The organism is Lactobacillus johnsonii ATCC 33200, assembly GCF_000159355.1.
In the GTDB taxonomy this organism is placed as follows: domain Bacteria; phylum Bacillota; class Bacilli; order Lactobacillales; family Lactobacillaceae; genus Lactobacillus; species Lactobacillus johnsonii.
Map to the genome: position 1 here is coordinate 1 of NZ_GG670120.1, position 57,671 is coordinate 57,671.

48 protein-coding genes, 5 tRNA genes and 2 pseudogenes (1 of these 55 running past the window's edge) are annotated in these 57,671 nt (G+C 33.8%); 44 read left to right on the forward strand and 11 right to left on the reverse strand.

Going from position 1 to position 57,671, the window contains the following annotated elements:
• Window positions 1–41 precede the first annotated feature (41 nt).
• Entirely contained in the window at window positions 42–1,415 is a 1,374-nt protein-coding gene (locus tag HMPREF0528_RS00005) for an amino acid permease (protein ID WP_004893367.1), read from the reverse strand.
• 313 nt (window positions 1,416–1,728) lie between these two features.
• On the opposite strand from HMPREF0528_RS00005, the gene adhE reads away from it, so the two are divergent.
• Window positions 1,729–4,338 carry a bifunctional acetaldehyde-CoA/alcohol dehydrogenase gene (adhE, locus tag HMPREF0528_RS00010; RefSeq protein ID WP_004893369.1) on the forward strand — a complete coding sequence of 870 codons (2,610 nt, stop codon included), beginning with the start codon at window positions 1,729–1,731 and terminating at the stop codon, window positions 4,336–4,338.
• A gap of 192 nt (window positions 4,339–4,530) precedes the next feature.
• Here adhE and HMPREF0528_RS00015 read toward each other — a convergent pair whose 3' ends face one another.
• Window positions 4,531–4,953, reverse strand: coding sequence for a hypothetical protein (locus HMPREF0528_RS00015; RefSeq protein WP_004893372.1), 423 nt, complete (start codon window positions 4,951–4,953; stop codon window positions 4,531–4,533).
• A gap of 283 nt (window positions 4,954–5,236) precedes the next feature.
• Between HMPREF0528_RS00015 and HMPREF0528_RS00020 the strand changes: the two genes are divergently transcribed.
• The 4 genes from HMPREF0528_RS00020 to HMPREF0528_RS00035 all read left to right on the forward strand — a co-directional run bounded on the left by HMPREF0528_RS00020 (window position 5,237) and on the right by HMPREF0528_RS00035 (window position 11,503).
• Window positions 5,237–5,944: a carboxymuconolactone decarboxylase family protein gene (locus tag HMPREF0528_RS00020; RefSeq protein ID WP_004893375.1), complete on the forward strand. Its 708-nt coding sequence runs from the start codon at window positions 5,237–5,239 to the stop codon at window positions 5,942–5,944.
• 110 nt (window positions 5,945–6,054) lie between these two features.
• Window positions 6,055–7,935, forward strand: coding sequence for a TerB N- and C- terminal domain-containing protein (locus HMPREF0528_RS00025; RefSeq protein ID WP_004893376.1), 1,881 nt, complete (start codon window positions 6,055–6,057; stop codon window positions 7,933–7,935).
• A gap of 3 nt (window positions 7,936–7,938) precedes the next feature.
• Entirely contained in the window at window positions 7,939–9,273 is a 1,335-nt protein-coding gene (locus HMPREF0528_RS00030) for an ATP-binding protein (protein WP_004893378.1), read from the forward strand.
• A 7-nt stretch (window positions 9,274–9,280) separates the two neighbouring features.
• Window positions 9,281–11,503 (forward strand): DEAD/DEAH box helicase, encoded by a 2,223-nt coding sequence (locus tag HMPREF0528_RS00035; protein WP_004893382.1) that lies wholly within the window; start codon window positions 9,281–9,283, stop codon window positions 11,501–11,503.
• Window positions 11,504–11,544: 41 nt separating this feature from the next.
• Here HMPREF0528_RS00035 and galE read toward each other — a convergent pair whose 3' ends face one another.
• Both galE and HMPREF0528_RS00045 read right to left on the reverse strand, forming a co-directional pair.
• Complete coding sequence (galE, locus tag HMPREF0528_RS00040) at window positions 11,545–12,537, reverse strand: UDP-glucose 4-epimerase GalE (RefSeq protein WP_004893395.1); 993 nt, start codon at window positions 12,535–12,537, stop codon at window positions 11,545–11,547.
• A 200-nt stretch (window positions 12,538–12,737) separates the two neighbouring features.
• Window positions 12,738–13,367 (reverse strand): TIGR02452 family protein, encoded by a 630-nt coding sequence (locus tag HMPREF0528_RS00045; RefSeq protein ID WP_004893399.1) that lies wholly within the window; start codon window positions 13,365–13,367, stop codon window positions 12,738–12,740.
• 122 nt (window positions 13,368–13,489) lie between these two features.
• Between HMPREF0528_RS00045 and HMPREF0528_RS00050 the strand changes: the two genes are divergently transcribed.
• The 4 genes from HMPREF0528_RS00050 (at window position 13,490) to HMPREF0528_RS00065 (ending at window position 16,605) form a co-directional block, all read left to right on the forward strand.
• Entirely contained in the window at window positions 13,490–14,821 is a 1,332-nt protein-coding gene (locus HMPREF0528_RS00050) for an FAD-dependent oxidoreductase (protein ID WP_004893403.1), read from the forward strand.
• An 81-nt stretch (window positions 14,822–14,902) separates the two neighbouring features.
• Window positions 14,903–15,760: an aldo/keto reductase gene (locus HMPREF0528_RS00055; RefSeq protein WP_034524996.1), complete on the forward strand. Its 858-nt coding sequence runs from the start codon at window positions 14,903–14,905 to the stop codon at window positions 15,758–15,760.
• A gap of 98 nt (window positions 15,761–15,858) precedes the next feature.
• Window positions 15,859–15,931, forward strand: a tRNA-Thr gene (locus tag HMPREF0528_RS00060).
• 152 nt (window positions 15,932–16,083) lie between these two features.
• Window positions 16,084–16,605 (forward strand): GNAT family N-acetyltransferase, encoded by a 522-nt coding sequence (locus HMPREF0528_RS00065; RefSeq protein ID WP_034525174.1) that lies wholly within the window; start codon window positions 16,084–16,086, stop codon window positions 16,603–16,605.
• Here HMPREF0528_RS00065 and psiE read toward each other — a convergent pair.
• Window positions 16,600–17,004 carry a phosphate-starvation-inducible protein PsiE gene (gene psiE / locus HMPREF0528_RS00070; protein ID WP_004893411.1) on the reverse strand — a complete coding sequence of 135 codons (405 nt, stop codon included), beginning with the start codon at window positions 17,002–17,004 and terminating at the stop codon, window positions 16,600–16,602. The genes HMPREF0528_RS00065 and psiE overlap by 6 nt on opposite strands.
• Window positions 17,005–17,147: 143 nt before the next feature.
• Between psiE and HMPREF0528_RS08900 the strand changes: the two are divergent.
• The 5 genes and pseudogenes from HMPREF0528_RS08900 (at window position 17,148) to HMPREF0528_RS00095 (ending at window position 20,772) form a co-directional block, all read left to right on the forward strand.
• A pseudogene (locus tag HMPREF0528_RS08900) lies at window positions 17,148–17,868 on the forward strand (putative ABC transporter permease).
• Between the two features lie 222 nt (window positions 17,869–18,090).
• On the forward strand, window positions 18,091–18,867 hold the full coding sequence (gene apf / locus HMPREF0528_RS00080; RefSeq protein ID WP_004893415.1) for an aggregation-promoting factor: 777 nt from the start codon (window positions 18,091–18,093) through the stop codon (window positions 18,865–18,867).
• A 358-nt stretch (window positions 18,868–19,225) separates the two neighbouring features.
• Window positions 19,226–20,128: an aggregation-promoting factor gene (apf, locus tag HMPREF0528_RS00085; protein ID WP_004893420.1), complete on the forward strand. Its 903-nt coding sequence runs from the start codon at window positions 19,226–19,228 to the stop codon at window positions 20,126–20,128.
• Between the two features lie 188 nt (window positions 20,129–20,316).
• Window positions 20,317–20,388: transfer RNA gene (locus tag HMPREF0528_RS00090), tRNA-Gln, on the forward strand.
• A gap of 63 nt (window positions 20,389–20,451) precedes the next feature.
• A complete protein-coding gene (locus tag HMPREF0528_RS00095; RefSeq protein ID WP_004893423.1) occupies window positions 20,452–20,772 on the forward strand; it encodes a DUF898 family protein in 321 nt (106 codons plus the stop codon).
• A 61-nt stretch (window positions 20,773–20,833) separates the two neighbouring features.
• Here the strand turns inward: HMPREF0528_RS00095 and HMPREF0528_RS00100 are convergent, their stop codons facing one another.
• Together HMPREF0528_RS00100 and HMPREF0528_RS00105 are read right to left on the reverse strand one after the other, a co-directional pair.
• Complete coding sequence (locus tag HMPREF0528_RS00100) at window positions 20,834–21,820, reverse strand: Gfo/Idh/MocA family protein (RefSeq protein WP_004893426.1); 987 nt, start codon at window positions 21,818–21,820, stop codon at window positions 20,834–20,836.
• A gap of 5 nt (window positions 21,821–21,825) precedes the next feature.
• On the reverse strand, window positions 21,826–22,491 hold the full coding sequence (locus HMPREF0528_RS00105) for a ribose-5-phosphate isomerase A (RefSeq protein WP_004893427.1): 666 nt from the start codon (window positions 22,489–22,491) through the stop codon (window positions 21,826–21,828).
• A 152-nt stretch (window positions 22,492–22,643) separates the two neighbouring features.
• Between HMPREF0528_RS00105 and HMPREF0528_RS00110 the strand changes: the two genes are divergently transcribed.
• From HMPREF0528_RS00110 to HMPREF0528_RS00125, 4 genes are all read left to right on the forward strand, one after another.
• On the forward strand, window positions 22,644–23,483 hold the full coding sequence (locus HMPREF0528_RS00110; RefSeq protein ID WP_004893429.1) for a MurR/RpiR family transcriptional regulator: 840 nt from the start codon (window positions 22,644–22,646) through the stop codon (window positions 23,481–23,483).
• A gap of 72 nt (window positions 23,484–23,555) precedes the next feature.
• On the forward strand, window positions 23,556–24,464 hold the full coding sequence (locus HMPREF0528_RS00115) for an L-lactate dehydrogenase (RefSeq protein WP_004893431.1): 909 nt from the start codon (window positions 23,556–23,558) through the stop codon (window positions 24,462–24,464).
• Window positions 24,465–24,552: 88 nt separating this feature from the next.
• Window positions 24,553–24,634, forward strand: a tRNA-Tyr gene (locus HMPREF0528_RS00120).
• 55 nt (window positions 24,635–24,689) lie between these two features.
• Window positions 24,690–24,761: transfer RNA gene (locus HMPREF0528_RS00125), tRNA-Gln, on the forward strand.
• Between the two features lie 68 nt (window positions 24,762–24,829).
• Here HMPREF0528_RS00125 and HMPREF0528_RS00130 read toward each other — a convergent pair.
• On the reverse strand, window positions 24,830–25,132 hold the full coding sequence (locus tag HMPREF0528_RS00130; RefSeq protein WP_004893433.1) for a rhodanese-like domain-containing protein: 303 nt from the start codon (window positions 25,130–25,132) through the stop codon (window positions 24,830–24,832).
• A gap of 92 nt (window positions 25,133–25,224) precedes the next feature.
• Here HMPREF0528_RS00130 and HMPREF0528_RS00135 point away from each other — a divergent pair, with 92 nt between their 5' ends.
• Window positions 25,225–26,346 carry a hypothetical protein gene (locus tag HMPREF0528_RS00135; protein ID WP_004893435.1) on the forward strand — a complete coding sequence of 374 codons (1,122 nt, stop codon included), beginning with the start codon at window positions 25,225–25,227 and terminating at the stop codon, window positions 26,344–26,346.
• Window positions 26,347–26,400: 54 nt separating this feature from the next.
• Complete coding sequence (locus HMPREF0528_RS00140; protein WP_004893439.1) at window positions 26,401–27,102, forward strand: GntR family transcriptional regulator; 702 nt, start codon at window positions 26,401–26,403, stop codon at window positions 27,100–27,102.
• Between the two features lie 52 nt (window positions 27,103–27,154).
• Here the strand turns inward: HMPREF0528_RS00140 and tagD are convergent, their stop codons facing one another.
• On the reverse strand, window positions 27,155–27,541 hold the full coding sequence (gene tagD / locus HMPREF0528_RS00145; RefSeq protein ID WP_004893441.1) for a glycerol-3-phosphate cytidylyltransferase: 387 nt from the start codon (window positions 27,539–27,541) through the stop codon (window positions 27,155–27,157).
• 142 nt (window positions 27,542–27,683) lie between these two features.
• Here tagD and HMPREF0528_RS00150 point away from each other — a divergent pair, with 142 nt between their 5' ends.
• The 24 genes and pseudogenes from HMPREF0528_RS00150 to HMPREF0528_RS00265 all read left to right on the forward strand — a co-directional run.
• Window positions 27,684–28,424 carry a WecB/TagA/CpsF family glycosyltransferase gene (locus HMPREF0528_RS00150; protein ID WP_004893442.1) on the forward strand — a complete coding sequence of 247 codons (741 nt, stop codon included), beginning with the start codon at window positions 27,684–27,686 and terminating at the stop codon, window positions 28,422–28,424.
• Window positions 28,425–28,428: 4 nt separating this feature from the next.
• On the forward strand, window positions 28,429–29,544 hold the full coding sequence (locus tag HMPREF0528_RS00155) for a glycosyltransferase (RefSeq protein ID WP_004893445.1): 1,116 nt from the start codon (window positions 28,429–28,431) through the stop codon (window positions 29,542–29,544).
• On the forward strand, window positions 29,528–31,522 hold the full coding sequence (locus HMPREF0528_RS00160) for a glycosyltransferase family 2 protein (protein WP_034524997.1): 1,995 nt from the start codon (window positions 29,528–29,530) through the stop codon (window positions 31,520–31,522). The genes HMPREF0528_RS00155 and HMPREF0528_RS00160 overlap by 17 nt, the downstream gene beginning before the upstream one ends.
• Window positions 31,523–31,631: 109 nt before the next feature.
• Window positions 31,632–33,104 (forward strand): nicotinate phosphoribosyltransferase, encoded by a 1,473-nt coding sequence (locus HMPREF0528_RS00165; RefSeq protein ID WP_004893449.1) that lies wholly within the window; start codon window positions 31,632–31,634, stop codon window positions 33,102–33,104.
• A gap of 1 nt (window position 33,105) precedes the next feature.
• Window positions 33,106–33,939, forward strand: coding sequence for an NAD(+) synthase (gene nadE / locus HMPREF0528_RS00170; protein WP_004893452.1), 834 nt, complete (start codon window positions 33,106–33,108; stop codon window positions 33,937–33,939).
• A gap of 24 nt (window positions 33,940–33,963) precedes the next feature.
• A complete protein-coding gene (locus HMPREF0528_RS00175) occupies window positions 33,964–35,949 on the forward strand; it encodes an AAA family ATPase (protein ID WP_004893455.1) in 1,986 nt (661 codons plus the stop codon).
• A gap of 205 nt (window positions 35,950–36,154) precedes the next feature.
• Window positions 36,155–38,848, forward strand: a complete 2,694-nt coding sequence (locus HMPREF0528_RS00180; RefSeq protein ID WP_004893457.1) for a calcium-translocating P-type ATPase, PMCA-type — start codon at window positions 36,155–36,157, stop codon at window positions 38,846–38,848.
• A gap of 125 nt (window positions 38,849–38,973) precedes the next feature.
• Window positions 38,974–40,122, forward strand: a complete 1,149-nt coding sequence (locus HMPREF0528_RS00185) for a CDP-glycerol--glycerophosphate glycerophosphotransferase (RefSeq protein ID WP_034524999.1) — start codon at window positions 38,974–38,976, stop codon at window positions 40,120–40,122.
• A gap of 11 nt (window positions 40,123–40,133) precedes the next feature.
• Entirely contained in the window at window positions 40,134–41,576 is a 1,443-nt protein-coding gene (locus HMPREF0528_RS00190; protein WP_034525000.1) for an oligosaccharide flippase family protein, read from the forward strand.
• Window positions 41,573–42,274 carry a glycosyltransferase family 32 protein gene (locus tag HMPREF0528_RS00195; protein WP_004893467.1) on the forward strand — a complete coding sequence of 234 codons (702 nt, stop codon included), beginning with the start codon at window positions 41,573–41,575 and terminating at the stop codon, window positions 42,272–42,274. The genes HMPREF0528_RS00190 and HMPREF0528_RS00195 overlap by 4 nt, the downstream gene beginning before the upstream one ends.
• On the forward strand, window positions 42,274–42,732 hold the full coding sequence (locus tag HMPREF0528_RS00200; RefSeq protein ID WP_004893469.1) for a SprT family protein: 459 nt from the start codon (window positions 42,274–42,276) through the stop codon (window positions 42,730–42,732). Before HMPREF0528_RS00195 ends, HMPREF0528_RS00200 begins: the two co-directional genes overlap by 1 nt.
• Window positions 42,733–42,789: 57 nt before the next feature.
• Window positions 42,790–42,878 (forward strand) — tRNA-Leu (locus HMPREF0528_RS00205).
• Between the two features lie 71 nt (window positions 42,879–42,949).
• Window positions 42,950–43,567 (forward strand): ECF transporter S component, encoded by a 618-nt coding sequence (locus tag HMPREF0528_RS00210; RefSeq protein WP_004893471.1) that lies wholly within the window; start codon window positions 42,950–42,952, stop codon window positions 43,565–43,567.
• A gap of 1 nt (window position 43,568) precedes the next feature.
• Window positions 43,569–44,195, forward strand: coding sequence for a glycoside hydrolase family 73 protein (locus tag HMPREF0528_RS00215; RefSeq protein WP_004893473.1), 627 nt, complete (start codon window positions 43,569–43,571; stop codon window positions 44,193–44,195).
• A 97-nt stretch (window positions 44,196–44,292) separates the two neighbouring features.
• Window positions 44,293–46,539: a DNA helicase PcrA gene (pcrA, locus tag HMPREF0528_RS00220; RefSeq protein WP_034525002.1), complete on the forward strand. Its 2,247-nt coding sequence runs from the start codon at window positions 44,293–44,295 to the stop codon at window positions 46,537–46,539.
• A 38-nt stretch (window positions 46,540–46,577) separates the two neighbouring features.
• Window positions 46,578–48,584, forward strand: coding sequence for an NAD-dependent DNA ligase LigA (ligA, locus tag HMPREF0528_RS00225; RefSeq protein WP_004893477.1), 2,007 nt, complete (start codon window positions 46,578–46,580; stop codon window positions 48,582–48,584).
• A 21-nt stretch (window positions 48,585–48,605) separates the two neighbouring features.
• Window positions 48,606–49,745, forward strand: coding sequence for a CamS family sex pheromone protein (locus HMPREF0528_RS00230; RefSeq protein ID WP_004893478.1), 1,140 nt, complete (start codon window positions 48,606–48,608; stop codon window positions 49,743–49,745).
• A gap of 10 nt (window positions 49,746–49,755) precedes the next feature.
• Window positions 49,756–50,058 (forward strand): Asp-tRNA(Asn)/Glu-tRNA(Gln) amidotransferase subunit GatC, encoded by a 303-nt coding sequence (gene gatC / locus HMPREF0528_RS00235; protein WP_004897863.1) that lies wholly within the window; start codon window positions 49,756–49,758, stop codon window positions 50,056–50,058.
• Window positions 50,058–51,497, forward strand: a complete 1,440-nt coding sequence (gene gatA / locus HMPREF0528_RS00240; protein ID WP_004893485.1) for an Asp-tRNA(Asn)/Glu-tRNA(Gln) amidotransferase subunit GatA — start codon at window positions 50,058–50,060, stop codon at window positions 51,495–51,497. Before gatC ends, gatA begins: the two co-directional genes overlap by 1 nt.
• A gap of 3 nt (window positions 51,498–51,500) precedes the next feature.
• On the forward strand, window positions 51,501–52,931 hold the full coding sequence (gene gatB / locus HMPREF0528_RS00245; protein ID WP_004893490.1) for an Asp-tRNA(Asn)/Glu-tRNA(Gln) amidotransferase subunit GatB: 1,431 nt from the start codon (window positions 51,501–51,503) through the stop codon (window positions 52,929–52,931).
• A gap of 23 nt (window positions 52,932–52,954) precedes the next feature.
• The gene (locus tag HMPREF0528_RS00250; RefSeq protein WP_004893493.1) at window positions 52,955–53,863 is read left to right on the forward strand and encodes a diacylglycerol kinase; all 909 of its coding nucleotides are present in this window, start codon (window positions 52,955–52,957) and stop codon (window positions 53,861–53,863) included.
• A gap of 51 nt (window positions 53,864–53,914) precedes the next feature.
• On the forward strand, window positions 53,915–54,124 hold the full coding sequence (locus tag HMPREF0528_RS00255; RefSeq protein WP_004893496.1) for a hypothetical protein: 210 nt from the start codon (window positions 53,915–53,917) through the stop codon (window positions 54,122–54,124).
• Window positions 54,125–54,133: 9 nt separating this feature from the next.
• Complete coding sequence (locus tag HMPREF0528_RS00260; protein ID WP_004893498.1) at window positions 54,134–54,949, forward strand: Cof-type HAD-IIB family hydrolase; 816 nt, start codon at window positions 54,134–54,136, stop codon at window positions 54,947–54,949.
• 193 nt (window positions 54,950–55,142) lie between these two features.
• Window positions 55,143–55,994 (forward strand): annotated as a pseudogene (locus tag HMPREF0528_RS00265) (SP_1767 family glycosyltransferase); the annotation flags it as partial.
• Between the two features lie 73 nt (window positions 55,995–56,067).
• Here the strand turns inward: HMPREF0528_RS00265 and HMPREF0528_RS00270 are convergent.
• Complete coding sequence (locus tag HMPREF0528_RS00270) at window positions 56,068–56,787, reverse strand: Bax inhibitor-1/YccA family protein (protein ID WP_004893502.1); 720 nt, start codon at window positions 56,785–56,787, stop codon at window positions 56,068–56,070.
• Between the two features lie 62 nt (window positions 56,788–56,849).
• A protein-coding gene (locus HMPREF0528_RS00275) for an energy-coupling factor transporter transmembrane component T family protein (RefSeq protein ID WP_034525004.1) crosses the window boundary here: on the reverse strand, window positions 56,850–57,671 show its 3' portion. The gene runs 9 nt beyond the window's last position; the window shows 822 of its 831 coding nt (coding positions 10–831); its start codon lies beyond the right edge, outside the window — the gene reads right to left on this strand; its stop codon occupies window positions 56,850–56,852.

Below are 57,671 nucleotides of genomic sequence, written 5' to 3' on the forward strand. Positions count from 1 at the left end.
ATGAAAAAATCCTCTAGTTTTCTTAACTAGAGGATTTAATATTAATTACTTTTTTTCTGTATAAAGTGAGTTAGACATACTAAAACTGTAAAAATTATTCCTGCACTTATCATTGGAATTCGATAATTTGGAAATATTAGTAACACAATAATCATTGCTATAAAAAACATTAGTACTGCTATATCTGATATTGGATATAACGGCATTCTAAATGTTGGAAGTTCATTCTTTGGTGTCTTTTTACGGTAAGTCATATGAGTCACGATCATAATTGACCAAATTAATAAAAACATACTCGTTGCAGTGGCAGAAATAAAGGTAAAAGCATCCTTTAAAAAGAGATTTAAAAGAGGTGCTAATGCAATTAAAACTGTTGAGAATACTAAAGCATTTTTAGGTAATTGTCGATGATCCAACTTACCTAAATGCTTACTGATTTTGTTTTTACCATTGTAATTTATTGAAAATAATAAACGGCCCGCACTATAGATAAAGCTATTAGTTGATGAAATGGCTGCACTTATAACAACAAAGTTAATTATTGAACCTGCATTTTTTATTCCTGTTGCACCTAATGCTTGGACGAATGGTGAACTTGAAGTTGAAACCTTTGTCCAAGGAATTGCTAATAAGATACTTAGAATTGCAAGCACATAAAATAAAATAATTCGAACAGGCAGTTGGTCAATAGCACGTGTAATAGTTTTCTTTGGTTCTTTTGCTTCAGCAGCAGTTAAACCAATTAACTCAACGCCGATGAAACTAAAGATTACCATTTGAAAACCTAATAAAAAGCCTTTAGGACCTTTGGCGAAAATACCGCCATCAATCATCATGTTATTCCAGCTAACATGCCCATACTTTGTTGAAGAATTTGTAATTAATAGGTAGAAGACAAGAATAACAAATGCAATAATTGTTACAATTTTAATAATTGCAAAACTAAATTCTAAGTTTCCAAATACCCGTGCTGAAATTAGATTAATACCTAATAGTACTAATAAAGTAATTAATCCGGGAATCCAACTTTGCAGGTTGGGCCACCAATATTGAAAATAAATTCCTAGAGCAGTAATTTCTGCCATAGCGAGAGTCAACCAACTGAACCAATATAAATATCCTGTTGTTGTTCCAATACTTTTTCCTAAGTATTCTGAAATAAAATCAATATAGGTATTTTTCTTAATATCTGAAAGTATCAGTTCTCCGAGTGCTCTCATTAACAGAAAAAGAAAGAATCCAACTAGGCAATAGATAAAAATTACTGCAGGACCAGCTAGTTCAATACTATTTCCAACTCCTAGAAATAGTCCTGTTCCAATTGTTCCCCCTAATGCAATTAGTTGAATATGGGCGTTTGTCAAACTCCGTTTCATAGTTTTAACCTCAGATGATTCTGAGATATTTTTTGACATTAAAATATAAAACTCCTTTCATAGTTTATTAAAATTTTAACATAAAAATCTATGATAACTGATAAAACGTATAGTTTTTAAGATTTTTTATAAGATTATGAATAAAAAAAACACTTTATACTTTTGTGAAATATTTTTCAATATTATACAAAATGTAACCGATAACATTATTGAAAACAGTTATTTCTTACTTTTTATCATATTGTGAATTTGTAAAAAGATGCACAAAGTCATTTACAAGTGTTGGATATAAGGACTATACTGTCATTGTTCAAAAAAAATGCCTAGATTTCCGAGTAGGAGGCCCAATTAAATGGTGCAAGATAAAAAGGCGACAAAAGAAGAAAAAGCAATTGATGTAAATAAAATGATTGATGGCTATGTAGAAAAAGCCCATGTTGCTTTAGATGAGATGGCCAATTTTGATCAAGAACAAGTTGATAAAATTTGTGAAGCTATTGCAAGTGCTGGGGAACAGAATAGTTATTTACTTGCAAAAATGGCTGTTGAAGAAACTGGTCGTGGAGTAGTAGAAGATAAGACTATTAAAAATATGTTTGCCAGTGAAAATATTTGGAATAGTCTTCGTCATGAAAAAACTGTTGGCGTTATTGAAGAAGATAAAGAAAAACAATTAGTTAAAATTGCAGAACCTAAAGGCGTAATTGCTGGAGTAACTCCCGTTACTAACCCAACCTCAACTGTAATCTTTAAAGCTATGCTTGCTTTAAAAACTAGAAATGCTATTATTTTTGGTTTCCACCCACAAGCACAAAAGAGTTGTGTAAAAACTGGTGAAATTATTCGAGAAGCAGCAATTAAAGCTGGTGCTCCTAAAGATGCTATTCAATGGATCGAATATCCAAGTCTTGAAGCAACTAGTACTTTAATGAATCATCCAAATGTTCAAACTATTTTAGCTACTGGTGGTCCTGGAATGGTTAAGGCGGCTTATTCATCTGGTAAACCTGCAATCGGTGTTGGTCCAGGTAATGGTCCTTCATATATTGAAAAGACCGCCAATATTCCAGAATCCGTCTATGATATTGTCCTCTCTAAGACTTTTGATAATGGTATGATTTGTTCCTCCGAAAATTCTGTAGTAGTTGATGAGGATATCTATAACGAAGTAAAAGATGAATTTAAGTCTTGGAATTGTTATTTCTTAAGACCAGATGAAATTAAGAAGTTTGAAGAAAAATTCATTGATCCTAAGAGAGGAACTGTTGCTGGTCCAGTTGCTGGTCGTTCGGCTTATCAAATTGCAAAATTATGTGGAGTAGATGTACCAGAAGATACTAAGGTAATTATTGCCGAATACAAGGGTGTGGGTAAAAAGTATCCTTTATCTGCTGAAAAGCTTTCTCCTGTATTTACTATGTATAAAGCTAACGGTCATGAAGATGCCTATAAGATTTGTACCGACCTTCTAAATTATGGTGGGCGCGGTCATACTGCGGGGGTTCATTCTCAAGATGAAAAAGTAATTGATGAGTTTTCAATGAAAATGGATGCATGCCGTATTTTGGTTAACTCTCCAGCTTCAGTTGGTGGCGTTGGTGACTTGTACAACAATATGCTTCCTTCCCTTACTTTGGGGACCGGTTCATATGGTGCTAATACTTTTTCACATAATATTGGTGCTAGAGACTTGCTTAACATTAAGACAGTTGCAAAACGTCGTGATAATATGCAATGGATCAAGGTTCCAAAGAAGACATATTTTGAACATAATGCAGCAAATTATTTAAAGCATATGCCTGATGTTGAAAGATTTTTCATCGTGACTGATGAAGGTGTAGCAAGCAAATACATTAATAAAATTACTGATATCATTAGTCAACGTCGTGGTAAAAAGAGCTATGAAGTCTTTCAAGCAGTAACTAAGGATCCTGATACTGATATAATTGCTGACGGTGTTCACCGGATGAATATCTTTAAGCCGGATGTCGTGATTGCTATTGGTGGTGGATCTGTAATGGATGCTGCTAAGGTAATGCGATTATTCTATGAAAATCCAGATATGAGTTTTGAAGATGCTTATTCAAAATTTTTAGATATTAGAAAAAGAACGGTAAGATTTCCAAAATATAATGCTATCCAATTAGTATGTATTCCAACTACTTCAGGAACTGGTTCAGAAGTATCACCATTTTCAATTATTAAAGATGCAAAGACAGGAATTAAACACACTCTTTGTGATTATTCTTTAAATCCTGATGTTGCCATTGTTGACGATCAATTTGTAGAAACTATGCCAAAGGAATTGATTGCTCGCTCTGGTTTTGAAGCATTAGCTCATGCAGTAGAAAGTTATGTTTCGACTATGGCTACTGATTTTACTCGTGGCTGGTCGATGGAAGCTATTAAGTTGATTTTTGAAAACTTAGAAAAATCATATAATGGTGATCAAAATGCTAGAAGTAGAATGCATAATGCAGCTACTTTAGCTGGTATGGCATATGCAAATGCATTCTTAGGTGTAGGACATGCAATTGCTCATACAGAATCATCTGAGTTTGGTATTCCAAGTGGCTTAAGTGATGCTATTGCAATGCCATATGTGATTAGATTCAATTCTAAAAAGCCTAGAAAACTTGCTATGCGCCCACATTATTCAACTTTTAGAGCTGATAAAGATTATGCAGAAATTGCACGTAGTCTGGGATCAAAAGGAAATAGCGACCAAGAACTAATTGATGCTTTAATCAAGAAAGTTGTTGAATTAGGACATGCTGTTGGGATGAAGTTAAGCCTTAAAGCTAATGGAATTAGTGAAGCTGATTTTAATAATAAGGTAGAAAACATGGCTGTTGAAGCCTATGGCGACCAAAACGTTGTAACAAATCCTTCTGCGTTATTGATTAGTGAAATTAAGAATCTAATGAAAGAAACATACACTGGAAAGGGTATTGAAGCTTAATTTTTTCGTATTTCTCTTAAAATATTAATATGAATTCGCACGTAAAAGGGGAAGCAATATATTGCTTCCCCTTTTTTATTTTGATCAAAAACAAAAAGAATGATAATTCTTTACCAAAGAGGGTAAGGAATATATCATTCTTTTTCTGTATGTATGTAAATTAAACTATAAAACTATTACTATAAACTTAGACTAATTTAATTTGCCGACTTTCTTCAAGATGTCTTGAGCCTTTTCAAGATAGTGGTGTTCAGTTCTGAAAGCATCAATATCTCCACCGTTGAAGTAATTTAACTTAGCAAGTTTGTCATCTAATTCTGCGAAGTCCTTCTTCAAATCGTTGATAACAGGTTCTTCTTCTTCATAGACGTAGTGGTTTTCTGTTGAATCCTTAGGACCTTCGCTTTTGAATTCTTCGATCTTGTCTTCGTCTTTGTCGACTTTTCTTGCGTGCTTAAGAATTGACTTAATATCCTTAATTGTTTCATGTTGAGCGGTGCGATGTTTCTTATCATCAATACTATCTTCAATCTTTGTTAAGTGACCTTCTGCATCTGAAATCTTCTTAGTAATTCTGTCTAATGCTTTCATTTCTCTTTTTGCATAATCTGTCATAACAATATACCTCCTAAAATCATTCTATTAACTTAATCATCTTTACTATAGAATCTAATAGTTATAGATTAAAAAATGTTGTTTTATAAAATAAGCGTATAGGTTTGAAATAACTAATACTTTCATAAATATATATGGCTATACTTTGAATATTAATAACGAAAGTTACGATAATGTTATTTATGAATCTATGCTTTAATAGTATATTTCTACATGCATATAAAGTAGTTTTAAATAGAATTTTTAGCTTTTATAATAAGTTATAAGAAAGAAGAGTGAAATAATGCTTAGAGAAGATGCAAAAAATATCCATGAAAAAGTTTTAAAAGTAAATGATCCTGAAGCTTGGGAAAGAATTAGTCATTTTGCTTTTGAGGAAGTCCAAGATGACGTAGACCTACCAAATAAAACAAAATTATTATCTAACTTAGCTTATTTGTTAGGGATGCAAGGTTTAGAAGAATACAGCTTAATGCTTCCGGTTGCTCTAGATAATGGAGTAAGTCCAGTTGAAGCAAAAGAAGTAGTTTATCAAGCGGTTGATTATTTAGGATTAGGACGTGTAATGCCATTTTTTGAAGCAACAAATCAAGTTTTGCTCGATCATGGTGTTAAATTGCCATTACCTAGTCAAGCTACCACTACTATGAAAAATCGTCTTGAAAAAGGTGAAGAAACTCAAATTAGATTATTTGGACCACAAATGAAAGATTTTGCTAAAAAGGGTATTATCAATAAGTGGTTAGTGGATAATTGTTTTGGAGATTATTACACAAGAAAGGGCCTAGATGATAAAGAAAGAGAAATGATAACTTTCTGTTATTTGGCCGCTCAAGGAAGGTGTGAACCACAATTGTTGGCCCACGCCAAGGCTAATGTAGGTCTAGGAAATGATCAACAATTTTTAACCAAGGTTGTTTTAGCTAATGTTCCATTTATTGGCTATCCTCGTAGCTTAAATGCAATTAATGTTATTAATCAAGTAAAATAGTGAGTATTTAATGGCGCTGAAATCATTATGGTTTCAGCGTTTTTTGTTGTACCTTCATGGCTAGATAAATAAAAATATAGTAGAATATATGTTCGAAAGGAGCTAGACCCATGAATACCGATGAATTATTAAGTTATGCTATAAGACATTTTGGAAAAAATAGTATTAGTGAAGTTAATGACAATCCTAATTTGGTAGCTTTTAGTTCACCGATTACTAAAAATTGGTTTGCTCTTTTAAATTTAGATCCTAAAAATAAAAGTTTAAACATTAATTATGGAGATTTTGCAATAACAATTAAAGACTTACCCGGCTTTTCACCTTCATGCTTAATAAAAGAAGATAAGTGGGTTGAAGTTAGCTTAGGGTTAAGTAATCAAAAAATAAAAAAAGCATTGGAATATGCTTTTAAAATTGCTCTCATGTCCAATAAACGCCCTAATCCTGAAAAATTAATTTATATTCCTGATACTATTCAAAATGATGAAGAAAGTGTCTATCATGAGCAGAAATTAAACTTTAAAAACTGGAAAAGGTCATCTAATATACTTAGAAAAGAAACTAAATCTACGGAAGAGAAAATCAATTTAAATTTTGAAGATACTCAGTTTGTTCCTAAAGAAATAAAAAAGATGATTGAGTCCTATCAATATTCTTTACCTGGATCTATTCGTAGAGAACAAAATTTTTATTTACAGGGTAAATTAATGGGTTCCTACGAAGATCACTATGACGGAAAACAATCTTTCTTACGATATTATCCAACTTACCACGACTTAACAGTGGGGCAGGCACGGACGTATTTTACTTGGCGTACAAAAATTAGACAAAATATCTATGAAAAAATTTCAGATTCCTATGCTTACATTTATTTGTATGAATTATTAAACGGAATTGGAATTAAGAATCCAGAAGAAGGATTAGATAAGTTAATTACTTTTAATAAAAATTATGCTCAAAAATTTTCACCGGAGATGGGTGCTTATCTTGAAAGATGGATTCGCGATTATATTATTTTTTATAATATAAATAAAACAAATAATATTTTTTTTGTTAAAGAACAGACTAATGATAAAAAGTATGAACAATTGTTATACCCAGATCAATTTTCTAACCACGAAGTTGCAGAGAGCTTAATCAAGTTATCTAATTATAAGATTCGCAATTGCCCCTTGTATAAAAAGAGTATAGAAAAATTTGAATATCTTTTAGTTTTAATTTGGCACAAAATTTTAGATTTACGTAATGATGGATTTGATTTTTTTACTAGTTATATTGCCTATAAGAATCAGATGACAATTCAACTGTTTTCAGCTGCTGTGTTTAATCATCAGCTAGAGCCACAGACAACTAGCTATGAAATTGATCAAATTAGAAAATATTTTTATGATAAAGAAAAAAATACCTGGTACTGTGAGTCTTACTGGGGACTGACTGGTCAAAAAAGTATTATAGGTAATTTTTTGCATGAAGTAGATCGCGAAATAAGATTATGTTTTAATTTGGGACGAAATTTAAAACCTAGAAAAATAGAAAAGCATTATCTTGAGGCTATTAGGGATGGGATTAAAGAATATCAAATAGAGGAACAAAAATTAAAACAGCCTAAAATTGAATTTAATCTATCACAGTTATCTACAATTCGAGAGGATGCAGCGGGAACTCGAGACAGTTTATTAACTGAAGAAGAACTTCAAGCTGAGCAAGAAGAAAGGGAGCAAATTGAAGAAACTGTTGTAAACGATGAGCAGGAAGACTATGGGTTGAGCTCAGAAGAGATGGCCACCATAATTTTGCTTTTAAAGGGAAAAGACCTAAACAAATATCTTAAAGAGCATCATTTAATGGCTGCCGTTATAATTGATAACATAAATGAAAAACTTTTTGATGAATTTGGTGATAATGTCATTGAGTTTATAAATGATATACCTACAGTAATTGAAGATTACCAAGAAGATCTAGAAGATATGTTTTTGAAAGGAACAAACTAAAGTATGGCTATTAATAAAAATAGAAAAGTGCCTAAAAGAATAGCTCAAACTATTTTGAATTCTTTAAAAGGTGGGGTAGTACCTAGAATCGGATTACCATACATTACTGTTGGAAGAAAAGCCGAAGTTGAAGCTTTATTACATGATGTAGAGCTAATCAAAGACGGAGGAGCTTCTTTTAGATTTATAGTGGGTCGGTATGGCTCGGGGAAAAGTTTCTTACTTCAAACTATTAGAAATTATGTAATGGATAAAAATTTTGTTGTGGTTGATGGTGATTTATCGCCAGAAAGACGGCTGCAGGGTGGAAAAGGGCAAGGATTAGCAACTTATCGAGAACTAATTCAAAATCTTTCCACTAAAACTAGACCGGAAGGTGGAGCATTAACCTTAATTTTGGATCGCTGGATTAATTCGGTTCAAATGCAGGTTAGAACAGAGACAGGATTAAATGATGATACTCCCGCCTTTGAAGACGCAGTCAATAAGAAAATTTATGCAGTAATTTCTAATCTTTCTGAATTAGTGCACGGGTTTGATTTTGCAAAGTTGCTTGAAATGTACTATCAAGCCTATATCAATGATGATGAAGAAACAAAAGCCAAAGTTGTTAAGTGGTTTAGAGGTGAATATGCCAATAAAACACAGGCTAAGAAAGAATTAGGAGTCGATATTGTAATATCTGATGACGATTGGTATGAGTATTTAAAATTATTCGCATCATTTTTTAGACAAGCTGGATATGCGGGCTTGATGATTATGATTGATGAGTTAGTAAATATCTATAAAATCCCGAATAGTATTAGCCGCCAATATAACTATGAAAAGATATTAACAATGTACAACGATGCCTTACAAGGAAAGTCGAAGTATCTTGGAATTATTATGGGTGGAACCCCGCAGGCAATTGAAGATAAGAGACGCGGAGTATATTCATATGAAGCATTGCGCTCACGTCTTGCTAGTGGAAAATTTTCTGAAGCCGGCAATCGAGATATGTATGCACCTGTTATTAAGCTTGATCCTCTTACCCCAGAAGAAATGCTTGTTTTAACTGAAAAACTTGCAGAGATGCATGCTAATCTGTATGGATATGAAAAGTCAATTACAGAGGATGATTTACAAAAGTTCATAAAAATTGAATATTCACGTGTGGGAGCATCAACAAATATTACGCCACGTGAAATTATTCGTGATTTTATTGAATTATTAGACATTGTTTGGCAAAATCCAGAGACTGACATTGAAAAACTACTTAATTCGGATAAGTTTTCTTATGCCGAATCAGGGGCAGTTTCTAATGAAAAGTCTGATGATTTTGCTGAGTTTAGAATTTAAGTGAAAAATGGATATTTTTACACGTTTTGCTCCCTTTATTCAAGATTATATTTATGAACATGGATGGAAAAATCTCCGTTCAATTCAAGTTGGAGCAGCAGAAACTATTTTTAATAGTCGAGATAATATCTTGCTAGCTGCGTCGACTGCTTCTGGTAAGACGGAAGCTGCATTTTTTCCAATTTTAACTGATCTCTATGAAAATCCTCCTCAATCAGTGGGTGTACTGTACATTTCACCACTAAAAGCATTAATTAATGATCAATATGAACGTTTAAACGAACTTTGTCAGGATGTTGATATTCCTGTATGGCGTTGGCATGGCGAAGTGACCCAGACACAAAAGAGAAAATTACTTAAACATACCTCTGGTATTTTACAAATCACACCAGAATCTTTAGAGTCATTGATGATTAATAAACACATGGATATTCCCAACTTATTTCATGATCTGAGATATATTGTGATTGATGAATTACATTCCTTTTTAAGATCTGACCGTGGCGGACAAACTTTTTGTTTGATTGAGAGATTATCTAAAATAGCCGGTGTTGATCCTCGTCGTATTGGACTTTCTGCAACAATTGGTGATACAAAATCTGCTGCTGCATTTTTAGGTGCTGGTTCTAAACGTAAAACTAGGGCTCCTAAAGGAGAAGGAAGCGGGCAAGTTTGGCGGCTATCAATGGAACACTTTTATGATAATGGTCCACAGGCTGATAGTAATGATTTTGATCCCGCGCAACCAGTTTTAGATGAAAAAAGTGATCAAGCTCCCAATACAGCTGATCCATCAATGGCTTATATTTTTGAACATACACGCGGCAAAAAATGCTTAGTCTTTACTAATAGCCGTGAAGAATGTGAAGCAGTTTGTCAGATATTAAGACAATACTGTGAAGTAAAACATGAGCCAGATCGTTTTTTAATTCATCATGGTAATCTGTCTGCTGCTTATCGGCAAACTGCTGAGGCCGAAATGAAAGATGAGGACTCTTTGATGACTACTTGTGCTACTGCCACACTTGAATTAGGTATCGATATTGGAAAATTAGAGCGTGCTTTTCAGATTGATGCGCCATTTACTGTATCTGGCTTTTTACAAAGGATGGGAAGGACAGGACGTAGAGGTAATCCTTCGGAAATGTGGTTTGTAATGCGCGAATCGCATCCTGAGTCCCGTGCGATGCTTCCTGAGATTATTCCATGGTCTTTATTACAAGGAATTGCTTTGGTTCAACTGTATCTAGAAGAAAGATGGGTAGAACCTCCTGAACCAAATCGCTTACCATATAGTTTGCTCTACCATCAGACCATGTCTACTTTAGCTTCGAATGGTGAAATGACGCCTGCAGAGCTAGCGTCGCGAGTATTGACACTGCATTATTTTCGGAATGTTAGTCAAGATGATTATCTAGTATTACTTAGACATCTAATTAAAGAAGATCATATTCAGCAAACTGAAAATGGTGGTTTAATTGTAGGTCTAAGTGGTGAGCGCATAGTTAATAATTTTAAGTTTTATGCTGTTTTTCAAGAAAATGAAGAATATGCTGTTAAGTCAGAATCAGAAGAGCTAGGAACTATTGTTAAACCGCCACCTGTTGGGGATAAGATAGCGATAGCGGGTCGTGTTTGGGTAGTAGAGGATGTAGATCGCAAACGACATCAAGTCTATTGCCATCCTGTTAAAGGTCGTATTCCGGCATATTTTGGGGATGTTGCAGGAGATATTCAACCTGAGATTTTACAAAGAATGAATAAAATTTTAACCGAGAAAAAGCAATACCCCTATCTAATGAAACATGCTATTGCGCGTCTTAAAGAAGTGCGTGATACTGCTAAAACTTCGGGGATGCTAGAAAGTAATTTGATTAACTTAGGCGGAAAAATGTGGTGTCTCTTTCCTTGGACAGGGACATATGCATTTTTGGCTTTAGAAAGGTTAATTAAAATTAAGTGTGCTAAGCGAATTGGCTTGCGCGGCTTTAATTCTAGTCGTCCGTATTTTATGCAATTTGCAATGGATGTAAGTAAAGAAGAATTTTTGAAAATTTTAGTAGAAGAAGCTAATAAGGATTTTGACCCATTAGAGCTAGTGTATCCAAATGAGGTACCGGTATTTGATAAATATGATGAATATCTGCCCGATGAATTAGTGAGAAAAGAATTTGCTCATAGTATTTTGGATATTGAAGAAATGAGAAAATGCGTTAATCAATTGCAATAAAAAAATCCATTCAGTCGTGATGATTGAATGGATTTTTTGATTTATTTATCTTCGTAACCCTTTGGATGGCTCTTGTGCCAGTTCCAAGCAGTAGCAATTACGTCATCAACATCTTCATGTTTTGGCTTCCAGCCTAAAACTTTACGAGCTTTGCTTGAGTCAGCAACTAAAGAATCAGGGTCTCCGCCTCTTCTTGCACCAATAGTGTAAGGAATGTCGATACCAGTAACTTTCTTAGCAGCTTCAAGAATTTCTAAGTTAGAGTATCCTTGGGCAGTACCTAAGTTAAAGACATCAGATTTATTAGTGTCCATCACGTGCTTAAGAGCTAAGATATGTGCATCAATTAGGTCTTCAACTTGAACATAGTCACGGACGTTAGTACCATCTTTAGTGTTATAGTCATCCCCAAAAATAGTGAAGTTACCGTCGCCCGCAATAGCACTCTTTAAAATGTTAGGAATCAAGTGAGTTTCAGGTCCGTGATCTTCACCGATTGAACCATCACTTGAAGCACCAGCTACATTGAAGTAACGAAGGGCGATTGACTTAATGCCATTAGCCTTGTCAGCCCAGTGCATAATTTTTTCCATCATCATCTTAGTTTCACCATATGGGTTAATTGGATTTAATGGGGTGTCTTCAGTAATTGGTAATTTTTCAGGAATACCGTAAGTAGCAGCACTAGAAGAGAAGACTAAATATTTAACTTTAGCATCTTCCATAGCTTGAAGTAGTGAAATCATCCCAGAAACATTATTATCGTAGTATTTCAAAGGCTTCTTAACTGATTCACCAACTAATGAGTAAGCAGCAAAGTGCATTACTGCGTCAATATTTTCATCGCGTAAGATTTTGCTTACTAAATTAGTATCTTCAATGTCACCTTGATAGAATTTAGCTCTCTTGTCGACAGCTTTTCTGTGACCAGTGTAGAGAGAATCAAGGACAACAACATCGTTTCCTTCTTCAATTAATTTTCTAACAGCGTGAGAGCCAATGTAACCAGCTCCGCCGATAACTAATACTCGCATTAACGTGTTACTCCTTTTTAAATAAATAATAACCGAATCAAGTTAATTTTATCATACTAGATTATTTTGAAAATTCTGATTTAAAAATTTGTGCATTTTGAAATCCTAAATGATCTATTACTGCAAAGTGTATTTCTTTAATCGGTGAAGGAGTGCGCCATACATCATGCCATATTTTAGCAACCTCAATTCCACGAAAACTAAATGCGCCAGCTCCCCCAAGCCCCTAAAATTAATTTATCTACTCTTTCATATTCAGCGATGTTTTTTACAAATTCCATTTTTTTCTTTAGTACTATACAAGCTTTTTCATAAGAAATATTAGTATGTTTGGCGATAGTATAACAAGGAGCGGCACAAGTGATAACGTCTAGTGTATTAACAAAACTTCCGTCTAAATTTGTAAATACGATATTAGGAGTATAAAGAGCACGATGTTCATATAAGTTTTGATTGAGATTCATTTGATTCCAGCTATAGTATTGAGAAAATTTGGTTAGAACTTGATAAAGATCTGATTGATGACATAAAACTTCTTCTTGAGCTAGTGCTCCGTGTAAGTAGCCTCCTCCTGGGATGGTGTAATTTGCAAAATTGAGAATAGTTACTTTTAGATTAGAATCTTTTTCTTTTAGAGATATTCCTGCATGTGCTGAATCTATATTTTTAAAACTTAAAATAGGGTAATTATTTCCTGTATATTTCACTTCTGAGGCATTGGTAAATATTTTACTTTGTATAGCACTATGCTTTATTTCAGTCTTGTATTTTTTCCCTATTATTTTATTATGCTTTTTTGCCATTTTTATATGTTGTTCTACAATTCCCATTTTTTACCTATAAATAAAATGATTTTATATAAAAATTATAAGCATAAAAGATGCAAATTAATATTATATGTATAAAATAATAGTTAAAAGAACAAACTTATAAAAAGTAAGAGGAAAATAATATGGAAACAATTAAAAACATAATTATCGGCTTTGGAAAAGGTGGGAAAACCTTAGCTAAATTTTTAGCAAAAAAGGGAGAAGAAGTATTAGTAATTGAAAAATCTAATAAGATGTATGGAGGTACTTGTATTAATATCGCCTGCCTACCTTCAAAAAGATTAATTATTGAAGCCGCAAATGGCGTTTCTTATGTGGATGCGGTAAACGGTAAAAATGAAATGACTGCACAATTGCGGGAGAAAAACTATCATATGCTTGCAGACGAAAAGACTGTAACTGTATTAGATGGAGAAGCGCATTTTATTGCTGATCATGAAATTGAAGTAGAACTTCCGAATGGTAAAAAAGCTCAGTATAAAGGAGACCGTATTTTCATTAATACTGGTGCAGTTCCAGTGATGTTACCAATCCCTGGCTTAAAAGAAAGCAAGTATATCCTTGATTCAACTCAAGCCATGGATGAAAAGAAGATGCCAAAGAATTTAACAATTATTGGAGCGGGATATATTGGGTTGGAATTTGCTAGCATGTTCGCAAAATATGGTAGTAAAGTTACAGTGCTTGATCATAATAAGGAATTTTTAGCCCGTGAAGATGAGGATATTAGTAATGTGGTAAGAAAAGATATGGAAGACGCTGGTATTAAGTTTGAACTTGGCGCTGATATTGAAAAGATTACTGATGAAACCACTGATGCAACAGTTACTTATCAAGTAAATGGAAAAAGAAAAACGATTAATGCAGACCGAATTTTGGTAGCAACTGGTCGTAAACCAAATACTGAAAACTTAGGTTTAGAAAATACTGCGATTGAAACAACTGATCGTGGCGCTATAAAAGTAGATGATTTTCTAAGAACTACTGTGGACAATGTGTGGGCAATTGGGGATGTTAAAGGTGGTCTTCAATTTACCTATATTTCTTTAGATGATTTTAGAATTATTAAAGATCAACTGTTTGGTACGGGTGCTCGCATGGTTAGTGACCGAAAGGTAGTTCCTTATAGTGTATTTATTTCACCCGCCTTGTCTCAAGTTGGTTTAAATGAGAAGCAAGCAAATAAATTAGGAAAAGAATACAAGTTATTTAAGTTGCCAGTTACAGCAATTCCTAAAGCAAAAGTTGCAAAAGATAATAGAGGTTTATTTAAGGCACTCGTTGACCCAGAAACCGAAAAAATTCTAGGGGCTACACTTTATGGAATTGAGTCATATGAATTGATTAACATGATTTCTTTAGCGATGAAGGCTCATTTATCCTATACGGTTCTAAGAGATCAGATTTATACTCATCCGACAATGTCTGAAGCTTTTAATGACTTATTTAAATAAATTAATTGTAAAAAGCTAAATTTCATGAAAAAAGCATAAATTACTTTTATAATGTAAGTAATTAAAGAAATGAGGAAAAATATGAAATTTAATTCAGTTGAAGATACATACACATTGAATAATGGTGTCAAAATTCCGATTATTGGTTTTGGTACTTGGCAAACTCCAGACGGTGATGTGGCAAAACACGCAGTTGAAGCAGCATTGAATAGCGGCTACAGACATATTGATACTGCTGCAGCTTATGGAAATGAAGAAAGTGTAGGAGAAGGAATTAAGAATAGTGGCATTAACCGCCATGATTTATTTATTACTACTAAACTTTGGAATGCAGATCATGGTTATAAAGAGGCAAAAGCTGCAATTGATAAAAGTTTGCAAAATTTAGGGACAGATTATTTAGATTTATATTTAATTCACTGGCCTAATCCACTGGCTCTTCGAGATCACTGGGCTGAAGCAAATACAGAAAGCTGGAGAGCTATGGAAGAAGCGGTTAAGGCCGGTAAGATTAGAGCTATTGGAGTTTCTAATTTTAGAAAGCATCACCTAGAGGAATTGCTTAAAACTGCAGAAATAAAACCAGTCGTTAACCAAATTATGCTTAATCCAAGTGATTTACAATCAGATGTAGTGAAAGCAAATGAAGAGTTAGGATTATTAAGTGAAGCATACAGTCCATTAGGCACGGGTGGTTTATTAGGAAATGAAGTTGTTAACGAAATAGCTAATGAAGTTGGAAAGTCACCGGCTCAAGTTTTAATTCGTTGGTCGCTAGAACACGGATTTTTACCTTTACCTAAATCTGTTCACGATAAATACATTGCAGCCAATATTGATGTATTTGATTTTGAATTAAATGATGAGCAGATGAGCAAATTAGATAGTTTACATGGAGTTAGCGGCTTAGCTACTGATCCAGATACAGCTAACTTTTAATTAAAAGTCGAAGTAGTGGTACTTCGACTTTTTTATTTGTAAAATTTTACTGATGCTTTACAGGGGAAGAAAATCTTTGTTATAATTCTAGTGTTAATGCTGAATTAGCTCAGTTGGTAGAGCGCTTCCCTCGTAAAGAAGAGGTCGCCAGTTCGATCCTGGCATTCAGCACTCAGGGTATTAACTAAGAGTCTTTCAAATAAAGTTTTAGAAAACTTTATTTTGCAGGCTTTTTTTTACATTAACATTCAATATAACCTAAAAAGCAGGGCCTGGGCTCTGCTTTTTAGGTATACTAGTAGAAAAATGAAATGAGTGAGATTATGACTTTAATTTATACACGCTATGCTACTAACGCCGATTTATCAAATATCATGGGTATTATTAATGAAGCAAAAGATTTTCTAAAGCAAAGCGGAAGTAGTCAATGGCAAGGAACCTATCCGGACGAAGATACAATTTTAACTGATATCAAAAATAAAAGTGCCTTGGTTTTAATAGTAGATGATAAGGTGGCTGGTTATGCGGCAAGTGTTGTTGGGATAGAGCCGACTTATCAGAAAATAAATGGGGAGTGGAAAAATACTAACGATGATTATGCTACTTTTCATCGTTTAGCTATTAGCAGTAAGTATCGCGGGATGCACTTAGCTAATTTTATGTTTTCAGATTTGATTTCAATTATGGTAAATCAAGGAATTAAAAATTTTAGAATTGATACATCACGTAAAAATCAAATTATGCAACATTTAGCTTTAAAAAATAATTTTATTGAACGTGGGATTATTATGGTTGATGAAGATCCAGAGGATCCTAGTCGTTTAGCCTATGAATTAAATCTATAATTTGATATGTTTGTTCAAAATTACTACTCCAATAATTAGTAATAATATTGCTACTGCATGAATTAAAATTTGCATTGGTTCACCATGCGCAGTAATTAAATTTCTTAAAAGGGCTGTAATTCCTAGACTCATTAAAAAGTTTAAGCTTGTATGACCCATATGCTTTAAGGCTGCCACAATCATAGCCGAAAATTCAAAGAATAAGAAGAAAGTGACTATTTCATCTAACACTTTCGTAGGTATGTTAATTAAATTATTGCTAATCATAATACGACCTATTGCAAATAATTGACTAAACATCAGGATCAGCATTAAAGCCCCTAAAATTCCTAAAGCAATTATAGTAAAAAAGCGTAGAATATTAGCATATTTACTAGCTGTTTTATTAAATTTTTTCATTATATATGTACCTTTCAATTGCAGATAAGAATATTTTTACGCTTTTTAGTTAATTTTTCCAGAGGTGCTGTACGCTTTAATTTCATTAAAGAATGATATCTTTAATATAGAAGAGTCTAAAAATTACTTATGAGGTATTAAAAATGCCGTTTACCTTTTCTGAAATTATTGTTTTATTTTTTACATATTCTGTAATTGGTTGGATATGGGAAACAATCTATTGTTCGATTAAGGATCATCATTATGATTATCGGGGATTTTTGTTTGGGTCTTATTGTCCCGTATATGGCTTTGCAGTAACAACGATTTTAATCTGTACCCATCGCATTCAAAATAATCTTTTCCTATTATATATAGTTGGTGTAATAGTAGTGACAATTTTTGAGTATTTCGCTAGTGTATTTTTACAATATGTTTTCCATATGAAGTTATGGGACTATTCACATTTATGGGACAATGTCCAAGGTAGGATTGCACCAATTATTTCTTTATTTTTGGGGGATAGGGGTAGTCTTTCTTGTAAAAGTTATTCAGCCATTTGTTCAAAAGTTAATTACTTGGGAAGAAATAAAAACGCATGGCTATCTTGCTTTAATAATAGTAATTGTGATGGGAACAGACTTTATTCCTACTATCTTTAGTGTAGAGAAACTACATATGAGTACTAAAATTTGGAATGAGCGCTTAAACACTCGCATGAAATTAGATGAAGGTAAATTAAACCAGGCCTTTGATAAATTAATGGAAACATTATCCTGGAATCAGAAGCGATTCCTTACGAGTTTCCCGCAGTTAAAGTTTACTGATACAAAGAAATTTAACCAATTTAAGAATAGATGGATAAAGAAAAGAAGAGAGAGTTAAGAAAAATGACTCTCTCTTCTTTGTTTTGCTACAGAAAGATTACATCGTTACATTATTGTAACTTAAGGCGCAAATATTACCGGAATGTAACAAGATGAAATATATCCTTAATTTTCTAGGAACTATTCTGCAATATTGGCCATGTATTATATAAGCTGTAAATAGAAGTGACGAAATAATGATTCAAATCAAATTTATCAAGGAGAGAATTTAATTTTGGATATGCTTAATAAAAATTTGAAATCTACTTTAACTAAAACTGCTGCAGCTGCTGCCCTTACTTTAGCAGGTGCTGCAATTGTAAATAACACTCAAAACACTGTAAAGGCTGCAGAAGTTACTGTTGGTCAACAAGAAAAAGTTGTTACAATTAACTACCTTCCACACAAAAGCATTGCTGTTTGGAATTCATACGGTCCTGATAAGCAAATGACTGGTCAATACTTACCACATGCAACTGCTTGGAAAGTTATCAGAGCTGCATATGACGATGCTGGTAACAAGTGGTACGATCTTGGTGCAAACCAATGGGTAATGGCTAAGTACACTCGCTTAGGAAAAGATACTGTTGATCCTAATGTTGCTTCAGAATTGTTTACTTCACAAGCAAGTTCATACAATACTGCTGCACAAACTCAAACTACTCAAGGTTCATACTCAGCACCTAAGACTTCTGTAGGTACTTACTCTTCAGTACAAAGTACACAACAAACTCAACCAGTACAACAAGCACAACCTGCACAATCTCAATCAAGTTACACTTCAAATGTATCTAGTTCTGAAGCAGCAGCTAAAGCTTGGATTGCAGGTCGTGAATCCGGTGGTTCATACTCAGCAAGAAATGGTCAATACATTGGTAAGTACCAATTATCAGCATCATACCTTGGTGGAGATTACTCAGCAGCAAACCAAGAACGTGTAGCAGATAACTACGTAAAATCACGTTACGGTTCATGGTCTAACGCTCAAAGTTTCTGGCAAGCAAATGGCTGGTACTAAAAGTTAGTGAATATATAAAGAGATATCAGTTATGATATCTCTTTTTTTGTATTCGTAGTCCGAGAACGGAAAATACACAATTCATTTTTGTGACATTCTCGTCTTATTTATCACTTAGCATCTAATAAATCATTAAGGGGGCAGTAAGACAGAAGAGGGCTAATTCATAAGGCATAGTAGTTTTATATAGGAATATTACAAGAAAACGTGTTCAAGTTACAAATATTACATAAACTGTAACATAAGGCACTTTTATTTAATAATGTGGTAGCATTCATGTCATGGTTTTGACATTTTGAGGCTGTATTATGTAACTTGTAAATTAAATGACCGATAAATATGAAAGGAAGAATTTCTCTTGAAATTTCAATCTATCTTAACTAAGTCACTTGCAGCAGCTGCTCTTACCGCAACTGGTTTGGTAGCTTTAAATTCACAAAATACTAATGACGCACAAGCTGCTACTATTGTTCAAAATGATACTAATGTTGTAACTATTAACAATGCAAACTCTACTGTTGCCGTTTGGGATGGCATTGAAAATGCCAACTTTACTGGTAAAGAATTAGTACATGGTACTACTTGGAAAGTTGTAAGAACTGCTTACGATGTTATGGGTAACAAGTGGTATGATCTTGGTGCAAACCAATGGATCATGGCTAAGTACACTGTAGAAGGTGGAAATGCTGCTAGTGCCCAAGTTGCTACTCCAGTAGCTCCTCAAGCACAAGCTCCTGTACAACAACAAACTACTGTACAAGCTCCAGTACAAAAGCAAGAAACTACTCAAGTACAACAAGCAAAACCAGCTACTCCTGCAGCTTCACAACAAGCTTCTGCACAACAAACTACTCAAGTACAAGCTCCAGCACAAAAGCAACAAACTGTTGTACAAGCTCCTAAGACTAACTACAACTACAATGTACAACGTACTTACTCAGCTCCTGTACAACAACAAAGAACTTACAGCTATGCTCCAGCACAAAAGCAAACTGCTCAAACTCAAGCAACTACTAGCTACACTTCAAACACATCTGGTTCTGAAGCAGCAGCTAAAGCTTGGATTGCAGGCCGTGAATCCGGTGGTTCATACTCAGCAAGAAATGGTCAATACATTGGTAAGTATCAATTATCAGCATCATACCTTGGTGGAGACTACTCAGCAGAAAACCAAGAACGTGTAGCAGATAACTACGTAAAATCACGTTACGGTTCATGGACTGGTGCTCAAAAGTTCTGGCAAACTAACGGCTGGTACTAAAATATCAACTGAATAATACTTAAAAAGATCGCCAAAAGGCGATCTTTTTTATGCTCCTAATTAATTTTAAAAATAATAAATATTTTTTAGGAGATTTTGTTGACAGAGGTTCGTATTTATAATATGATATTAATCGTTGAGTGATTAAGTTCATTCAAATAGAGCCAACAAGTAAAAGGCTTGAAGGATGGGTTATAGCCAAGTGGTAAGGCAATGGTTTTTGGTACCATCATGCGCTGGTTCGAATCCAGCTAACCCAATAGATTTGCCAGGTTTTACCTGGCTTTTTTTTTGTACATAAATTTGGATTGGAAGAGATCATAATGGAAACAAAACATGGACGTAATTCTTTTTTTGATGGGGGCTTAATTTCTTTTATTGGTTGGCATATCTTAGGAACACTTATTACTGTTTGTACATTGGGGATTTGCTATCCTTGGGCTGTGTGTATGATTTATGGTTGGGAAATTAACCATACTGTAATTGAAGGACATAGGATGAAATTTACTGGAAGTGCCTTTGGATTATTTGGGAATTGGATTAAGTGGCTACTTTTAACCATTATTACAGTCGGCATTTATGGCTTTTGGGTAGGAATAAAAATTCGCGATTGGAAGGCAAAAAATACAATTTTTGTTAACTAATAGAAAAGACTAGAGATGATATAAAAAATGCACCATCTCTAGTCTTTTAATTTACAAAAAATTATTTTTCATCAAATGGATATTTCATTCCCCACGAAGTACGAACACTCGTTAAGATATGTGCTACATCTCTTGAAATACTTAATTCACCATCATCATGGCCTTGTTCGATATAACGCTCCATGTCTTGTATTTCATATTCAAGTGCTTCAGAAGTTTTACCAGCTTTTATTGTTTCATGACTTTCTTCATGAGTACTTGCAGTGTAAGTAATCTGAGCTTCAGTTGCTCGAGGATAATTAGATATTTCTATATAGCCTTTAGTTCCAGAAATCACACCTCGTTTAGGCTGTTTTGCTCGCATTGAAAGAGCCATAACCGCCATTTCGGCATGAGTATTTTTTAGAATAATTCCTGATTGTTCATCAACACCCGTTTCAAAAAATTTTACTGTTGTTAAAATGCTTTCTGGTTGTTTTGATAAAAACATTCTTGCAAAAGCAGTAGCGTAGCCACCAATATCTAGAAGAGCTCCGCCGGCTAAAGCTTTATTAAAAAATCTATTGCTTGGATCATAGTCTTTAAGACTACCAAAGTTTACTTGGACTAGCTTAATTTTGCCTAATTTACCTTTATCAACTAGATTCCTAATTTTTTGGTAAATAGGCATGTGGTAAAGTGTAAATCCCTCTGATAGGATCAAATTCTTTTCCCTAGCAAGTTTTTCTACTTCATCAAATTGATCTGCATTCACTGTAATGGCTTTTTCACAGAGAACGTGTTTATCAGCATTTAAAGCTTTTTTGATGTAGTCATAGTGAAATGTATGTGGAGTAGCAATATAAATAATTTGGATATTTGGATTATTAATCATTTCGTCAGGATTAGTAAAGGTATGTTTGACCCTTTTTTCAGCAGCAAATTTTTTTAATTCATCTTCATTTGGATTAGCTGCTGCGTATACTTCACCTTTGCTAGCTTGCAATGCATCTGCCATTTCATGCGCAATCCATCCTGTACCAATAATACCCCAATTATATTTTTTCATAATTATTATCCTTTCTTTATTTCAACTGCTTTATTTTTAGTTTCGGTTATAATGCTGGTAACAATTCCTTCAAAATATGAACTACTTACAACCCCATTTTGTTTTAGGAGAAAACTGTTCAGCTTTTTTATATTATTCCAAGAAGTGTGAGGATAAATATCAATTAAAATATTACCCAATGGTGATCGCGCAAAGGATGCTACTGCTTTACCCAGACGAATTTTATAGTCGTATTCTTCAGGAATAGAGTTTATTACATTTTCAAGACAAGCGGGGACTACCTCAAGACAGAGGGGAATAGTAGGGGATAGTTCATCTCTAAATCGTTCTGCTGGAAGCAATAAGATGTATTCTTCCGTATTTTCAGCGGCTAGCTTTTCAAAAAGATGGATACCACCACCGCTCTTTAGAGCATTGAAATTTTTATCAATGCTATCACATCCATCAAAGGCTAGGTCTAAGTGAGGTGAGTTTTCACTAAAAGGTAGTACCTTTAATCCAAATTGCTTACATTTAGCTTGAGTTATTTCAGAGGAAGAATAGAGTGTTAGATTAGAAATGTGTGCTTGACATAGATCTTTTGCGAGATTCAGCACATTGCTTCCACCACCCAAACTAATACTCATATTGGGTTTAATCTTACTAAGTGCTTTTTGACTAATTAGTGACATTTTAGTTCTCCGTAAATTATTTTTATAAATATAATTTTGTGAAAATTATTTACACATTTAATAATACTTTTAAAAATTATTTTCGTCAAATGCAAAAATATGAAAATTATTTTATAGGCATGATATAATTTTTATGAAATGAGGGGAAATTTTTGGAAAATATTATTGATAAAATTTATGTGCAAATGAATAAAATGTCCGCTTCTGATCAAAAAATTGGAAGAGCAATTCTTGAAAACCCGGTTGAAGTTATAAATATTACAATTTCTCAATTAGCTAAAAAAGCAAAAGTAAGTGATGCATCTATAACAAGATTTTGCCGGAATTTATCTTTATCAGGATTTCATGAATTGAAAATTTTACTTGCACAAAGTATGGGGCAAAAGGAGAGTGAATCCTTAAGAGAACTACCTAAGGATGATATACAAGCTGCTCTAGCCCAAATTGAAAAAAATAAAATTAATGAAATTCAATCTACTTTAGGTCATATTCCAACCGATCAATTAGAGCAGATTCTTTCTCTAATTGAAAAAAGTAGAATTGTTCAAATCAGTGCTGAAGGCGATACCTATCCTGTAGCTGCAGATGCAGTTTATAAATTTAATCAAATTGGTATTTTATCGTTTGCTTCTGGTGGAAATGTTGAAACAGCTGATGCACAAACGATGAATTTAAACAATAAGGATTGTTTAATTGTAATTTCAAATTCTGGAGAATCGGCAGCTCTAATAAAAGAAATTGAGTTGGCTAAAAAGAATAAACTTAAAATTATCGGTATTACTAATAATCCAGATTCTCCGATTGCGTTAAATAGTGATTATCATTTAAGAACAGGAGTAAGACAAACGGTTTTACAAAATCAATATTACTTCTCTCGTGTAGCAGCTTTTACAATTATTGAAGCCTTATTTTTGTTGCTTATTAAAAGAGACGAGAAGCGAATTGAAAAGATTAAGCAACATGAAAAAATAGTTTCTAGTCAAAAGATATAAAATGAATTTAAAACTTAGGACAAATGGATTATCCTTAAGGTGTAAGAATTTTTATAGAAAGTAGGAATTACAATGAGAAATGTAGCCGTAATTGGTATGGGACATGTTGGTGCGACAGTCGCTTTTACTTTATTTACTCATGGGATTGTTGATAATTTATACTTATTAGATAAAAATCAAGCTAAAGCAGAGGCGGAATATAATGATTTACGTGATACTTTAGCTAGAAATGATTATCATGTTAATGTGTTTCTAGGTGATTATAGCGATTTAAAGGATGTTGATATTATTGTAACTTCCTTTGGTAATATTGCTGCGACAGTTAAAACTGGAGATAGATTTGGTGAATTTGAAATTAATTCTAAGAATGCTAAGGAAGTAGGAGCTAAAATTAAAGAATCTGGCTTCAAGGGTATCCTAATTAATATTTCAAATCCATGTGATGCAATTTCGACTATTTTACAAGAAACTACTGGTTTATCTAAAAAACAAGTCTTCGGAACTGGAACTTTCCTAGATACTGCTAGAATGCAAAGAATTGTTGGGGAAGCACTTAATGAAGATCCAAGAAATGTAGCAGGATTTGTTTTAGGTGAACATGGAGCATCTCAATTCACTGCTTGGTCAACTGTCTCAGTTAATGGCAAGTCGGCTAAAGAACTGTTCACAAAAGAACAAGAGGAAAAATTAAGTGCACAACCTAATAAAAATTCGATGAAAGTAGCATTTGGAAAAGGATATACCTCATATGCAATTGCAACTTGTGCTGTTCGCTTAATTCAAGCTGTATTTAGTGATGCCAGATTATTTGCACCAACTTCTGTATATTTAGATGAAGTACAAACATATATTGGATATCCAGCAATTATTGGAAAAGATGGGGTAGAAAAAGTTATTCCGTTAGAGTTAACTTCTGAAGAAGATGAAAAGCTAAGGGAATCAGCTGATATCATTAAGAAGCATATTGCTCAATTAAAGTAGTTAATACTAAAATAAAAAAATTAGATTTTTTTCTAATTTTTACTTGCTTTTTGCTAGGCAGTTCGTTATTATAATTAAGTAACGTTTCGGAGGCCTAGCGAAGTGGCTAAACGCGGCGGTCTGTAAAACCGCTCTCTCTGAGTTCGGTGGTTCGAATCCACTGGCCTCCATTGCTGGATTTTATTCAGCTGGTTGCATTGAACAACAAGTAAAAGTTCAATCAAATGGGTTATAGCCAAGTGGTAAGGCAATGGTTTTTGGTACCATCATGCGCTGGTTCGAATCCAGCTAACCCAATAGTTCGAAAGAACACCCAACCCGAAAAAAGGTCATCATATGATGACCTTTTTTGTTATATTGCGTTTTTAATTTATACTTTGTATTTTACCTTTCCAGTTAAGGATACCATCAGAAATGTTAATTAAATTATTATAACCTTTAGATTTTAAAAGTTGGCATACATGATGTGAAAGATCGCCAGACCGACAAATAAAATAGTAGGTCTCATTTTTAGGATCATTGAAGTACTTTAATTCTTCAAAGGGTAGATTATGACTCTGAGGAATATGACCTGATGCAAATTCAATTGGTGTTCGTAAATCATATAAATTGATGTTAGAATCTTTTTCTAAAATTTCTGCTAATTGATTTGTAGTAATGTTAATCATAGTTACCTCCTTTGATGATTATATTTAAGCAGAAAACATTGAAAATAAAGGGAATAATGTATGAAATTTTTGTGTAGAAAGGATCGATTTGTATGGCACGTCTTGTTAAGGTCAGTGGTCGAGGAGACGGTACTACTTGGGAAAGTGCTCTTAAAGACTTGCAGCCTGATGATGTATTACTACTTGCTCCTGGATTTTATGAGTTAGATCGAGGCTTAGAAGTAAATAATGTTACAATCAAGGGAACAGGCAATACTCCCGATGAGACAGTAATTAGTGGCTTTTTTGTGTTAGAGAATAATTGTAACTTTTTTACATTAGAAAATATTGCTCTTCAAACAAAATCAGGTCATAATACTATTTACGTTGAAGATGATGCTGATACCTATCTTACTTTACGTAATACTACCCTTTATGGGGATGAAGATGATATGACTGCAATTGCTGTGAATGGTAAATGTACACTGGAATTATTCTCAAGTAAAATTTTGAATTCTAGTGTTTCTTTATTTGCTCAAGCTGATTTTAGACTTACTATGACTGACTCGTTAATTGATTATGATTCTGAAAATTACGCAGCTTTAGGTATTCAGGGAAAAGGGACTGCAATTATTTCTAACAGTATGATTCATGGTAATCTAAGTACATACCCTAATTCAAATGCTGAAGTTGACTTGAATAATACGTCTATTTCCTATGGGTTAATTCATGGGCAGACTTGGGTAAATATGCTTAATTCAACTGTTGAAAAAAATGATGACTCTAGTTTCTATATTTCAGATGATTCATGGGTAAATATTTTACAGTCTGAATTTAAAGGTGGTATTTTTCTAGACAAAAATACGAGAATTTTAATTCAGAATAGTAAAATAGACCGTTTAATTGCTTGTGATAATGCAAAAGTAACCTTAAATAATTCTACTATTGTCAGTCATGCAGATTTTCAAGATAAGGTCACGGCAGATGCAACTAGAGTTGCTTTTTCTGGAAGAGATGATTTTGAGTATTTCTTAGCCTTAAATGGACAAGCGACTTTAGGAGGACGAGACTTAATTATTAATCCGAATGGTAGCAGGTTGGCAGTACAGGATGATGCTAAGCTTAAACTAAATATTGTTTCAAGTAGTACTCAAGATTTAGAGGTTGAATGCAATAGGAGACCAAATATTAATATTTTGGGAATGCGTTGGGAAGCAAAGAAGAACAATGACTAATCAGCTAGTTTAAGCTAAAATAAGTTTGGTAGCAGAATGAAGTGAGGGGTTATCATGCAAGAACCGATGTATATTAAAATTCACAACCAAATAAAGCGTGATATTGAAAATAAAAAATATAAAGTTGGAGAGCGGATCCCTGCTGAGCGGCAATTAGCTTCAAAATTCAATGTTTCTAGAATGACATTGCGCCAAGCAATTAAGACATTAGAAGACGAAGGAATCCTAGAGAGACGCTTAGGTAGTGGAACCTATGTCTCTAGTCAAAAGGTTCAAGAGAAAATGTCTGGGATTATGAGTTTTACCGACATAACTCGTTCCAATGGTCAAGTTCCTTCTAGTAAATTACTATCTTATCGTATAACGAAGCCATCGTTATCTGAAAAGGAAAAGTTGAAAATTCAAGATACAGATAACGTGCTAAGAATGGAACGTGTTCGTTTTGCAGATAATGTGCCGATTTGTTATGAAGTTGCTACAATTCCTTATGAATTAGTTTCCCGTTTTTCTAAAGATGAAATTTCAAGTAGTTTATATCAAACGCTTGAAGAAAAGGGTGGCTATAAGATTGGGAGTGTTGTAGAAAATATTGGTGCAGCTGTTGCTAATGAAAATGAGGCTCGTTTATTGTCAGTTAAAAAGGGTGAGCCATTAGTAACTAGACGCCAGGTTACTGAACTCAGCAATCACTATCCTTTTGAATATGTTCGTGCATCATATGTGGCCGAAAGATTTGAATTTACATTTGAAAAATAAAAAATGCATAATGCAGTTTGATTTTGTGATATGAACTACATTATGCATTTTTTTATTTTAAGTCTTTTTTGATTTGTGTCGTAGAAATTCCAGGAGTTCTTTCAAGGTATTCAACTTTACAATAAGGTTTTAGAAAATCGAATTTTCCTTCCCAGTCATTACCCATTACGAAAGTATCAATATCATATTTTTGTACATCATTAATTTTTTGATCCCAGTTCTCTTCTGGAATAACTTTATCTACATATCTAATTGCTTCTAGAATATATTTTCTTTCCGCATAGCTATTATAGGCTTGCTTATGTTTGCTAAATTCATTAAATTCGTCTGTTGATAGACCTACGATTAAATAATCTCCTAAGGCTCGAGCTCTTTTTAGAAGACGAATGTGACCATAATGTAGTAGATCAAAGGTTCCGTAGGTAATAATTTTTTTCATAATAAATACTCCCTCATAATAGTTACTATTCTAGCAGAAGTAGAAAAAAGTGAAACTTTTATATTGAAAAAGTTTTAAGTGCTTTTTTGTTAAAATAATAAATAGAGATATTACTTCACATAGAAATGGTTAAAAGTAGAGAATGAGTAGAGTTAATATTTTAGAAATTGAATTTGATAACTATTCTTTAGAAGAATTTAAAGATAGATTGATTAGTAGGTTAAATAATAAGTTATCAACCATGGTAGTAACAGCTAATCCCGAAATTGTAATGGCAGCTAATAAAGATCCAAAATTTATGAACCTTATTACCAAGAATGCGGATTTGATTACACCTGATGGAATTGGAATTGTCTTAGGTGGAAAAATGTTAAAAAAACCGCTTAAAGAACGAGTAACAGGGTATGATCTATTTACTTGGCTGCTACAGGTAGGAAACTTAAGAAAATTGCGAGTATATTTAATTGGTGCAAAGCCTGAAGTAATGCGAATTACTAAAGAAAAAATTGCTCGTGACTATCCAGAAATTGAATTAGTTGGAGCAGAAGATGGCTATTTTAAGGATGATCTAAAGACGGTAGCTAAAAGAATTGAAGAATCAAGTCCTGATATGGTTTTTGCAGCAATTGGTTTTCCAAGACAAGAAGAGCTGATCTCCATCCTACGTCAAGCAAAAGTGCCTGCAATTATGATGGGAGTGGGCGGAAGTTTTGATGTTTTTTCTGGCGTAGTCAGACGTGCGCCAGAAGTATTTCAAAAAACGCATCTTGAATGGTTCTATCGCTTAATTACTAATCCAACTCGCTTTAAGCGCATGCTCGCATTGCCAGAATTTGTAGTTGAAGTTGAAAAATCAAAGAAAGAAAATAAGAGAAAGAATTAATTAAATGAAAGTTTTACATATTAATGCTGGTTTAGAAAAAGGTGGTGGCCTGTCGCATATTGTTAATTTGTTGACAGAGGCAAAAAGACAAAATGTGGATTTTGAGCTTTTAACTTTAGCAGATGGGCCTGTAGCAAAAGCTGCTAAAAAGGCAAAAATTAAAACAACAATTTTAGGAACACAAAGTCGTTATGATCTGAGTGTTTTAAAGCGTCTTACTAGGCTTATCAATGAGGGAAATTTTGATATAGTTCATACTCATGGAGCAAGAGCTAATCTGTTTGTCTCAATGATTAAAAAGCAAATCAAAGCAAAGTGGATTATTACGGTTCATTCTGATCCTTTAAAGGATTTTGAAGGTCGAGGAATGATTGGAAATATTTTTACTAAATTAAATATCATGGCTTTAAAAAAAGCAGATGGTATCTTTGCAATTACTCAGAACTTTTCTAACCTTCTAGTTGAAAAAGTAGGTATTCCGAAAACAAAAATTTGCGTAATTTATAATGGGATTTTTTTCCATCAAAATAAGAATGTTCCTAAAAAATATACTCATCCCTATTTCAATATTATTAATGTTGGTCGAGCTGAAAAAGTTAAGGGACAAGACTTGCTTTTAAAGGCAATAAAAAAACTTAATGATCAAAATATTCGGCTGCATATTGTAGGTGATGGCAGTGAATTGAATAATTTAAGAGCATTAGCACGAGATTTAGGAATTAGTTCACAAGTAACTTTTCATGGCTTTTTGACCCAGCAAGAGACTAGAAAGTTATATCAAAAGATGGATTTGGCAGTTTTAACATCGTATTCAGAAAGTTTTCCCCTTGTCTTATTAGAGGCTAGTGATAATTTAGTACCAATTTTGTCAACTGATGTTGGTGATATTGAGAAGATGATTCCTAATGAAGAGTATGGTTTTGTTGCTAAAATTGGAGATATAGACAGCATTAGTGAAAAAATAAGACAAGCTACGGCTAAGAGCAAGACAGATCTCATGGCTATGGCTAAAAAAGAAAAGATATATCTGATGCACGCTTTTTCAATGAAAAACCAATTAGTGGCAATTGAAAATTATTACAAACTTGTTTTAGGTGAAAATAGTGGGAAATTATCATAAAAGCAATATTTTAGCAATTTTAATTGGAATTCTCCCTTTAATTTTTGAATTTAGTAGCAATATTTGGAAGGGTGATAATGGCTTTTTCATTGTTAGTGCTGCTTATGGATTAATATTGCTCTTATTAGCTTTATCAATTCCTATTGAAGATTTAGATCAATGGTTTTTAGAAAAAACTATGAGTCTTCTTTCAGTTTTTTTAGCGTTAGCAGTGGTTCTAAATAATCTTGATATCTTCCCTTTATCAGAAATTGGTGCTTTATATCAATTGACAATTATCTCTTATATGGGGATTTTATATTTTTTAGATCGACACTTTAATGCAAAGAACTTAGTATTACTATTACTTAATTTAAATATTTTAGCTCAATTACCAATCAAAGCAGGTACTTTGCTAATTTTAATTATTTCTGTTTTGATTTTTGTCTTTTATCTGATTAGAGTTGTGGTTACTTTTAGTGAACAATTACGTCCTTTTTTATTGTGTGTTTACTTGATTGTTCTACTTATTTCTCTAGTTTGGTATGTACCTGAATTGCCTGATTTTGTTTTAAAAAATCTTTCTTGGAGTATTGGTTCAATCATCTTATTAATAGAAATAATTGGATCAATATCTTATTTGAAAGTTAAGGGTCATTTAAGACCTACTAGTCATCTAATTGTCGGGATAATAATATTTTTAATTATTAACGAAATAAGCATGCTTGTTGCTGAGTCAAATATGCTTAATACGAGTTATTTAGTTTTAATCTTTATTTTGTCTCTATCTATTGTTAATATCTTTGGAAATATTAGTTTAGGGAAGAAACAAGTAAAAATTTCTGTCCTCATCCCGGCTTATAACAGCGCAAAGACGATTGTTGAAGCCCTAGAATCAATAAAAAATCAAACCTATCAAAATTGGGAGATTATTTTAATTAATGATGGATCACAGGATGAAACAGAAGAAATTTTAAGACGATACTTAGGAAATACAAAACTACCTCTTAAATATACTAAGCAAACTCATCATAATTATTTTAAGGCTATTAGACATGGTCTGAAGTATGCGAGTGGAGAAATAATTTTTGTTTTAGATGCCGGTAAAATTCTATTCAATCAAAATGTTTTTTATCGTGCTGTTAGCACCATTCTTGGTGAAAAATGTGACGGAATGTTTGTTGGAATTAGAGCTATGTATCAGCGCTTAAAAGATGGTAAATTTCATTTAGTTAGACCTTATTATCGAAACGAAGTTAGTCTAATAAAAACCGCCCTGGGACTTGGAACAAATATTTATACTAATTATGCTTTTTGGAGAAGAGAGATATTTGAGACCAGCGTATATGAAAATTATTTAATTAATGGGATGCCAGCTTGGTATAATGCAGAAAATAATTTAGGATTAAGAGTAGTAAATGGTAATTTTGTTGGATTAAAATATCGGGTTTCCAAAAAAGTAAATTTAGGTGATAATCCTCTAAAACAAAATAATTCTAAGACTTTATTTGAATTATCTACAAATTTGAGGACTTTGCATCATATTGTAAGCCGGATAAATGTGCCGGCCTATTCTACTCAAGCGACTTTATACAATTTAATCAATCGGCTTCATATTGCCTCTTTATATCCATCAATTTTTAAACAAGGCCAAACTTCTTTAAAGAAAATCACGCCTCTAGTTGTTAAAAATATTAAAGATTCTGAATTGGATAATGTATATTTGAAAACAATTGTTGATTTTAGCAATAATTTTAATCCTCAAAAAACTGCAAAAATTGTTATTCCCAAAGGTACAAAAATATATTGGGGAACAGGAATTGATGAGTTTAGTAATAAGTTGTCAAAAAATACGTTAGAGCAGTTTTATTACGATTTAATAAAAATAATTAGTCAAGGAACTACTATTTACAAAATTAAAAAAGATGATCAGAAAAAGTTAGAACAGATCCTAGAATTTTTTACAATTAGAGATTATGTAAAAATAATAAGTAATTAAAATATCAAAAAGAGGCATCAAATTTGATGTCTCTTTTTGATATCTGCTCTTGTTTGATTATAATAAAATACAAGAAAAAAATTATTTATTTTAGTGATGAGGGGACAAAATGTTTTACCCACAAGTTGATCAAGATGATTCATTAATTTTACATACTGATTTGTATGAAATTAATATGATGTATACCTATTTTAAAAAGGGAATAAGTGAAAGAAATTCTGTATTTGAAGTGTTCTTTAGAAAAGAACCTTTTGGTAATGGCTACGCAGTTAATGCTGGTTTAAGTCATGTTATTCAATACCTAAATAATCTTTGTTTTAAAGAAAGTGATTTAGAATATCTCAAGGAAACTTGTGACTACGATGATGACTTTATCGATTATTTACGTAATTTAGAATTGAAGTTAACCATTCGAAGTGCTAGAGAAGGTGAATTAGTTTTTGCTAATGAACCAATTATGCAGATCGAAGGACCATTAGCTCAAGCACAATTAGTTGAAACTGCAATTTTAAACATTATCAACTTCCAGACTTTGATTGCTACTAAGGCAGCTAGAATTAAGGTGGCTGTTGGTAACGACGGCTTGATGGAATTTGGCTCACGTCGTGCACAAGAAACGGATGCAGCTATTTGGGGAACACGGGCAGCATACATTGGTGGCTTTGACGCTACTAGTAATGTTAGAGCAGGAAAATTATTCGATATTCCTGTCGCTGGTACTCATGCTCACTCTTTGGTTGAAGCCTTTAATAATGAATATGATGCTTTTAAAGCATATGCTGAGACTCATAAGGACTGTGTATTCTTAGTTGATACCTATGATACTTTAAGAAGTGGTGTGCCAACTGCTATTAAAGTTGCTAAAGAAATGGGCGACAAGATTAATTTCCAAGGAGTTCGAATTGACTCGGGTGATATGGCGTATATTTCTAAAAAAGTGCGTAAACAATTAGATGATGCTGGCTTCCCTGATGCAAAAATTTATGCTTCAAATGATTTAGATGAAAAGACTATTCAAAACCTTAAGATGCAAGGCGCAAAAATTGATGTTTGGGGAATCGGTACTAAATTAATTACAGCATTTGATCAACCTGCTTTAGGTGGTGTATACAAGTTAGTAGCAATTGAAGATAAAGAAGGCAATATGCGCGATACTTTGAAAATTTCTTCAAATGCTGAAAAAGTGTCTACTCCAGGTAAAAAACAGGTATGGCGGATTCAAGCAAACTCTGAGAAGAAAAATGAGGGTGATTGGGTATCACGCTATGATGAAGATCCAAGAAAATTTGATGCGCTCTTTATGTTCCATCCGCAATACACTTACATTAATAAGGTTGTTACTGATTATACTGCTCGTCCTTTACTACAAGAAATCTTCCATGAAGGAAAACTTGTTTATAAAGAACCTACTCTTAAAGAAACAAAAGAATTTGCAGCCAATAACTTAGACGGATTATGGGACGAATATAAGCGTAGTTTGAATCCACAAGATTATCCAGTGGATTTATCGCAAAAGTTATATGACAACAAGATGAATTTAATTAATGATATTCGTAGTCGAATTGTGAAAAGAGGATATTAAGATGCGTCCATTACAAGAAAAAATTGTTGCTTATGAACATGTGTTACCAGAAATTGACCCTAAAAAAGAAATTAGAAAGTCTATTGATTTTTTAAAAGATTATTTAAAAGAAAATCCTTTTTTGAAGACTTATGTTTTAGGGATCTCTGGTGGTCAAGATTCAACTTTAACTGGTAAACTCTGCCAAATGGCAATTGAAGAAATGCGTGAAGAAACTGGAGATAATTCTTATCAGTTTATTGCTGTTCGTCTACCTTATGGCGTTCAAGCAGATGCAAGTGATGCTGCCGATGCAATTGCTTTTCAAAAGCCTGATCAAGATTTGATTGTTAATATTAAAGAACCAGTCGATGCAATGGTAAAAGTAGTTGAAACAACTGGTCAAAAAATTACTGACTTTAATAAAGGAAATATCAAAGCTCGTCAAAGAATGGTAGTTCAATATGCGATTGCTGGTGCCAATAATGGGGCTGTTGTAGGTACTGATCATGCAGCAGAAAACTTCTCGGGTTTTTACACTAAATATGGTGATGGTGCTGCTGATATTACTCCGTTATTTAGATTAGATAAGCGTCAAGGGAAGGCAATGCTTAAGGAACTTAGATGTCCTAAGCACTTATATGAAAAGGCACCAACTGCTGATTTAGAAGAAGATCGTCCAGACTTACCTGATGAAGTAGCATTAGGAGTAACTTACAAAGATGTTGACGATTACTTAGAAGGTAAAGATGTGAGTGAAGAAGCAGCTGAACAGATTGAAAAGTTGTGGAAAAAGAGTGAACATAAGCGTCATTTGCCAGTAACTATTTTTGATGATTTTTATAAACAAAATTAGTTAAGTATTTTTCTTGGAGGAAATATGACGTTTTTTGTAGTTGGACCAGATGATCGAGGCTTTTTCAAAAAGCAGCGTACTACCTGTGAATTTGAAGATGCATTAAATCAAGCTTCAGATGGGGATGATATTTTAATTAAGAGAGATTATCAGTTCCCACTTGAGGATCAAAATTATGTAATTAACAAGAGTCTAAATATTTCTGGCGAAGATAATACTTTTATTTTAGGTGGCTTTATCATTAAAAATGGCGCCCGGGTAAAATTAAATAATCTGACTCTGAGACACTATCGAGATAAGAATAATTCTCTTCAAGTAATAAATAACAGTCAATTAATTGCGACACATGTTTCGGTCGTTAATGACGCTACGACTGGTCAAAATTATCCAATTATTTATGTAGATGATGGTGCTACTGCTCAATTTGATGATTTGTACGTTAAAAAGGATAAAATTGGTGACGGTGCACATAGAATTTATGTTGAAAAAGGGAATGTAGAGATAAAGAATAGTACTCTTAATTGTAAAATTACTGCTACTGAAGCAAATTTAACTCTTAAGAATACTACGCTTAGCTATGGTGAAAGTAATGTCCTTAGTTTATATTCGAATACTGTTGCTACATTGCAAAATGTAACTGTAACGGGTGGAGTAAAAGAAAAAGATTATCCTTGCATTTTTGGTAGTGAATCTATTCTCAATATTACCTCTTCAATTATTAAAGAACCTAATTATTCTGGGGCCCTTTATTTACAAAAAGCTGCTCAGGCAAAAGTAGAAAATTCAATAATTGATTCTTTATATCTCTATGATCAAAGTAAGATAAATGTAGGAAATACAAGTAGAATTGTTGAGTCAATTACTCTAGAAGATCATAGTGCTTTAACTGGAGAAACTCTTTTACTTGATGGTAGAGATAATGGTAAAATCAACATTTTTGCTAACGGTGAAAGTAATATAACGCTAGACTGGATTGGCCTAGCATTTGAAAGTTCACCTAATATTAAAATTGAAGATAATGTAACTTTTAATGTTCCTGACGTTTATGTGTTGAAATTTGATTCTACTAATGATGAGTATGATTTAAATGAAAATAATCAATACACAATAGTAAAAGATAATTTACAAAACGATATTGAGTACTTTACTACCCAGAAAAAAGAGCAGGTACATAAAGCAGAAAAAGACCAAAAGGATCTACCAAAAGGTCCTCAAAAATCAGGTATGCAGCAGCTTGATGAAATGATTGGTCTAGAAACGGTAAAGCAACAAGTCAAAGAATTTATTGCAGTCACTGTTTTAAATAAAAAACGTGAAGAAAAAGGTTTAAATACTAGTTCTCAAACTTTGCACTCATTGTTTTTAGGAAATCCAGGAACTGGAAAAACAACGGTTGCTCGTATTGTTGGCCATGTTCTGTATGAAAAAGGAGTAATAGCTGAAGATAAGTTAATTGAGACATCTCGAGCTGATTTAGTAGCAGGATATGTTGGTCAAACAGCTGAAAAAACTAGGAAAGTTCTTGAATCAGCTTTAGGTGGGATCTTGTTTGTTGATGAAGCATATACCCTAGCTGGTGGTGGTCAGAATGATTTCGGTAAAGAAGCAATTGATGAAATATTAAAGTTTATGGAAGATCATCGCTCTAATATTATGATTATCTTTGCTGGTTATACTAACGATATGGAGAAGTTTTTAGAAACTAACCCAGGATTACGTAGTCGTATTCCGAATAAATTTGATTTTGAAGATTATACAGTTGATGAAATGGTTCAAATTGGATTGTTTTCTCTAAAGAAACAACAATATCATGTAAATCCTTCAAGTTATGCAGACTTATTGAAGAATAACTTAAGTAAGGATAACGATAACAGTAATGGGCGTTGGGTAAGAAATCTAAATGATAAGATCATAAAGAAACAAGCAGTACGCGTAGCCATGACTGATAGTTATTCAGAGGAAGACTTGATAAATATTACCGATGCCGATTTAGATGCTGTTAGACTTTAATTTTATAAATTTTAACTACTATTTTTGATGATTTATGTAAAAAGAACTAAACTTGTATCGGACTAGATAGTTTAATATACTATAGATGCATAAGAGAGTAACGGCAAGTTATTGCGATAAGTTCAACAACCGAGATGGATATCTCTGGACTTATCTTAATTAGTGAGACTTATGACTGATAACTGGTCATAAGTCTTTTTTGTTTATGGGAGGATGTTTTACGGTGAAAGAGAAATACTATGCTCAAGAGATTTCTCAAATTGAGAAAGAGCTGAATACATCGTTAGACAATGGGTTGTCTGATAATGAGGCTAAGAAGAGATTAGCTTCAGATGGACCCAATTCTTTAGCTTCAAAGAAAAAGCGTAGTATGTTTATGCGCTTTATCGATCAATTTAAGGACTTTATGATTATTGTCTTAATTGTGGCTGCCATTTTATCTGGTGTAGTTGCTAATGAATGGACTGATGCAGCAATTATTATGATTGTTGTTTTGCTGAATGCAATTTTAGGAGTAATTCAGGAAGCTAGGTCAGAAGCTGCAATTGATGCTTTAAAGGAGATGTCAACACCCAATGCCCATGTAAGACGTGGAGGCGCAATTTTAGAAATTCCAAGTACAGATATTGTACCTGGTGATATTGTCTTGCTTGAGGCAGGGGACGTTGTTCCAGCTGATATGCGGCTAGCTAAGACTGCAAGTTTAAAAGTTGAAGAGTCAGCTTTGACAGGTGAGTCAGTACCTGTTGAAAAGGATAGTGACGTGTTAAAAGCTGATGATGTAGCACTAGGTGACCGTGTTAACATGGCTTACGCAAATACTAATGTAACTTATGGACGAGCAGAAGGTATTGTGGTTGGCACTGGTATGAATACCGAAGTTGGTAAAATCGCAACAATGCTTAATAATGCAGATGAAACAGCTACTCCATTAAAGGAAAACTTGAATCAGCTTGGTAAGACTTTAACGATTATGATTTTGGCAATTTGTGTGATTGTCTTTATCGTAGGAATGTTTACCAAACAGGGAAGCGAGCCAACTAATAAATTAATTATCGATATGTTTCTAGTTGCTGTCTCCTTAGCTGTAGCTGCAATCCCAGAAGGATTACCAGCTATCGTAACTATTATTTTGGCTTTAGGAACGCAAATAATGGCTAAACATAAGGCAATTGTTAGAAAATTGCCAGCTGTTGAGACCTTAGGAGCTACCGATATTATTTGTTCTGATAAGACTGGTACTTTGACACAGAACCAAATGACTGTTGAAAAAATTTACTATAACGGTGAACTGTATAATGATGAAGCAACAATCAATAGTGATAATCCGGCTATGATGTCGATGATATTAGCTAATGATACAAAGATTGAAGACGGCGGTCGGCTTTTAGGAGACCCAACTGAAACAGCCTTGATTCAATATGCTTTTAATCAAAATATTAAGGTTGAAGATCTTCTTAAGAAAGATAGCCGCGTTCAAGAAGTTCCATTTGATTCAGAAAGAAAATTAATGTCTACGGTTAACCATTATGGCGATAAGTTCTTTGTTGCTGTAAAGGGTGCTCCAGATGAATTATTAAAGCGAGTAACGAAAATTGAAAAAGATGGTCAAGTAACGCCAATTTCAGATAGTGAAAAAGAAACAATTATTGCATCAAATAAAGGGATGGCTGAACAAGCTTTACGTGTCTTAGGACTAGCTTATAAGATTGTAGATAAAGCTTATGATGATCCAACGACTAGTAATGTTGAGCAAGATCTAATCTTTGCTGGCTTGGTGGGGATGATTGACCCAGAAAGGCCAGAAGCAAAAGCTGCTGTTGCCGAAGCAAAAAGTGCCGGTATTAGAACAGTAATGATTACTGGTGACCATCAAATTACAGCTGCTGCAATTGCATCTCGTTTAGGCATTTTAGAAGAAAGTCCAGATAAAAATAAGGCTGTAATTACTGGTGCGGAACTTGATAAACTTTCTGACGAATACTTCAATGAGCATGTTCAAGACTATAGTGTCTATGCTCGTGTTTCACCAGAAAACAAGGTTAGAATTGTTAAAGCATGGCAAGCAAATAATAAGATTGTTGCTATGACTGGGGATGGTGTTAACGATGCACCTAGTCTAAAACAAGCTGATATCGGTATTGGTATGGGAATTACTGGTACTGAAGTTTCAAAAGGTGCAGCTGATATGGTTTTGGCAGATGATAACTTTGCGACAATTGTTGAAGCTATTAAACAAGGACGTAAGGTATTTGCCAATATCCAAAAAGCAATTCTTTATCTGATGAGTTGTAACGTTGGTGAAGTTTTAACCGTCTTTATGATGACAATGCTTGGTTGGGATATATTGATGCCGGTTCAATTGTTGTGGATTAACTTAGTTACTGATACTTTGCCAGCTATTGCTTTAGGTGTTGAGCCTGTTGAACCAGGTATTATGAAGAATAAGCCTCGCGGTAGAAAGTCTAATTTCTTCTCCGGTGGTGTTGCAAGTTCAATTATTTATCAAGGTATCTTAGAGGGTATTTTGGTCTTAGGTGCATATCAACTTGGCTTACATGTTGGTCCACATGTTGGAAATGCAGCTATGCAACACGCAGATGCTTTAACTATGGCCTTCCTTACCTTAGGATTAATCCAATTATTCCATGCCTTTAACTCTAAATTTATTCATAAATCAATCTTTAGAGCACAAACATTTGAAAATAAGTGGTTTAATGGAGCAATTCTTATTTCTGCTTTAGTTATGGCAGCAGTAGAAATTCCATTTTTAACTAAGATTTTTGATGTAACTGAGTTAGATGGGATGCAATGGCTTGTAGTCATTGTTGCTGGATTCTTGATGATAATTATTGTCGAAATTATCAAATTCTTTGAAAGAAAAGCTGTTAGAAAGTAAAGTTTTATCAAATAATCAAAAAAAGCTTGAGTTTACTCAGGCTTTTTTTATACCCTTAGTAGAGAATAATAAATAATTAAAAATAAATAATATGCATATATGTGTACGTTACTGGGGAATATCTAATGAAGAGTTTATTTTTTCGCTTATACTTATGGGGGATGAGCTTGTTAGCGAGTCTTCGTCCAATTAAAGAAAAAAATATTGTTGTTCTAAACGGATCGGGTAGATCCGGCTCAAACGGTTATTTATTCTATAAATACATTAAAGCTAATCATCCGGATTATGACGTAACCTTAGTTGAACCGTGGCCATCGTCACATTTGTCTTGGGAAACGTGGAAAAAGATTGGTGCAGCCAAGTATGTGATTACTACGCACCAACCTTTTAAAGCACGCCGTGCACAAATTAATATTCAATTCTGGCACGGTGTTCCGCTAAAGCGGATGGGATTTATGGCACATAATACACGCTATCGTGCTAATAAACGAAATCAAAAGCTTTGGCATAAAAATGCTGATATGGTAACATCAAGCTCAGATTTATACGAAACTTTAATGAGCGCATGTATGGCAATTGAGGGGAAAAAATATCAAAAGCTGGGCTTTCCTCGAATTGATTATATTGATCAACCAGCAATCGCTAAAGAAAAATTATTAGAGGATTTATTTAAAACTAAGGATGAGCAAGCAAAAATCGGAATTTATATGCCAACTTTCCGCTACGAGCTTGAGGATCCAAGTGTTATGGAAATGATAAAACAAGGTAATTTCTTTGCTTTTTTAGGCTTTGACCCTTATGAGTTAAATGATGCCTTAAAGGATAATCACCAATACTTGATTGTGAAACTTCATCCCTATGAAATGCGAATGTTTGATAACTTTAATAGTCAGTGTTCAAATGTTGCTTTTTTAAATAATAATTATCTTTTTGAAAATAACCTTGATTTATATGAATTGCTTGGAGATACTGATTTCTTAATAACTGACTTTTCATCAATTTATTTTGATTACTTGTATTTGGATAAACCAATTATCTTTATTACTAATTATTTAAAGCAATACGAAAAAGTACGCGGTTTATTATTAAGCCCCTACGAAGATGTTACACCGGGCCCCTGTGTTAACTCACAAAAAGAACTTCTGCAAGTTTTGAGACATCCTGATGATAAGCAATACCAAAATCAGCGTTTTTATTGGCGTGAATTAATTGATGAAGTTGAAGATATTGATTCTTGTGAGCCTATCTTTGATTACATGACGAAGAATTTTTAGAGGAAAAAGTAGTGAAGCGAACTTTTCTTAATATTTTATATAATGCGGTCTATCAAATTTTTATAGTTTTAGTACCGCTGATAACCGTTCCATACTTATCACGAGTGTTAGGACCTAAGACTTATGGTATTTATGGCAGTGTAAATAATACTGTGCAATTTCTGATGGTATTTTGTACCTTATCAGTCTCTTATATTGGGATTAGGACAGTATCTCGGACTAGAACATATGGTACCCCTCAAGAATTAACTGAAGCTTTTTGGGGATTGTGGTATTTTCAAGCAATTGCAGGTTTAGTGACTATTTTAATCACTTTATTAATTACGAATATTTTCCATGTTCAATATTGGAACTATTTAATCTTAATGGTTCCATATTTGGTCTCAGCTCAAGTTGATATTTCTTGGTTCTTTCAAGGATTGGCTGATTTTGGTAGAGTTGTATTAAAAAATACGATTGTTAAATTAACCAGTGTAGCTCTGATTTTGCTCTTAATTAAATCACCTGCAGATCTTTGGAAGTACTTCCTGATTATGTCAGTTTCAACCATGCTAGGATCTTTTGTATTTTGGCTTGATATTCATCGTTATGTCGGAAGACCAGTAGGACATTTCTATAAATATAAGACCACCATTATTTCGATTATAACCTTGATGATTCCTCAGATTGCTACACAGATCTATACTTCTCTTGATAAACCAATTTTAGGTTTCTTCAGTACTTCGACCCAAGTAGCTTTTTATGATAATTCACAGCGAATTTCAAATATGGTATTAGGAGTAATTACTAGTATCTCTTTGGTGATTATGCCGAAGATGGCTAGTGAAGAAAAAGAAACCCAAAAGGTAGTTTTAAAGAAGTCTCTTGAAGCAACTACAATGCTTGGAACTTTATTTGCAGTAATTATCATGGCAAATACTAAGCAGTTTGTACCTTTCTTCTTTGGAAAACAGTTTATTCCGATGACACCACTAATGTTCTTCTTTGCACTAACTATTATTATGATTCCGATGGGTGGAGTATTTGCTAATCAATTTGCACTTGCTAATCGAAGAGATAAAGAATATGCGATTCCAGTTGTAATTGGGGCCATAATTGAATTAGTTTTAGCAGCTATACTAGATCGACCATATGGAGCCGGCGGTGCTACAGTAGCAATTTTAATTACAGAATTTGTAGTGTTAATTTTACGGCTTTGGATCGTTAGAGATGACTATAATTTTAAAGATGCCTTCTGTGATGTACCGAAATATTTCTTAATTGGAACAATTACCTTAATTGCTGGCATGTTAATGCCAAATTTAATTACCTCGAGTTTTTTAAATATGGCAGTTAAGTCAATTTTGATTCTAATGATTTATGCAGCAATTATGTTTATGATGAAGTTAGATTTTAATCAAGATATGATTGAATTTGTTACTCGCTTTTCTAGAAAGATTAAAAGACAAAAATGATTCCTAAAAAAATCCATTATATTTGGGTAGGAAATAACCCTAAATCATCTTTAATTGAAGAATGCATTGCCACCTGGAAAAATAAATTGCCAGATTATGAAATTATTGAATGGAATGAAAATAATTTTAACGTACATGAAAATAAGTATATTGAACAAGCCTATGAGGCCAAAAAGTGGGCATTTGTTTCTGACTATATTAGAGCCCGTGTGATTTATGAACAAGGTGGCATTTACTTAGATACAGACGTTAGAGTCCTTAAGAAATTAGATCCACTTTTAAATAATCGTGCATTTATTGGTTTTGAAAACAATGATTACTTGTCAGCAGCTATTTTTGGCGCTGAAATAAATCATCCTTTTATGAAGGATATTCTTAATTATTACAATAATCGAGATTTTACTTTTGATAAGAATGATCAAATGGCAGGTGTGAATAGTATTTCAGTAACTGATATTTTAAAAGAAAATTACGGTCTAAAAATAGGCAATAAGGAACAAATATTAAAAGATGGAGTCCATGTTTATTCGGATGGATTTTTGTGTAATCCAAGTAAGAATTCATATTCCATTCACTTGTTTACTGGAACGTGGATAGATGGAAAGCAGTCTTTGAAGCAAAGAATTGTGACTGATTTAAAGAGAAAGATATCTTCTCCTAAACAAGCTGGAATATATCAAAAATTAATACGAAAATAATGAATCAAGCAGAGTTACAAAAATTAGTAGAAGAAATTTCTTTACAGTATTTTCATGTTCCGTTTAAACATGAAGTTAAAATTAATAATCGAATGACAACGACGGGCGGAAGATACTTTTTAAAGGATCATCATATTGATATTAACGGTCATTTTTTAGAGAAAAAATATCATGCAGATTTAGTTGGAATAATTAAGCATGAGTTAACGCATTATCACTTACATTTAGCGGGTCGCGGTTATCAGCATCGTAATCGTGATTTTAAGAATTTACTTGCTGCTGTTGGAGGCAGTCGTTATACACCTGATATTGGTTTACGACGTCGACAAAATCGAAATTATATTTATGAATGTAAAAATTGTCATTTTCAGTATCCTCGCGTTCGTAAAGTAAATAAAAAAAAATATAAATGTGGCAAATGCGGCGGAAGATTAACATTAATCAGAAAAAATAAATAAAAAATTTGAATTTTCATTTGCTAAAAGAAAAATTATCTGGTATATTATTTAAGTACCGCGGGCGTGGCGGAATGGCAGACGCGCAAGACTAAGGATCTTGTGATCGCTTTTAGATCGTGGAAGTTCGAGTCTTCTCGCCCGCACCACTAAGAAAAGGAAGTCGCAAATGCGGCTTCCTTTTTTGTTAAAGTTATAAATTAATAAAGTAGGAAAGACTATGATTAATAAGAAGACTTTTAGAATTGCCATCAGTGCTATTTTTGTTGCAATTATTTTAGTTCAGACCTTTGTCCCTTATATTGGTTATATCCGTATTTTGCCAGGATTACCCTCTATTACAACTATTCCTTTAACAGTTGCATTGGCCGGATGTTTAATGGGACCAGGTTTTGGAGCATCAATTGGTTTATTTTGGGGCTTATTAAGTATGTTTGTTGCATATACGCAACCAGGTGACATTGTCAGCATGCTTTTATTCCGAAACATTCTTATTGCTTTAGTTCCTCGGACAGCTGCGGGTTTTATCGCAGGAATGATTGGACAAGCGGCAAAGGATGATTCAAAATTTCAAAAGACGGTTGTTTATACAATCACGGGATTATGTACTTCTTTGACTAATACGCTACTTGTGGTTGGTATTACTAGCCTTTGGTACATGAAGGATCCCTCTGTTTTACTTCATTCATTAGGTCAAACTCAAAATTCAGCTCCTTTAATTGCTATTTTAATTAGCGTTTTAGGCATTAATGGTATTGTAGAAGCAATCTTTACTGCTGTTCTTACTCCGGCAATTGCGATGCCTTTGAAGCAAGTGATGAAAAGGAAGATGAGTTAAAATGCCTCGTAGACGCCGTCAAAAAAATATTCAGTATATAATTGCAAGAGCATTTGCGATTTGTTTTACTTTGGTAATAATTTTATCAGGCTTTTTGTACTGGCGTCAGCAAACTGTGAATAATGAACGATTACGTCAGGCACAACTAGAAAAAGAACAGTCTCTTCAAAGTAAAGAAAAGTTTATTAAAGTAGTGGCTCCAATTGCTCAAAGGGCTGCCAAGCCTTATGGTCTCTTTCCAAGCGTTACCATCGCGCAAGCCTGTCTAGAAAGCAATTTTGGTCAGAGTGAGCTTTCTAGAAAATACAATAATTTATTTGGCGTTAAGGGAACGGATCCTAATACAAGTCGCGAGTTAACGACCTCTGAATTTGTTAATGATCATTGGGAAACTGTTACGGGGCGTTTTCGAGTTTACGATACTTATGAAGAATCAATCGAGGCACATACACGTCTATTTGTGAATGGAACTACTTGGAATAGAAACCAATATCAGCATGTTTTAGCTGCCAAAGATTATGCCACTCAAGCACAAGCATTAGAAACAGATGGATATGCGACAGATCCAGGTTATGCAAAAAAATTAATTGATATAATTAAAGAATTCAATTTAACACAATATGATTAAATTAAAAACGATAATAGTTAAGTAAATGCTATTGTCGTTTTTTGTTATAATAGACAAGTCTATTTTAGCGTTTGAGTTAACAGAAAAGGAAGAAGCAATGAGCGAAGAAACAATTCTTGCAGGATTAAATCCTCAGCAGAAAAAAGCTGTGCAGTGTACTGAAGGTCCACTTTTAGTAGTTGCTGGAGCTGGTAGTGGAAAAACATCAGTTTTAACACGTCGAATTGCCTATTTAATTGAAGAAAAGGGCGTTGCGCCATGGAATGTTTTAGCCATTACTTTTACTAATAAGGCTGCAACTGAAATGAAAGAACGTGTCCAAAAGTTATTAGGACCAGCAGCTGACAGTGTTTGGATGTCAACTTTTCATGCTTTATGTGTCCGTATTTTACGTCGTGATGCAGAAAAAATTGGCTACTCCAATAATTTTTCAATTGCTGATTCTGCAGAACAATTGACACTAATTAAACGAATTGAAAAGGATCTTAATATTAATCCTAAAATGTATGATCCAAAAGCAATTTTAGGTGCCATTTCAAATGGAAAAAATGACTTACTTACTCCAAAAGACTTTAAGGATCAAGCAGCTAGTATGTTTGAAAAGGTAACAGCGCAAGTATATAGCGAATATCAGCATCGCTTAAAGCGTGATAAAATTATGGACTTTGATGATTTAATTATGCAAACTCTCGTCTTATTTAAGAAGGACAAAGAAACTTTGCATTATTATCAAAATAAATTCCGCTATATTTTAGTGGATGAGTATCAGGATACAAATGAAGCACAGTATCAACTTTGTGTTGCGTTAGCTGCTCAATATAAAAATATTTGCGTTGTTGGGGATGCAGATCAGTCGATCTATGGTTGGCGCGGAGCTAACATGGAAAATATTCTTAATTTTGAACATGACTATCAGGATGATGAAGTTACTACTATTAAATTAGAGCAAAACTATCGCTCTACTGGCCATATTCTTGATGCAGCTAACTCAGTAATTAAAAATAATCTGAAACGTAAACCTAAGAAACTTTGGACTGATAAAGGTGCTGGTGATAAAATCAATTATTACCGTGCTCAAAGTGGAAATGATGAAGCACTGTTTATCATTTCAAAGATTAAAGAAGAAATAGAAGAACATCAAAGAGACTACAAGGATTTTGCTGTTCTTTATCGGACCAATGCTCAATCACGTAATGTCGAAGAAGCCCTAGTTAAAGCTAATATTCCGTATCGGATTGTTGGAGGACATAAGTTCTACGATCGAAAAGAAATTAAAGATATTTTGGCTTATTTAAAAGTTGTCGCAAATCCTGCGGATTCAATGAGTTTTAATCGAATTATTAATGTACCAAAACGTGGTTTGGGTCCAACTACGATGGCTAAGTTTAACGGTTTTGCTAATGATAATGACTTTACAGTAGAAGAGACTTTTAAGAATTTGAGCTTAGCACCAATTACGGGTCGCCCAGCTAGAACACTAGCTACTTTTGGAACGGCCTTAAAAGATGCAATCGAATATAGTAAGACACACGGTGTAACAGGGTTAACGGAAAAAATATTAGCGGATTTCGGCTATAAAGAAGCTTTAGAAAATGAACACACAATTGAAGCAGATACTAGATTAGAAAACTTAAATGAATTTCTGACTGTTACTAAGCGTTTTGATGATAATTATGAGCCCGAAGATGAAGATTCAACAGCTTTAGGTGATTTTCTTTCAGAAATTTCATTATTAAGTGATCAAGATGATTTAGAAAATCAAGATAACCAAGTTGCATTGATGACTCTTCATGCTGCTAAGGGACTAGAGTTTCCAGTAGTCTTCTTAGTCGGAATGGAAGAAGGACTTTTCCCACTTTCAAGAGCAGCAGAAGATCCAAGTGAGCTTGAAGAAGAACGTCGTCTGGCCTATGTAGGAATTACGCGAGCTGAAAAGAAACTCTACATAACCAATGCTTTTTCTAGAATGATGTATGGCCGTCCGCAACGTAATCAACCATCACGCTTTATTGATGAAATTGAAGATAAAGATTTGGAATTTGTTAATCCAATGCCATCTAATTCTGTCATGTCTGTTCCTTTTGCTGCTAATAAAAAGGAACAAGCAAACTCTCATGTTTACCTTCCAAAGATTAAAATTGAGGAGGCTAAGAAAGCAACTGGTGCAGTTGGAGCTGAGAAAAAGTCCTGGAATGTCGGTGACCAAGTTTCCCATAAGGCATGGGGAAAAGGTGTTGTAGTTAAAGTTAACGGTACTGGCGAAGATATGGAATTAGATATTGCTTTTGCAAGTCAAGGAGTGAAACGCCTTTTAGCTGCCTTTGCACCAATTAAAAAGATATAATGAAATAGAACAGTTTGATTTAGAGAGGGGCTAATATAATGGCAGTTTTAACTCATAGTGAGGCTTCTCAGAAAGTCGATGAATTAAGAAAAAAGCTCGATAAATGGGCAGATGATTATTATGCAAAAGATGCTCCGGTAGTTGAAGATGCAGTATATGATAAGACCTATCAGGAATTAGTAGAATTAGAGCAGAAATTTCCTGACTTAGTAACTGCTGATTCAATTACCCAACGAGTTGGTGGAGAGATTAAAAGCGATCTTTCTAAAGTTGAACATCCCGTTCCGATGCTTTCAATGGGGGATGTTTTCTCAAAAGATGAGCTTAAAGAATTTGATGAAAGAATTACGAAATTAGTTGGTCACCCAGTAGCTTATAATGTGGAATTAAAAATTGATGGATTATCTTTATCCTTAGAATATACTAATGGAAAATTAACACGTGCTTCTACAAGAGGAAATGGCCGTGTTGGTGAAGATGTAACAGCTAATGCCAAATTTATTAAAGATATTCCTCAAACATTACCTGAGCCTTTAACAACTGAGGTTCGTGGTGAATGCTATATGGAGAAAGAAGCATTTGCAACCTTAAATGCAGAACGTGATGAAAAAGGAGAGCAAGTTTTTGCTAATCCTCGAAATGCTGCTGCTGGTTCTTTAAGACAATTAGATGCTCGAATTACTAAAAAAAGAAATTTAAGTACTTTTATTTATACTTGGGTTAATCCACCAAGAAACATTACAAGTCAACATCAAGCGATTGATGAAATGAATCGATTAGGATTTCATACTAATCAGTCTGGACGACGTTTTGAATCAATGGACGAAGTATTTAAGTTTATTGATGAATATACCGCTAAACGTAATGATTTAAGTTATGGAATTGATGGTATTGTTTTAAAAGTTGACGACTTAAGTTTACAAAATGAACTGGGTAATACTGTAAAAGTACCTCGCTGGGAAATTGCCTATAAGTTTCCACCAGAAGAGCAAGAGACTGTAGTTAGAAATATTGAATGGACAGTTGGCCGAACTGGAGTAGTAACACCTACTGCAGTAATGGATCCAGTTAAACTTGCTGGAACTATTGTTTCTCGTGCGTCTTTACATAATCCGGACTACCTAAGAGAAAAGGGCGTAAGAATTGGCGATACAGTTAAATTGCATAAAGCTGGAGATATTATTCCAGAAATTTCTAGTGTTGTTTTAAGCAAAAGACCTAAAGATAGTAAGCCATATGAGATTCCAAATGTTTGTCCTTCATGTGGAGAAACTTTGGTTCACTTGCAAGATGAAGTAGCACTTCGTTGTATTAATCCGATGTGTCCAGCTCAAATTGAAGAAGGAATTATTCATTTTGCTTCACGTGGAGCGATGAATATTATGGGACTTGGTCCTAGAATTGTTAAACAGTTAATTGATAAGGGATTTATTAATGATGTAGCTGATTTATATCATTTAACTCCGGACCAACTAGGACAGCTCGATCACTTTAAGGAAAAATCAATTACTAATTTATTATCTTCTATTGAAAATAGTAAGCAAAACTCTGCTGAATTATTACTGTACGGCTTAGGAATTGATCATGTTGGTGCTAAGGCAGCTAGATTAATTTTGGAAAAATATAAAAATTTGGAAAAGGTTAGTCAATTAACAGTGCCAGAATTAACAAGTATCGATACAATAGGAGAGACGATTGCGGAGTCATTAACAGCATATTTTAATCAACCAAGCGCACAGAAACTACTACAAGAATTGCGTGACAGTGGATTAAATATGGAATATTTAGGAACAGTTGAAGAAGAAGCACCAGATAATTTCTTTAAGGAAAAGACAGTAGTTCTAACTGGAAAATTATCTGCCTTTACTCGAAGTGAATTTACTAAGAAGCTTCAGGATCTTGGTGCAAAAGTCACTGGGTCAGTTTCTAAGAAGACAGATTATTTGATCTACGGAGCAGATGCGGGCTCTAAAAAAGATAAGGCTGAAAAACTTCAAGTTCCAATGTTAACTGAACAGGAAGCAATTGCAAAAATTGAAAAATAAAGAATAAGAAGGAAAAATAAATTGAAAAGATTTTTGCAAATAGCACTACTACTAGCAACTGGGTTAAGTTTAAGTGCATGTGGCAATTTAAAAAATTCTGATCTTGCCAATAACCCTACTACTTCTACAACAAAGAAAAAAAGTTATCAAACTACTAGTACCAGTAAAAATGGGTATAATGTTCTTTTAAAAGATGGAGAGTATGTAACTAGTCCAATTGAAGGAACAACTGAAAATACTAGTGATAATAATGTAGATAGTCGTGCTTTAGAATCTGGGTTAATTGATTTATCTCACAATACTTTTTCAAGTAGTAAGTATGTTTTTCAAGAAGGACAAAAAATTTCTGTTGCTGATGCTACTGATTGGCTAGGAAGAAAGTCTAAAAGTAATCCAGAAGGTCTAAATGCGGAAAAAAGTAATAAAAAGAATTCGTATAATCCTATTATTTTAGATCAAATTTTAGAACAAGATTTTTTGACTAAATCTAATTCTAGTTACAAAATGGATGGTATGAGTGTTGGGCTAGCTCTTAACTCGGTTGATTACTACCAAAAAGTTAAAGATGGTCCCCAATATCATAAAGATATTTCTCGTGCAGAACAGGAGACTTTTGGTAAAGAAGCAGCTAATAAGTTGGTTTCGTATTTACGTAAAAAGAAGGGATTAAAAGATATCCCAATTTTGGTTGGACTTTTTAGTAAAACTAGTAAAGATTCTCTTGTAGGTGGAAATTACTTTGCATATGGAATTGCTAATGCAAATAGTAGTAAAATAAATGATTGGAAAACAGTCAATAATCGTAGTCAAGTGCTACCGACTGTTGGAAGTGAAAAAGCAATCAATTCTACTGATGCAGCTTCATTTAGTGATTTTAAAGCAGCTATTCAAGGTTACTTCCCTAATATTAGTGGGGTAATAGCGACTGTTCATTATCAAAATAAAACTTTGACACAAATGAACATTACTGTAACTACCCAATTCTTTGGTTATGCGCAGATTGAGAGTTTTTCAAGACTTGTATTGTCAGCTGCTAAGAAGTACTTACCTAAGGATGCACCAATAGAAATTAAGATTAATTCTGTTAATGATACGCAGGCATTAATCGCTAAGAATTCCGCAGACGATAGTTATTATGTCCACGTCTTTGGCGGTGAATAGGAGGCAAACGGTGAAAATTACAAAAGATGAAATCAATCACGTTGCAGCACTATCTCGACTTGAGTTTGGTGAAGACGAAATTGATAAGTTTACTGAACAAATGGGTGACATTATCAATATGGCACATCAATTAGCCGAAGTTGATACTGAAGGAGTTCCTGAAACTGTTCAAGTTGTTGATCGAGAGACTGACTTTAGAGAAGACAAGCCTGAACATTGGGAAAGTCGCGCAGAATTAATGAAGAATGTTCCTGAAAAAGCTGATGGCTTCATTAAGGTGCCAGTAATTATTGATAAGGATGATAATGAATAATGAATTACTTAAATGAAAACATTGACTCATTAAATAAAAAATTACAAGATGGCGAAATAACAGCTGAAGACCTAGCTAAGGAAACAGTTAAAAACATTAAAGAAACAGACAAAAAGATTAATGCCTGGATTACTGTTGATGAAGAAGCAAAGCCAGCAGAAAATTTAGATTTTAATAAAAATAAATTAGCTGGTATTCCTATTGCTATCAAGGATAATATCATTACTAATGGTATGAAGACTACAGCAGCTAGCCACATTCTTTACAACTACATGCCCGTTTACGATGCTACTGTAATTAGCAAATTAAAGAAGGCTCAAGCAACTTTTGTTGGTAAGACTAACATGGATGAATTTGCAATGGGTTCATCCACTGAACATTCTTACTATGGTGAAACACATAACCCATGGAACTTAGATAAAGTTCCTGGTGGTTCATCCGGTGGTTCTGCAGCTGCAGTTGCGAGTGGTGAAGTTGTTGCAGCTCTTGGATCAGATACTGGTGGTTCTATTCGTCAACCAGCTGCCTTCAATGGTATTTTTGGTATTAAACCAACCTACGGTAGAGTATCACGTTGGGGACTTATTGCTTTTGGTTCTTCATTGGATCAAATTGGTGTAATGAGTAAGCGTGTTAAGGATTCAGCTGAAGTATTAAATGTAATTGCTGGTCCTGATGAACATGATGCAACTGTTTCTGAACAAGAAGTACCTGATTACACTAGCTTCTTAGGCCAAGATGTTAAAGGCTTACGTGTGGCTGTTCCTAAGGAATATATGGATGCTGTTGACGGTGAAATGCGCGAAGTTATCCAAAAACAAATCGATGTTTTGAAAGATGCCGGTGCAATTATTAACGAAGTTTCATTGCCACATACTAAGTATGTTGTTCCTACTTACTACATTGTTGCTTCTAGTGAAGCTTCTTCAAACCTTCAAAGATATGATGGTATCCGCTATGGCTACCGTGCAAAGGACACTAAGAACTTATTAGATGTTTATGTAAAATCAAGAAGTGAAGGCTTTGGTGACGAGGTTAAGCGTCGTATTATGCTTGGTTCTTTTGCTTTATCAGCTGGTGCATATGATGAATTCTTTAAGAAGGCTGCACAAGTTAGAACATTAATTTGCCGCGACTTTGAAAAGATTTTTGAAGAAAATGATGTTATTGTTGGACCAACTACTACTGAGCCAGCATTTGGTATTGGTGAAGAAATTTCTGATCCAATTAAGATGTACAATAACGATATTTTAACTATTTCAGCTAACTTAGCTGGTATTCCAGCAGGTAGTGTACCTGCTGGTTTAGTTGATGGTATGCCTGCTGGTCTTCAAATTATGGCTAAGCGTTTTGATGAAGGAAATGTATTTAAGGTTGCTGATTTCATTGAACGTAATAATAAATTCTACGAAAAAACACCTACAGGAATGGAGGATTAATTAATGAATTTTAAATCGACTATTGGTCTGGAAGTCCACTTCGAATTAAAAACAAAGAGTAAGATTTTTTCTCCATCACCAGTTAGTTATGGTGCTGAAGCAAACACTGAAACTAATGTTATCGACTGGGCTATGCCTGGTGTCTTACCTCGTTTAAACAAGGACGTTTACCGTCTTGGTATTATGGTTGCTTTAGCAACTCATTCACATGTTTTACCAGTAACTCACTTTGACCGTAAGAACTATTTCTACCCAGATAATCCTAAAGCTTATCAGATTACTCAATTTTTCCAACCACTTGCTCGTGATGGTTATATCGAAATTGAAGTTCGTGGTAAGAAGAAACGCATTGGTATTCATGAAATGCACATTGAAGAAGATGCTGGTAAGAATACACACGGTGCTAACGGTTATTCATACGTTGACTTAAACCGTCAGGGAGTTCCACTTCTTGAAGTTGTTTCTGAACCTGATATGGAAGATCCAGAAGAAGCTTATGCATATTTGACTAAATTACGTCAAATTGTTCAATTCACTGGTGCTTCTGATGTTAAGATGGAAGAAGGTTCAATGCGTGTTGATACCAACATTTCTATTCGTCCTGCAGGTCAAGAAAAGCTTGGTACCAAGGTTGAAATGAAGAACTTGAACTCATTTGACCACGTACGTCGTTCTCTTGCTTATGAAGAAAAACGTCAACAACAAGTATTACTTTCTGGTGGTAGAGTTCAACTTTCTACTCGTCGTTTTGATGAAGCTACTGGTAAGACTGTCCTAGAACGTGTTAAGGAAGGTGACGCAGACTATCGTTACTTCCCAGAACCAGATATTGCTCCTTACCATATTAAGCAAAGCTGGATTGACGAAATTGAAGAAAGTTTACCTGAATCACCATTTGAACGTCGTAAGCGCTACGTTGAAGAATATGGTATTAAGGAATACGACGCAGACGTTATTTTACAAACTAAGGAATCAAGTGATTTCTACGACGCTGCAGTTGCTGCTGGCGCAGATCCAACCTTAGCTGCTAACTGGTTAAACACTCAAGTTAATGGTTACTTGAATGAAAACCAAGTTGGCATTGCAGATATTAAGTTGACTCCAGAACACTTAGCCGAAATGATCAAGATGATCAAAGATGGTACTATTTCATCTAAGATTGCAAAGAAAGTATTTAAGGAATCTATTGAAAATGGTACTGATCCTAAGAAATACGTTGAAGATAAGGGTATGGTTCAATTATCTGACGTTTCTGTTCTTGGACCAATGGTTACTAAAGTTGTTGATGATAACCCACAATCTGTTGAAGACTTTAAGAATGGTAAAGATCGTGCAATTGGATTCTTAGTTGGTCAAATCATGAAACAAACTCGTGGTAAAGCTAACCCTAAAGTTGTTAACCAATTGCTCAACAAGGAACTTCAAAGTCGTTAATCATTTTAGGGAGGCGAGAGGCGATGACGAAAAAAGCAAGATTGATTTATAATCCTGTCTCAGGTCACGAGCAAATGCTTCAAAATGTAGCAGACATTTTAAATGTATTAGAACAGGCTGGTTTTGAAGCCAGTGCTTTTAGAACTACGCCAGACCCTTTGTCTGCTCAAAATGAGGCAAAAAGATGTGCCTTAGCAGGTTTTGATTTACTAGTTGGTGCTGGTGGAGACGGTACTATTAACGAAGTAGTTAATGGAGTAGCTCCATTAGAAAAAAGACCAAAACTCGCTGTTATTCCGGCAGGAACTACCAATGATTTTGCTCGCGCATTAAAGATTCCCAGAGATGATTTAGTTGAGGCAGCTAAAGTAATTCTGAGAGGTAAAACACAAAAGATGGATATTGGGCGTGCGGGTAAGCAATACTTTATGAACATTGCTGCTAGCGGTTCATTAACTGAGCTCACTTATGGTGTGCCATCAGAAGTAAAGTCCGTCCTTGGTTATAGTGCATATTTACTTAAGGGTGCAGAAATGCTACCAAAAATCAGCAGCAATAAGATGCGTTTAACCTATGATGAAGGAGTCTATGAGGGAGACTTATCAATGTTTCTTTTAGGGATGACCAATTCAATTGGAGGTTTTGAACGTATCATGCCAGATGCTCAATTATCCGATGGACTATTTCAGTTAATTGTAGTTAAAACTGCAAATCCAGTAGATGTTTTACGTTTAATGGCCATGGCTTTGAATGGAAATCATGTTAATGATCCACAGATTATCTATACTAAGACTAAAAATTTAAAGGTAGAATTATTAGGTGATAGTAAAGATAAGGATCCTATTCCTGTGAATTTAGATGGTGAGATTGGTGGTCATTTACCAATTGATTTTGAAAATCTAAAACAGCATATTGAATTTTATGTTGGTTAATATAAAATAGAGACTAATAATTTATTAGTCTCTATTTTTGTTGGAGAAGAAATGAAAAAATTCATTCATAATTTAAGTACAGATGTTAATGGAATTGCTGAATGGGCAATTATTTTTTACACTGTTTTTCCCTTAGTGGGCTTTATTGCGAGCCTTGTATATTTAATAAAAAAAGAAAAAATTAAAGCTAATGCAGTGTTCTTTTATGCACTAATGGGATTATTAATAAATGTAATTTTCTATATGATTTTTGGAAGATAGGGGTAATTTATGGCAGTAAAACTAATTGCGGTAGATTTAGATGGAACTTTATTAACTAGTGGAAATACAATTTCACCTGAAACTCTGAGAACTTTACAGGTAGCACATGGGATGGGAATTAAGGTAGTTCTTGCTTCTGGCCGTCCTCTCTCTGGAGTGATGCCTTTTGAAACTCAATTAGGGCTTGAAGGACCAGAAGAATATGCAGTTGTCTTTAACGGCGCAGTTGTACAAGACTTGTCTGGGAAAGTTCTGATGAGTCAAGAGATGAACTATCGCGATTTTGAAGTAATGCTTCGCTTGCAGAGACTTGCTCACGTAAACTTACACTTTGAAACGACTGAACGTTTTTGGACTTTAGATCGTGATCTTTCGGTACAAATGCAAATTAATGCTGCTTTAACTGATAATGAAATTAGAGTTCGTGAACGTAAAGAAATTCCAAAAGATTTTACTTTTAACAAGGTAGGATTTACTTGTGCAAAAGATAGTGATCAAATTGAAAAACTATGGAATTCTATTCCGTACTGGGCCTTTGAATCATATGATATAGTTCGTAGTTTAGATAACTGTATTGAGCTAAATAGAATTGGTGCTTCAAAAGGAAATGCTTTAATGGATTTGGCGCAACGTTTAAAGATTAGCCCCGAAGATGTCATGGTCTTTGGCGATCAAGGTAATGATGTTTCTATGTTTGAAAATCCAAGCTTTAAGAAAATTGCTATGGGAAATGCAATTGAAGATATCAAAGAAAAGGCTGATTTTGTAACCGATGATAATAATCATAATGGGATTGCCAAAGCCCTTAAAAAGTTTGTGATTTAATCAATTAAGGTTATTTTATAAAAATTAATAATTAAAATACACGATTCTATAAGAGGAGAATTTTATAGAATCGGGTATTTTTTGTACTTTAATACTAGGATTTTAGGTAACTTTATTGTGATTTATTTTATATAATACTCATTATTTTTGACTACAGACTTAAGCCGATAAATAACTGCTTTATCTGATCTTAGAAGCGATTAAAAAGACAGTAAAAATTAATGGTCCAAAATATAATATTAGAGTAAAAGATATGGATGAATCGTTAGACTTGATTTTGCAAGACAATAAATCTGTGATTCGCTTTGGAGATGGTGAATTTGATTTAATTAGAGGAGCCTCAATTCCTTATCAAACCTATGATTCAGAACTTGCCAATAGACTAAAAGATATTATTTTGCGGGGCCAATTTAATAATACCTTGGTTTGTTTACCGGATGTATTTACCAAACCGGAGCGTTATCAAGATTTTACTCAATCATTCTACGAAACATCTTTCTTTCCAAATAATGAAAGTTTCTTAAAAGAAATTGGACAAACTGGTAATTGGTATGGTTCAACTTTTATTTCAAGACCATATATTGATATAGTTGATAAAAGTAAAAGTGCTGCATACTTTGATAAATTGAAACAACTTTGGAGTGGTCGTGATCTCATAATCGTAGAGGGAGCACTGACGCGTTCAGGAGTAGGAAATGATTTATTTACTAATACTAAATCAATTAAAAGAATTATTGCTCCATCAAAGAATGCATACCAAAAAATTGATCAAATAGAACAAATGATTCGAAAAAATGCAGAAGATAGATTAGTTCTATTAATGCTTGGACCAATAGCTAAGGTAATCGTGGATGATCTCCAAGATTTAGATAATCAATTGATCGATTTAGGGCATATTGACTCAGAATATGAATGGTTCAAGATAGGAGCTACTTATAAAGTTAAGCTTAAAAATAAGCATACAGCAGAATTCAATTTTGATGAAAATATTGAAGCAGTTCATGATCAAACTTATGAGAATGAAATTATTGGCAAAATTGAGTAATAAATAATGCAAACCAAAAAGCTACTAAATCAAGGTTTTAACACCAAGATTTAGTAGCTTTTTATGTAGAATATTAATTTCTATCGCTATCGCTAAATCCAAAGATTTGTAAGAATTGTAAGAATAAGTTAACGAAATCTAAGTAAAGTGCCAAAGCACCGGCAACTGCTAAGCCGTCAACAGAAACTTGGCCACTGTAGTTTTCATAGATTTGCTTCATTCTTTGTGCATCCCAAGCAGTTAAAATAGTAAAGATAATAACTGCAATAAATGAGAAAATGTAAGAAACCATTGGATTTCTTAAGAACATGTTGATTAGCATTGCAACAATTAATCCAATTAAAGCTGCAGAAGCATATGATCCCAAATTATTTAAGTTCTTTTTAGTCGTGGTACCAATTACAGCCATTGTAATGAATACAGTAGAAGAAGCTACGAATGCAGAAGCAATGCTGCGGCCAGTATAAGCACCAGCAATTAATGAAAATTCAACTCCATAAACAATTGCCATGATCATTAGCATTACAAAACTAGCTACTGGATTTCTCGTTGCTCTAAAACTAATTCCAAAAGTTAAAGCAAGTGGAACTAGCAATAAAATCCAAGTCATTGCTGGATTGCTAGCAAAAAAGGTCATAACTTGTGTTCTAAAGACAGTCATTGTTAAGTAAGCACTTAAGGCAGATACTAAAACAGCAATTGTCATCATGCCGTACATTCTGCTTAAGAATCTATTTAAACCAGTTACATCGACAATTGTACGACGTTCTGGTTCTTGTGAAAAGTTATTCATAAAGCTCTCCCTCTTTCCTTTTATTAGTATATTTTAACTTATCTTGGCAGTAAAAGAAACTTTTATACAAAAGGATTATAGAAACGTCCTGAATTGACTTTAAAGAGTAAAATTACAACTAGTACAAGAATAAAAGCCAAAGTAGTAACTAGATAATCAGCTAAGTTGAAATTTTCTGCAACATACCAAGTACGTTTCTTTTTAGAACCAAAGCGTCTAAGTTGCATTGCGGTACTAATTGTATCAATACGATCAAGACTTGAAAAAATAAGTGGAGTAACAATATTTAAAATTCCATGAATTCTTTTTCCAAGAGAAGCTTTTTTAGAAAGTTCATTTCCTCTTGCTTGTTGAGCTGCAGAAATTGACCAGTAACTTTCCTGAATATTAGGTATATAGCGTAGCGCTAGAGAAACAGCATAGGCAACTTTATAACTGACCCCAATTTTATTTAGACTAGCTGCAAATTGACTAGGGTTAGTAGTTAATAAAAAGAGTAGAACCAAGGGGATAGAACAGATATACTTCAAAATTACGTTAAATAAATAAAATAGTTCCTGTGCAGTTAAAGTGAAGTATCCTGCATTGATTAGAACCGTTTTTGAATGGTAGAGTATCTCACCATAAGTTGGCTGAAAAATAAAAACAGCGATGATATTAATAATGGCAAAAACAATAATGAATTTAACAATAAAAGAAACTTGCTTCCACTTAATACCAGCAACTTTTAACAAAATTAAGGATAGGATACAGATAGCAATCAAGAAGCGAGTATCATAGGTAACCATACAAGCAATGGATACCAGGATTAAAAAGATCATTTTTGTAGTAGCATTGAGAGCATGAATAAAACTATTACCTGGCTGGTAGCCCAAAATTTTACT

Coding starts and splice junctions, on each gene's coding strand:
- HMPREF0528_RS00005 (WP_004893367.1), bottom strand. CDS start 1,415: ATGTCAAAAAATATCTCAGAATCATCTGAGGTTAAAACTATGAAACGG.
- adhE (WP_004893369.1), top strand. CDS start 1,729: ATGGTGCAAGATAAAAAGGCGACAAAAGAAGAAAAAGCAATTGATGTA.
- HMPREF0528_RS00015 (WP_004893372.1), bottom strand. CDS start 4,953: ATGACAGATTATGCAAAAAGAGAAATGAAAGCATTAGACAGAATTACT.
- HMPREF0528_RS00020 (WP_004893375.1), top strand. CDS start 5,237: ATGCTTAGAGAAGATGCAAAAAATATCCATGAAAAAGTTTTAAAAGTA.
- HMPREF0528_RS00025 (WP_004893376.1), top strand. CDS start 6,055: ATGAATACCGATGAATTATTAAGTTATGCTATAAGACATTTTGGAAAA.
- HMPREF0528_RS00030 (WP_004893378.1), top strand. CDS start 7,939: ATGGCTATTAATAAAAATAGAAAAGTGCCTAAAAGAATAGCTCAAACT.
- HMPREF0528_RS00035 (WP_004893382.1), top strand. CDS start 9,281: ATGGATATTTTTACACGTTTTGCTCCCTTTATTCAAGATTATATTTAT.
- galE (WP_004893395.1), bottom strand. CDS start 12,537: ATGCGAGTATTAGTTATCGGCGGAGCTGGTTACATTGGCTCTCACGCT.
- HMPREF0528_RS00045 (WP_004893399.1), bottom strand. CDS start 13,367: ATGGGAATTGTAGAACAACATATAAAAATGGCAAAAAAGCATAATAAA.
- HMPREF0528_RS00050 (WP_004893403.1), top strand. CDS start 13,490: ATGGAAACAATTAAAAACATAATTATCGGCTTTGGAAAAGGTGGGAAA.
- HMPREF0528_RS00055 (WP_034524996.1), top strand. CDS start 14,903: ATGAAATTTAATTCAGTTGAAGATACATACACATTGAATAATGGTGTC.
- HMPREF0528_RS00065 (WP_034525174.1), top strand. CDS start 16,084: ATGACTTTAATTTATACACGCTATGCTACTAACGCCGATTTATCAAAT.
- psiE (WP_004893411.1), bottom strand. CDS start 17,004: ATGAAAAAATTTAATAAAACAGCTAGTAAATATGCTAATATTCTACGC.
- apf (WP_004893415.1), top strand. CDS start 18,091: ATGCTTAATAAAAATTTGAAATCTACTTTAACTAAAACTGCTGCAGCT.
- HMPREF0528_RS00095 (WP_004893423.1), top strand. CDS start 20,452: ATGGAAACAAAACATGGACGTAATTCTTTTTTTGATGGGGGCTTAATT.
- HMPREF0528_RS00100 (WP_004893426.1), bottom strand. CDS start 21,820: ATGAAAAAATATAATTGGGGTATTATTGGTACAGGATGGATTGCGCAT.
- HMPREF0528_RS00105 (WP_004893427.1), bottom strand. CDS start 22,491: ATGTCACTAATTAGTCAAAAAGCACTTAGTAAGATTAAACCCAATATG.
- HMPREF0528_RS00115 (WP_004893431.1), top strand. CDS start 23,556: ATGAGAAATGTAGCCGTAATTGGTATGGGACATGTTGGTGCGACAGTC.
- HMPREF0528_RS00130 (WP_004893433.1), bottom strand. CDS start 25,132: ATGATTAACATTACTACAAATCAATTAGCAGAAATTTTAGAAAAAGAT.
- HMPREF0528_RS00135 (WP_004893435.1), top strand. CDS start 25,225: ATGGCACGTCTTGTTAAGGTCAGTGGTCGAGGAGACGGTACTACTTGG.
- HMPREF0528_RS00140 (WP_004893439.1), top strand. CDS start 26,401: ATGCAAGAACCGATGTATATTAAAATTCACAACCAAATAAAGCGTGAT.
- tagD (WP_004893441.1), bottom strand. CDS start 27,541: ATGAAAAAAATTATTACCTACGGAACCTTTGATCTACTACATTATGGT.
- HMPREF0528_RS00150 (WP_004893442.1), top strand. CDS start 27,684: ATGAGTAGAGTTAATATTTTAGAAATTGAATTTGATAACTATTCTTTA.
- HMPREF0528_RS00155 (WP_004893445.1), top strand. CDS start 28,429: ATGAAAGTTTTACATATTAATGCTGGTTTAGAAAAAGGTGGTGGCCTG.
- HMPREF0528_RS00165 (WP_004893449.1), top strand. CDS start 31,632: ATGTTTTACCCACAAGTTGATCAAGATGATTCATTAATTTTACATACT.
- nadE (WP_004893452.1), top strand. CDS start 33,106: ATGCGTCCATTACAAGAAAAAATTGTTGCTTATGAACATGTGTTACCA.
- HMPREF0528_RS00175 (WP_004893455.1), top strand. CDS start 33,964: ATGACGTTTTTTGTAGTTGGACCAGATGATCGAGGCTTTTTCAAAAAG.
- HMPREF0528_RS00180 (WP_004893457.1), top strand. CDS start 36,155: ATGGGAGGATGTTTTACGGTGAAAGAGAAATACTATGCTCAAGAGATT.
- HMPREF0528_RS00185 (WP_034524999.1), top strand. CDS start 38,974: ATGAAGAGTTTATTTTTTCGCTTATACTTATGGGGGATGAGCTTGTTA.
- HMPREF0528_RS00195 (WP_004893467.1), top strand. CDS start 41,573: ATGATTCCTAAAAAAATCCATTATATTTGGGTAGGAAATAACCCTAAA.
- HMPREF0528_RS00200 (WP_004893469.1), top strand. CDS start 42,274: ATGAATCAAGCAGAGTTACAAAAATTAGTAGAAGAAATTTCTTTACAG.
- HMPREF0528_RS00210 (WP_004893471.1), top strand. CDS start 42,950: ATGATTAATAAGAAGACTTTTAGAATTGCCATCAGTGCTATTTTTGTT.
- HMPREF0528_RS00215 (WP_004893473.1), top strand. CDS start 43,569: ATGCCTCGTAGACGCCGTCAAAAAAATATTCAGTATATAATTGCAAGA.
- pcrA (WP_034525002.1), top strand. CDS start 44,293: ATGAGCGAAGAAACAATTCTTGCAGGATTAAATCCTCAGCAGAAAAAA.
- ligA (WP_004893477.1), top strand. CDS start 46,578: ATGGCAGTTTTAACTCATAGTGAGGCTTCTCAGAAAGTCGATGAATTA.
- gatA (WP_004893485.1), top strand. CDS start 50,058: ATGAATTACTTAAATGAAAACATTGACTCATTAAATAAAAAATTACAA.
- gatB (WP_004893490.1), top strand. CDS start 51,501: ATGAATTTTAAATCGACTATTGGTCTGGAAGTCCACTTCGAATTAAAA.
- HMPREF0528_RS00250 (WP_004893493.1), top strand. CDS start 52,955: ATGACGAAAAAAGCAAGATTGATTTATAATCCTGTCTCAGGTCACGAG.
- HMPREF0528_RS00255 (WP_004893496.1), top strand. CDS start 53,915: ATGAAAAAATTCATTCATAATTTAAGTACAGATGTTAATGGAATTGCT.
- HMPREF0528_RS00260 (WP_004893498.1), top strand. CDS start 54,134: ATGGCAGTAAAACTAATTGCGGTAGATTTAGATGGAACTTTATTAACT.
- HMPREF0528_RS00270 (WP_004893502.1), bottom strand. CDS start 56,787: ATGAATAACTTTTCACAAGAACCAGAACGTCGTACAATTGTCGATGTA.